Annotated in this window: 51 protein-coding genes and 2 tRNA genes (2 of these 53 running past the window's edge); 10 read left to right on the top strand and 43 right to left on the bottom strand. The window is 71.4% G+C overall.

Going from position 1 to position 56,684, the window contains the following annotated elements:
* The 3 genes from EDM22_RS05790 to EDM22_RS05800 all read right to left on the bottom strand — a co-directional run.
* Nucleotides 1–2,793, bottom strand: the 5' portion of a protein-coding gene (locus EDM22_RS05790) for a family 78 glycoside hydrolase catalytic domain (protein ID WP_122936118.1). It extends 717 nt beyond the left edge of the window; the window shows 2,793 of its 3,510 coding nt (coding positions 1–2,793); it begins with the start codon at nt 2,791–2,793; its stop codon lies off the left edge, out of view.
* A complete protein-coding gene (locus tag EDM22_RS05795) occupies nt 2,790–5,126 on the bottom strand; it encodes an alpha-L-rhamnosidase (RefSeq protein WP_122936119.1) in 2,337 nt (778 codons plus the stop codon). Before EDM22_RS05795 ends, EDM22_RS05790 begins: the two co-directional genes overlap by 4 nt.
* Nucleotides 5,127–5,274: 148 nt before the next feature.
* Nucleotides 5,275–6,618: an MFS transporter gene (locus EDM22_RS05800; RefSeq protein WP_122936120.1), complete on the bottom strand. Its 1,344-nt coding sequence runs from the start codon at nt 6,616–6,618 to the stop codon at nt 5,275–5,277.
* Nucleotides 6,619–6,763: 145 nt separating this feature from the next.
* On the opposite strand from EDM22_RS05800, the gene EDM22_RS05805 reads away from it, so the two are divergent.
* Entirely contained in the window at nt 6,764–7,762 is a 999-nt protein-coding gene (locus EDM22_RS05805) for a LacI family DNA-binding transcriptional regulator (protein WP_170964031.1), read from the top strand.
* Between the two features lie 272 nt (nt 7,763–8,034).
* Here EDM22_RS05805 and EDM22_RS05810 read toward each other — a convergent pair whose 3' ends face one another.
* From EDM22_RS05810 to EDM22_RS05830, 5 genes are all read right to left on the bottom strand, one after another.
* Nucleotides 8,035–9,066, bottom strand: coding sequence for a Gfo/Idh/MocA family protein (locus tag EDM22_RS05810; protein ID WP_245989235.1), 1,032 nt, complete (start codon nt 9,064–9,066; stop codon nt 8,035–8,037).
* 255 nt (nt 9,067–9,321) lie between these two features.
* On the bottom strand, nt 9,322–9,993 hold the full coding sequence (locus EDM22_RS05815) for a TetR/AcrR family transcriptional regulator (protein ID WP_138708040.1): 672 nt from the start codon (nt 9,991–9,993) through the stop codon (nt 9,322–9,324).
* Nucleotides 9,994–10,189: 196 nt separating this feature from the next.
* Nucleotides 10,190–10,266 (bottom strand) — tRNA-Ile (locus tag EDM22_RS05820).
* Between the two features lie 10 nt (nt 10,267–10,276).
* Nucleotides 10,277–11,524 carry a glycosyltransferase gene (locus tag EDM22_RS05825; protein ID WP_245989238.1) on the bottom strand — a complete coding sequence of 416 codons (1,248 nt, stop codon included), beginning with the start codon at nt 11,522–11,524 and terminating at the stop codon, nt 10,277–10,279.
* Between the two features lie 165 nt (nt 11,525–11,689).
* Nucleotides 11,690–12,607: a DMT family transporter gene (locus EDM22_RS05830; RefSeq protein ID WP_122936123.1), complete on the bottom strand. Its 918-nt coding sequence runs from the start codon at nt 12,605–12,607 to the stop codon at nt 11,690–11,692.
* Nucleotides 12,608–12,647: 40 nt separating this feature from the next.
* Between EDM22_RS05830 and def the strand changes: the two genes are divergently transcribed.
* A complete protein-coding gene (gene def, locus EDM22_RS05835; RefSeq protein WP_122936124.1) occupies nt 12,648–13,214 on the top strand; it encodes a peptide deformylase in 567 nt (188 codons plus the stop codon).
* Nucleotides 13,215–13,269: 55 nt separating this feature from the next.
* Here def and EDM22_RS05840 read toward each other — a convergent pair.
* The 10 genes from EDM22_RS05840 to dusB all read right to left on the bottom strand — a co-directional run bounded on the left by EDM22_RS05840 (nt 13,270) and on the right by dusB (nt 25,488).
* Nucleotides 13,270–13,342 (bottom strand) — tRNA-Asn (locus EDM22_RS05840).
* A 108-nt stretch (nt 13,343–13,450) separates the two neighbouring features.
* A complete protein-coding gene (locus tag EDM22_RS05845) occupies nt 13,451–14,437 on the bottom strand; it encodes an NAD(P)-dependent oxidoreductase (RefSeq protein ID WP_245989240.1) in 987 nt (328 codons plus the stop codon).
* Nucleotides 14,434–15,291, bottom strand: a complete 858-nt coding sequence (locus EDM22_RS05850) for an ATP-binding cassette domain-containing protein (RefSeq protein ID WP_245989241.1) — start codon at nt 15,289–15,291, stop codon at nt 14,434–14,436. Before EDM22_RS05850 ends, EDM22_RS05845 begins: the two co-directional genes overlap by 4 nt.
* The gene (locus EDM22_RS05855) at nt 15,291–16,979 is read right to left on the bottom strand and encodes a dipeptide ABC transporter ATP-binding protein (RefSeq protein ID WP_122936126.1); all 1,689 of its coding nucleotides are present in this window, start codon (nt 16,977–16,979) and stop codon (nt 15,291–15,293) included. The genes EDM22_RS05850 and EDM22_RS05855 overlap by 1 nt, the downstream gene beginning before the upstream one ends.
* Nucleotides 16,976–18,049, bottom strand: a complete 1,074-nt coding sequence (locus tag EDM22_RS05860) for an ABC transporter permease (RefSeq protein ID WP_122936127.1) — start codon at nt 18,047–18,049, stop codon at nt 16,976–16,978. The genes EDM22_RS05855 and EDM22_RS05860 overlap by 4 nt, the downstream gene beginning before the upstream one ends.
* Nucleotide 18,050: 1 nt before the next feature.
* On the bottom strand, nt 18,051–19,145 hold the full coding sequence (locus EDM22_RS05865; RefSeq protein WP_122936128.1) for an ABC transporter permease: 1,095 nt from the start codon (nt 19,143–19,145) through the stop codon (nt 18,051–18,053).
* 96 nt (nt 19,146–19,241) lie between these two features.
* Nucleotides 19,242–20,873, bottom strand: coding sequence for an ABC transporter substrate-binding protein (locus tag EDM22_RS05870; RefSeq protein ID WP_122936129.1), 1,632 nt, complete (start codon nt 20,871–20,873; stop codon nt 19,242–19,244).
* A gap of 230 nt (nt 20,874–21,103) precedes the next feature.
* The gene (gene dnaG / locus EDM22_RS05875) at nt 21,104–23,023 is read right to left on the bottom strand and encodes a DNA primase (protein WP_122936130.1); all 1,920 of its coding nucleotides are present in this window, start codon (nt 23,021–23,023) and stop codon (nt 21,104–21,106) included.
* Between the two features lie 48 nt (nt 23,024–23,071).
* Nucleotides 23,072–24,334: a deoxyguanosinetriphosphate triphosphohydrolase gene (locus EDM22_RS05880; protein ID WP_122936194.1), complete on the bottom strand. Its 1,263-nt coding sequence runs from the start codon at nt 24,332–24,334 to the stop codon at nt 23,072–23,074.
* Entirely contained in the window at nt 24,331–25,488 is a 1,158-nt protein-coding gene (gene dusB / locus EDM22_RS05885) for a tRNA dihydrouridine synthase DusB (RefSeq protein WP_122936131.1), read from the bottom strand. Before dusB ends, EDM22_RS05880 begins: the two co-directional genes overlap by 4 nt.
* Nucleotides 25,489–25,580: 92 nt before the next feature.
* Here dusB and EDM22_RS05890 point away from each other — a divergent pair, with 92 nt between their 5' ends.
* Nucleotides 25,581–26,072 carry an aminoacyl-tRNA deacylase gene (locus EDM22_RS05890; protein WP_122936195.1) on the top strand — a complete coding sequence of 164 codons (492 nt, stop codon included), beginning with the start codon at nt 25,581–25,583 and terminating at the stop codon, nt 26,070–26,072.
* Between the two features lie 162 nt (nt 26,073–26,234).
* Here EDM22_RS05890 and EDM22_RS20155 read toward each other — a convergent pair whose 3' ends face one another.
* From EDM22_RS20155 to recO, 4 genes are all read right to left on the bottom strand, one after another.
* Nucleotides 26,235–26,363 carry a hypothetical protein gene (locus EDM22_RS20155; protein WP_281274063.1) on the bottom strand — a complete coding sequence of 43 codons (129 nt, stop codon included), beginning with the start codon at nt 26,361–26,363 and terminating at the stop codon, nt 26,235–26,237.
* Entirely contained in the window at nt 26,360–27,025 is a 666-nt protein-coding gene (locus tag EDM22_RS05895) for a DsbA family oxidoreductase (RefSeq protein WP_122936132.1), read from the bottom strand. Before EDM22_RS05895 ends, EDM22_RS20155 begins: the two co-directional genes overlap by 4 nt.
* A 75-nt stretch (nt 27,026–27,100) precedes the next feature.
* On the bottom strand, nt 27,101–27,913 hold the full coding sequence (locus EDM22_RS05900) for an isoprenyl transferase (RefSeq protein WP_122936133.1): 813 nt from the start codon (nt 27,911–27,913) through the stop codon (nt 27,101–27,103).
* Nucleotides 27,910–28,647 (bottom strand): DNA repair protein RecO, encoded by a 738-nt coding sequence (recO, locus tag EDM22_RS05905; RefSeq protein ID WP_122936134.1) that lies wholly within the window; start codon nt 28,645–28,647, stop codon nt 27,910–27,912. The genes EDM22_RS05900 and recO overlap by 4 nt, the downstream gene beginning before the upstream one ends.
* Before the next feature lie 145 nt (nt 28,648–28,792).
* On the opposite strand from recO, the gene EDM22_RS05910 reads away from it, so the two are divergent.
* On the top strand, nt 28,793–29,452 hold the full coding sequence (locus tag EDM22_RS05910) for a trimeric intracellular cation channel family protein (protein ID WP_122936135.1): 660 nt from the start codon (nt 28,793–28,795) through the stop codon (nt 29,450–29,452).
* A gap of 106 nt (nt 29,453–29,558) precedes the next feature.
* Here the strand turns inward: EDM22_RS05910 and leuA are convergent, their stop codons facing one another.
* The 13 genes from leuA to hrcA form a co-directional block, all read right to left on the bottom strand.
* Entirely contained in the window at nt 29,559–31,334 is a 1,776-nt protein-coding gene (leuA, locus tag EDM22_RS05915) for a 2-isopropylmalate synthase (protein WP_122936136.1), read from the bottom strand.
* Nucleotides 31,335–31,580: 246 nt separating this feature from the next.
* Nucleotides 31,581–32,981: an FtsX-like permease family protein gene (locus EDM22_RS05920; RefSeq protein WP_245989242.1), complete on the bottom strand. Its 1,401-nt coding sequence runs from the start codon at nt 32,979–32,981 to the stop codon at nt 31,581–31,583.
* Nucleotides 32,978–33,739 (bottom strand): ABC transporter ATP-binding protein, encoded by a 762-nt coding sequence (locus tag EDM22_RS05925; RefSeq protein ID WP_122936137.1) that lies wholly within the window; start codon nt 33,737–33,739, stop codon nt 32,978–32,980. The genes EDM22_RS05920 and EDM22_RS05925 overlap by 4 nt, the downstream gene beginning before the upstream one ends.
* Before the next feature lie 80 nt (nt 33,740–33,819).
* Nucleotides 33,820–34,485, bottom strand: a complete 666-nt coding sequence (locus tag EDM22_RS05930) for a response regulator (RefSeq protein WP_122936138.1) — start codon at nt 34,483–34,485, stop codon at nt 33,820–33,822.
* On the bottom strand, nt 34,482–35,675 hold the full coding sequence (locus EDM22_RS05935) for a sensor histidine kinase (RefSeq protein WP_245989243.1): 1,194 nt from the start codon (nt 35,673–35,675) through the stop codon (nt 34,482–34,484). The genes EDM22_RS05930 and EDM22_RS05935 overlap by 4 nt, the downstream gene beginning before the upstream one ends.
* A 95-nt stretch (nt 35,676–35,770) precedes the next feature.
* On the bottom strand, nt 35,771–36,664 hold the full coding sequence (era, locus tag EDM22_RS05940) for a GTPase Era (protein ID WP_122936140.1): 894 nt from the start codon (nt 36,662–36,664) through the stop codon (nt 35,771–35,773).
* A complete protein-coding gene (locus EDM22_RS05945; protein ID WP_122936141.1) occupies nt 36,657–37,973 on the bottom strand; it encodes a hemolysin family protein in 1,317 nt (438 codons plus the stop codon). Before EDM22_RS05945 ends, era begins: the two co-directional genes overlap by 8 nt.
* Before the next feature lie 2 nt (nt 37,974–37,975).
* Entirely contained in the window at nt 37,976–38,437 is a 462-nt protein-coding gene (gene ybeY, locus EDM22_RS05950) for an rRNA maturation RNase YbeY (RefSeq protein WP_122936142.1), read from the bottom strand.
* A gap of 22 nt (nt 38,438–38,459) precedes the next feature.
* Nucleotides 38,460–39,476 carry a PhoH family protein gene (locus tag EDM22_RS05955; protein ID WP_122936197.1) on the bottom strand — a complete coding sequence of 339 codons (1,017 nt, stop codon included), beginning with the start codon at nt 39,474–39,476 and terminating at the stop codon, nt 38,460–38,462.
* Nucleotides 39,477–39,558: 82 nt separating this feature from the next.
* Entirely contained in the window at nt 39,559–39,921 is a 363-nt protein-coding gene (locus tag EDM22_RS05960; protein WP_122936143.1) for an HIT domain-containing protein, read from the bottom strand.
* Nucleotides 39,922–39,945: 24 nt separating this feature from the next.
* On the bottom strand, nt 39,946–40,680 hold the full coding sequence (locus tag EDM22_RS05965; RefSeq protein ID WP_122936144.1) for a 16S rRNA (uracil(1498)-N(3))-methyltransferase: 735 nt from the start codon (nt 40,678–40,680) through the stop codon (nt 39,946–39,948).
* A 12-nt stretch (nt 40,681–40,692) separates the two neighbouring features.
* A complete protein-coding gene (gene dnaJ / locus EDM22_RS05970) occupies nt 40,693–41,796 on the bottom strand; it encodes a molecular chaperone DnaJ (protein ID WP_122936145.1) in 1,104 nt (367 codons plus the stop codon).
* 62 nt (nt 41,797–41,858) lie between these two features.
* Entirely contained in the window at nt 41,859–42,881 is a 1,023-nt protein-coding gene (gene hrcA, locus EDM22_RS05975) for a heat-inducible transcriptional repressor HrcA (RefSeq protein ID WP_122936146.1), read from the bottom strand.
* A 200-nt stretch (nt 42,882–43,081) separates the two neighbouring features.
* On the opposite strand from hrcA, the gene EDM22_RS05980 reads away from it, so the two are divergent.
* Both EDM22_RS05980 and EDM22_RS05990 read left to right on the top strand, forming a co-directional pair.
* Complete coding sequence (locus EDM22_RS05980) at nt 43,082–43,513, top strand: DUF4870 domain-containing protein (protein ID WP_122936147.1); 432 nt, start codon at nt 43,082–43,084, stop codon at nt 43,511–43,513.
* 234 nt (nt 43,514–43,747) lie between these two features.
* Entirely contained in the window at nt 43,748–44,071 is a 324-nt protein-coding gene (locus EDM22_RS05990; RefSeq protein WP_122936148.1) for a DUF4870 domain-containing protein, read from the top strand.
* A 129-nt stretch (nt 44,072–44,200) separates the two neighbouring features.
* Here the strand turns inward: EDM22_RS05990 and hemW are convergent, their stop codons facing one another.
* The 4 genes from hemW to lepA form a co-directional block, all read right to left on the bottom strand.
* Nucleotides 44,201–45,430 carry a radical SAM family heme chaperone HemW gene (gene hemW / locus EDM22_RS05995; protein WP_122936149.1) on the bottom strand — a complete coding sequence of 410 codons (1,230 nt, stop codon included), beginning with the start codon at nt 45,428–45,430 and terminating at the stop codon, nt 44,201–44,203.
* A gap of 3 nt (nt 45,431–45,433) precedes the next feature.
* Nucleotides 45,434–46,084 carry a DUF1990 domain-containing protein gene (locus tag EDM22_RS06000; protein ID WP_170964033.1) on the bottom strand — a complete coding sequence of 217 codons (651 nt, stop codon included), beginning with the start codon at nt 46,082–46,084 and terminating at the stop codon, nt 45,434–45,436.
* Between the two features lie 130 nt (nt 46,085–46,214).
* Entirely contained in the window at nt 46,215–46,616 is a 402-nt protein-coding gene (locus tag EDM22_RS06005; protein WP_122936151.1) for a DUF7670 domain-containing protein, read from the bottom strand.
* Between the two features lie 129 nt (nt 46,617–46,745).
* Entirely contained in the window at nt 46,746–48,602 is a 1,857-nt protein-coding gene (lepA, locus tag EDM22_RS06010; protein ID WP_122936152.1) for a translation elongation factor 4, read from the bottom strand.
* A gap of 79 nt (nt 48,603–48,681) precedes the next feature.
* On the opposite strand from lepA, the gene EDM22_RS06015 reads away from it, so the two are divergent.
* From EDM22_RS06015 to rpsT, 4 genes are all read left to right on the top strand, one after another.
* Nucleotides 48,682–49,908: a sensor histidine kinase gene (locus tag EDM22_RS06015; protein ID WP_245989244.1), complete on the top strand. Its 1,227-nt coding sequence runs from the start codon at nt 48,682–48,684 to the stop codon at nt 49,906–49,908.
* A complete protein-coding gene (locus EDM22_RS06020) occupies nt 49,905–50,531 on the top strand; it encodes a response regulator (protein ID WP_122936154.1) in 627 nt (208 codons plus the stop codon). Before EDM22_RS06015 ends, EDM22_RS06020 begins: the two co-directional genes overlap by 4 nt.
* A 3-nt stretch (nt 50,532–50,534) precedes the next feature.
* On the top strand, nt 50,535–51,359 hold the full coding sequence (locus tag EDM22_RS06025; protein ID WP_122936155.1) for an alpha/beta fold hydrolase: 825 nt from the start codon (nt 50,535–50,537) through the stop codon (nt 51,357–51,359).
* A gap of 163 nt (nt 51,360–51,522) precedes the next feature.
* Nucleotides 51,523–51,783 carry a 30S ribosomal protein S20 gene (rpsT, locus tag EDM22_RS06030; RefSeq protein WP_122936156.1) on the top strand — a complete coding sequence of 87 codons (261 nt, stop codon included), beginning with the start codon at nt 51,523–51,525 and terminating at the stop codon, nt 51,781–51,783.
* 147 nt (nt 51,784–51,930) lie between these two features.
* Here the strand turns inward: rpsT and holA are convergent, their stop codons facing one another.
* The 4 genes from holA to leuS form a co-directional block, all read right to left on the bottom strand.
* A complete protein-coding gene (holA, locus tag EDM22_RS06035) occupies nt 51,931–52,953 on the bottom strand; it encodes a DNA polymerase III subunit delta (RefSeq protein WP_122936157.1) in 1,023 nt (340 codons plus the stop codon).
* A 30-nt stretch (nt 52,954–52,983) separates the two neighbouring features.
* Nucleotides 52,984–55,434 carry a ComEC/Rec2 family competence protein gene (locus tag EDM22_RS06040; protein ID WP_122936158.1) on the bottom strand — a complete coding sequence of 817 codons (2,451 nt, stop codon included), beginning with the start codon at nt 55,432–55,434 and terminating at the stop codon, nt 52,984–52,986.
* Nucleotides 55,435–56,139 carry a ComEA family DNA-binding protein gene (locus EDM22_RS06045; RefSeq protein ID WP_122936159.1) on the bottom strand — a complete coding sequence of 235 codons (705 nt, stop codon included), beginning with the start codon at nt 56,137–56,139 and terminating at the stop codon, nt 55,435–55,437.
* 93 nt (nt 56,140–56,232) lie between these two features.
* A protein-coding gene (leuS, locus tag EDM22_RS06050) for a leucine--tRNA ligase (protein ID WP_122936160.1) crosses the window boundary here: on the bottom strand, nt 56,233–56,684 show its end. Its footprint extends 2,125 nt past the window's final position; only the last 452 of its 2,577 coding nucleotides appear in the window; its start codon lies off the right edge, out of view — the gene reads right to left on this strand; it ends in the stop codon at nt 56,233–56,235.

Here is a 56,684-nt window from a genome sequence, read left to right on the forward strand (position 1 = left end):
GTCGGTCACGAGCGGGGTGCCCGCGAACCCGGTGGAGATCTTGTAGCCCCCCTTCGCAACGAGCTCGGCGAGGCGGTCGCCGGCCTTCGCATTCTGGTCCTCGTCGAGGATCCCGAACGCGATCGCGAGTGCGTAGGCGGTGGTGGACTCGTTCACGACCCGGCCGGACTCGGTGACGTACTCGCGGCGGAAGGCCCGGCGGACGCGGTCGGCGAGCGCCGCGAAGTGTGCTGCGTCCTCCGCCTTGCCGAGCAGCCCTGCGGTCTCGGCCATCTCGCGGGTGGTCTTGCAGAGGTAGGCGGAGGCGACCAGGTGCCGGTCGGTCTTGCCGCCCGCCGGGTTGTCGGCCGGGGCATCCGGGTCGAGCCAGTCGCCGAACTGGAAGCCGCTGCTCCACAGGCCGCTCTCGTCGAGAAGATCCTCGACCTGGCGGATGAACGCCGTCATGGAGTCGTAGCTGCCGCGCAGGATGTCGAGGTCGCCGTACTCCTGGTACATCGCCCAGGGGAGGCTGACTGCCACGTCACTCCAGAGTGCGGTGGGCGAGGAGGGCGTGGACAGGATGTCGGGGACGACCCAGGGAACGTAGCCCCGTTCGGCCTGCTCGACGGCGAGGTCCTGCAGCCAGGAGCCGAGGACACCGCGGACGTCGTAGAGGAAGGTCGCGGTCGGCGCGAAGGCGTTGATGTCACCGGTCCATCCCATGCGCTCGTCGCGCTGCGGGCAGTCGGTCGGGATGCCGACGAAGTTGTCGCGCATCGACCAGACCGCGTTCGCGTGCAGCTTGGTGACGAGCGGGTCCGAGGTCTCGAACCAGCCCGTGCGGGTCATCTCGCTGTGCACGACCACCGCGCGGACGGCATCCACCGACAGCTCGCCGGGCCAGCCGTCGACCTCGACGTAGCGGAACCCGTGGAACGTGAAGCGCGGCTCCCAGGTCTCCTCTGCACCGCCCCGCAACGTGTACCGGTCCGTTGCATCCGCCCGGCGGTTGCTCTCGGGCTCGAGCTCGCCGTCGGGGGTGAGTGCCTCGGCGTGGCGGAGCGTGATCGTCCATCCTGCCTCGCCGGTCAGAGTGATCCGGACCCAGCCGGAGATGTTCTGGCCGACGTCGACGATCGTCTTCCCGCTCGGGCTGGTGAGGATCTCGACGGGGGCGAGCTCGTCGATGCGGCGGATCGGCGGGGCGATGCCGACTTCGAGCGCCTCGAGGTTCCACTCGATCGGCTCAGCAGACGCCCAGTCGCTGTCGTCGAACCCGGCGCTGCTCCATCCCTCGGGCTCGAGGGGCGCGTCGTAGGTCTCGCCGTCGTAGATCCCATTCGCCCGCACCGCCCCGGTCCCGACCCGGAACTCGGGGCCCGTGCCGATCACTTCCGTCCGGTCACCGTACTCGAGCTCGAGCTGGAGGAACAGGGCGGGCCGGTCGGCGTAGTGTACCCGCCGGTCCTCCCAGCCCAGTCGACCGACAGCCCAGCCCTCGCCGACGATCGCGCCGACCGCGTTCTCGCCCGCGGCGATCAGGTCCGTCACGTCGTGGCTGCTCACGTTGATGCGGTGACGGTACGAGGTCCAGCCGGGAGCGAGCACCTCGTCACCGACGCGGACGCCGTTGAGGTAGGGCTCGACGATGCCCAGTGCGGTGACGAGCAGGGTCGCACGCCGGAGCCCCTCGGCGACCGCGAACTCGCGCCGGAAGTACGAGGCGGGGTCACCGGGGCGGGCGGGAGAGCCGCCACTGATGAACGAGGCGTGCCACTGGGAGACCATGGCGCAGTTCCTTTCTTGAGGGTGAACCAGGCTGGCGGGACGCCGACCGGTTCGCGGCGCGAGTCCAGCCATCACGAGCCGCTCGGGCTCGTCGGTATCGGAGACGGGGGAAGCACCAGCCCGCGCCGAGGCGGCGCGGAGAAATCGGCCGAGTGACCTCTTCCCTTCGGGAACCGGCAGCATCACGTGCACGTGGATCATGCCGGGATCCTCCAGGTAGGTCACGGGAACGCCCGCCTGGGCCAGCGCATCGCGGAGCCGCCGACTCTGGTGGACGAGGACGTCGTCGCCCCCGGTGATGATCCACGTCTCAGGCAGACCATCCATCCGGCCGAAGAGCGGGCTCACCCGCGGATCGGTGCGCGGGAGAGTTCCCGCGTACGCTGCGGCAGACTCGGCCAGCCGCCCGGAGTCGAGCATGGCGTCCGACTCCGTGTCCTGTTCCGCGGGGTCCGACATGGTGAGGTCGACCCACGGCGCGAACAGCCCGAGCAGCGCCGGCGCACGCTCCCCCGCTGCGACGGCGGCCTGCACGGTGGCGAGGGCGAGGCCTCCGCCGGCCGAGTCGCCCGCAACGGTCGCCCGCGCCGGATCCCACCGCTCGCCGAGCGCCCGGTAGATCTCAACCATCGCGGCGACCGTGGTCTGCGCGGTCGAACGCGGAGCAAGCCGGTAGGCGGGCACCCAGACTTCCGCTCCAAGCTTCGTCGCGAGCCTCGCGACGAGCTGCCACGTGCCGATCGAGGCGTCCTCGATGTAGCCGCCGCCGTGCAGGTACAGCACCGCCGAAGTCGGCGGAGTGCCGTCCGGGCGGAGGACGACCACTGTCGTGTCGCCGATCCGCGTACGAGACACCCGCAGCCCTCGCACGGCGAAGGGGGTCGGCAGCGGTTCCGGGCGGCCGTCGATCTCCGCCGCGGCGGCGGCGGCGACGGTCGCGGCGATGGGAGCGGTGTTCTTGCCTCGAGCGATCATCGCGCGGAGGAGGCGGGAACGCAGCGAGACCCGCGCGGATGCCCTCATCCGGTGATCCGGTGGATTCCGGGCCCCACGTCGTGGTGGGTGCCGCTGGGGAGGATCACCCGCGCCGAGCAGCCCGCGGGAATGGCCACGCTCAGGTGGAAGCGTCCGTCGCGCTCCATGCGCCAGTCGGAGCTGACTCTCCCCTGACGGGTATCGATGTGGGCGCGGGCGAAGGTGAGGTCGTGGCCCGGGCGAGGTGCGATCGTCACGCGCCGGTAGCCCGGCTCGTCGCTTCTGATGCCCGCGACGTAATCGTGCAGGAACCGGATGACTCCGCCCTTGGAGTAGTGGTTGAGAGACTCGTGCGGGTTCCCGTCGTCGTCGATGCCACCCCAGGACTCCCAGATCGTCGTCGCGCCTCGGTCGAGCATCGCCATCCAGCTCGGTTCGCTCCGCTGGAACAGCAGCTCGTAGGCCAATTCGAGCTCGCCGTTGTCGGCCAGCGTCGGAAGCAGCAGTGCAGTGGAGAGGAACCCGGTGGACAGGTGGGTGTCCTTCTCGCGGATGAGCTCGACCAGCCGTGCCGTGCTGGGCGATCGCAGCGCTTCGGGGATGAGCCCGAAGGCGAGACCCCTGACGTAGTTCGCCTGCGATTCGACGCTCAGGCGTCCGTCGTCGCCGAGGAACTCGGTCCGCCAGGCGTCTCTGGCGTGTTCGGCCAGATCTGCGTATGACACCGCGAGGTGATCGTGGCCGAGCACGGCGGCCGACCTGCTCGTGATCTCGGCGGATCGGACGAGATACGCGGTGGCGATGATGCCCTTGTCGGCGAAGAAGTCGAAGACCGCGTCGGGTTCCGCCCATTCCCCCCAGTGGAAGCCGCTGTCCCAGAGGTACCGCTCATGCGGAGCGGGCTCAGCGGTGCGGGCGATGCGGCTGTCGTGGCGCCCGGTCGCCGCGACGGCGGCCGCATAGTCGACCCAGCGCCTCATCATGTCGAAGGTCTCGGCCAGTACGGCCGGGTCCCCGTAGGTCTCGTAGATCTGCCACGGCACGATGGTGCAGGCGTCGCCCCAGCCGGCCGATCCGTCGAAGGAGAACGGCAGGGCGGGGCTCTTGACGATGCCCGTGTTCGGGGCGACGTTGGTGACGCAGCCGTCGTCTCGTTGATCGTCCGCGAGTGAGCGCAGCCACTTTCGCGAGAAGCCCTCGATGTCGTCGAGGAACGCCGCACTGCGGACGAAGATCTGGTAGTCGCCGGAATATCCCCATCGTTCGCGTTGCGGGCAGTCGGTGGGGACGTCGCAGGCGTTGGAGTGCCAGCTCGCCACGGCGATCTCATGGAGGCGGTTCAGGCGCTCATTGGAGCTGACGAAGTCACCGGTCGCGACCAGGTCGCTGTGGACGAAGACGGCGGTGATCGCGTCGGGGGCGAGGTCGTCGTCGAGCCCGTCGACGGCGACGTACCGGAAGCCGTGGGTCGTGTGCCGCGGCTCGAAGACGTCGGCCGCATTCCCGCGGGAGATGACGACGTCGATCTGACCGGTGGGCAGGGGCTCGGGGTCCGGGTACTCGGTGTACGCGAGGTGCGCCATGGTGAGGTCGCCATCCTGGTCGAGAGCCTCACCGTGGCTGAGCGTGATGCGGGTTCCCTCGGCACCCAGCTGCGTGAGCCGTACCCATCCGTTGAGGTTCTGGCCGAAGTCCACGATCTGTCGTCCGGTCTTCAGCCGGGTGACCGAGGTCGGGCTGAGCTGCCGGATCCGCCGGACCGGCGGAGCCGGCGAGAACGCGAGTCGGGTCCGGTCGATCGCGAGCGGGTCCTCGTATCCCGTCGCGGCCTGCCATCGGATGCGGTCGCTGCGCCGGAAGTCGACGGTCTGGCCGTCCATGAGGTCGGCTGCGATGATCTCTCCCACGCCGACCTCCCAGCTCCGGTCGGTGCTGATGTGGCGGGTTCCCGTGTGCTCAGTGAGGGCGAGTGACGCGATCACGCCGGTACGGGTGCCGAAGTTGTCGGGCACGCGGCTGGGGCCGGACCGACCGCGGAACCACCCGTCGGACAGCACCAATCGAAGCTCGTTGCTACCCAGGAGGAGGATGTCGCGCACGTCGTACCGTTGCACGTACAGCGTCTTGCGATAGCTCGTCAGGCCCGGTGCGAGTTCGTGGTCGCCGACGCGCTGCCCGTTCAGGTAGGCCTCGTAGATCCCGTGCGCCGTGGCGGAGAGTTCCGCTGCAAGGGGAAGCTCCTCGAGTGCGAACGTCGTCCTGAAGACGTAGGCAGGCCGACTTCCGGCGGGCGCCGGTTCGGCTTCCGCCGCAGCGATCCACTCGGCGGAGGCGAGAAGGTCCTCCGCGGTGGCGACGGTGGCGGTGGCTGGTGTCGACATGTGCGCTCCGGTTGGACGTGCGTGTGTGATCGTGGGGAATCGGCTCCGCCTGCGAGAACGTGAACCGGGCCGGTGGGATCCGAGGGCGCCGCTGGGCGACGCCCTCGGAAGTCGCCGACGCGATCCGCCGGCCGGCTTCTCAAGCGGCTCAGCGCACCGAGCGGATGCGGAGGATGACGAGCCCGCCGGCGAGCACGAGACCCGCCGCGATGAAGAAGAGCAGCGAGTAGTTCTTCTCGTCGCCGGTCACGCCGACGAGCAGGATCGACGACGCGATGAGCGGGGCGGCCGACTGCGGGATCGAGGTGGCGAAGCCGGTGATGCCCATGAAGCGTCCGGCGTCCGTGGTCTTCTCGGGCAGGACGTCGAGCAGCAGTGCCTGGTCGACCGCGGAGAACATGCCGATGCCGGTCGAGACGATGAGCGAGCCGGCGATGAGCGCGGGCAGGTCGGTCGAGATCGCCATGAGCACCATGCCCGCGGCCATGAGCGCGCCGCCGGTGACGACGAACACCTTGCGGCGGCGGAACCGGTCGGAGAGGAAACCGCCGCCGAGCGCGCCTGCGGTCACGGCGAGGACGCCGACGCCGCCGAGCGTGGCGATGATGCCGGCCACCTCGGTCACCTCCACCCCCAGCCGGCTCGCGAAGAAGAACGCCGTGAACGTCGTGTTGAGCGTGAGACCGAAGTAGAAGAGGAATCGCCCGAGCCAGTTCAGGGAGAAATCGGGGTACTGGGCGGGGTTGTAGAGGTACTTGCGCAGCAGGCCCCCGACGGTGAGCGTGTCCTTCGGGAGGCCGCGGCTGTCGTCCTCGTGCACGAGCGCGACGAAGAGGGTGACGAGCACGACACCGACGATGCCCGGGATCAGGAAGAGCAGCAGCGCGTTGCCGACGAAGCCCACTGTCAGGATGACACCGAAGACGGGCGCGACCTGCGTGGCGAACCCGGTGAGGCCGGCGACCTTGCCGCGCTGCTCCTCGGGCAGGCGGTCGGCCGTCGAGATCTGCAGGTTGCTGAGCACAGTGCCCCAGCCCCATTGGGCGAGTACCCAGCCGAATCCGAGCAGCAACACGTTCGGCGCGAGCGCCATGACGACGAGCGAGATCACGCCGACGAACATGCCGCCGATCATGAACGGGCGGCGGCGGCCGATGCGCGTGCGCGTGCGATCGCTCCACACACCCATGAACGGCGCCGTGAGCATCACGAAGAGCGCGCCGGCGCCGGTGATGTAGCCGAGCAGCTCTTCGCGGCCGGGGGCCAGTTCGTTCACGCGGACGGAGAGCGAGATCGCGAGGGGGGTGATGAAGGCCATGAAGACGCCGAACTGCGCCAGCACCATGAACCAGATGTAGCGGGCGTTCACCTTGGGCAGGTCGGGCGCGGCGTCGTGCTCCTCGACGATGACCTCGGGATCGACGGTGGCGGTGGGGAAGGGGGACGGCACCGGGGTGACGATCGGCTCGTCGTCGCGGTCGGTCGGATTCATGGGGACTCCATTGTCGTGTGGGGAGGGCTGTGACATCCGCTCGCCGGTTCGGACCGAAGCGTTACTAGCGCGTGCTAGCGGATGTCGTCGATGCTACAGTGAGGAACTAGCGCGCGCAAGTAACGTTTCAATCGGAGGCCAGCGGATGTCGCAGACGACCAGCACTCGCCGGGTGACCGCGGCCGACATCGCCCGCTCGCTCGGCATCTCGCGAGCCACGGTGGGCTTCGTGCTGAACGACACGCCGGGCCAGACCATTTCGGAAGCGACCCGCACCCGCGTGCTCGATGAGGCCAAGCGCCTGGGCTATCGCACCAACATCGCGGCACGAGCCCTCGCGAGCGGTCGCTCCCGCATCGTGCTGCTCGTCCTGCCCGACTGGCCGCTCGACTTCAACCTGCGCCGCAACATCGAGGAGGCCTCGCTCGCCCTCGACGAGGCCGGCTACGCGCTCATCACCTACACCCCGCACCCCACCGGCCATTCCCGCCCCCTGTGGGAGACGCTCCAGCCCGACGTCGTCATGTCGATGACGCCGTTCGCTCCCGGCCAGGCGGAGTCCATCCGCGCCGCCGGCGTGACGCGACTCATCCCCGATCCCGACGCCCCGGTCGGCGAGGAGTACCCGGAGGATGGCCCGGTGCTGCAGGTACGGTACCTGTTCGAGCTCGGACACCGGTCGATCGCCTTCGCCGGATCTGCGGACCCACGCGTCGCCGACCTCGTGGCACTGCGCCGCCGCCGCGCGAACGATGCCGCGGCGGCGCTTGGCCTTCCGCCGTTGCCGTCAGCCGACATCCAATTGACGGATGCCTCGGCGGGCGGCGCGATCGACGGCTGGCGCGCCGCGGGCATCACGGCAGTTGCCGCCTACAACGACGACGTCGCGGCGGCGCTCGTCGGCGCGGGCCTTCGGATGGGGCTGTCCCTCCCCCGCGACCTCTCCGTCATCGGCCACGACGACACGCCGCTCGCCTCGATGTTCCAGCCGCGCATCTCCACCATCAGCGTGAACACCGTCGGACTCGGCCGCTACTTCGCCGGCCTCGCGCTCAGCGCGGTCGAGGACCGGCCGCTGCCCCTCGCCGGGCCCGAGTTGCGCGTGGCGCTCGTGCCCCGGGCGTCGACCGCGTCTCACGACTGACGCCGGCCGCGATCAGACCGCCCACCGCCGGAGGGCAACCGACTCGTGACGGGCTCGAACGCGCCTGACGATACCGGCGGTAGCAATCGGGCCGACTCCGCCGGCGGTGCGCGCCCGATTGCGGGCCGTGAGGCTGAGGCTGAGCCCGACGATCGGTAGGAACCGCCCTGCTCAGTCGCTCGGTGAGGCGGGCGTGCCTCCTCCTGCTGCCGCGAGGGCGTAACCCTCGATCAACCGGCCCTGCCCAAGTCGAGCCGCGCAGCCCGCTTCGCTCACCGGGGCTGGAGCCCTGCGGCGCGATAGATGTCGTCGACCACCCGCATGGTGCCGACCGCGCGATCCGCATCGAGCAGGCTCGGCGACCCGTCGCGCAGCACGGTCACGAGATGCTCCAGCTGCCTGGCATAGCTGTTCTCCCCCTCGGCGGCGCGCTCCTGAATCAGGACACGGTCTCCGGCCGTCACGGTGAGGGCCGCACCCCACTGCGGGACGATGACGCTGGTGGCCTCCAACGACGCGTCGGATCCGACGACCCGCAGCGACATGCTGCCCGTGTCGTCGCCGATGAACGACGAACGCACCCGTGCCGGGACGCCGCCGGGGAGCTGGAGGACGGCGTCGGTCTGCAGATCGATCCGCGGATCGTCGGCATACAGCTGCGCCGTCGCCGAGACCACCTCCGGCTCGCCCCACGCAGCGCGGAGGAGATCGGCGGCGTAGCATCCGACGTCCATGACCGCTCCGCCGGCGAGGTCGCCGTCGAGGCGGATGTTGCCGGGCTTCACCACGAAGTGCGGGATGCTGAAGTCGATCTCCACGTCACGCACGGTGCCGAGCACGCCCGAGGCGATGACCTCGAGAAGTCGCTGGGTGAACCCGTGCAGCCGGTAGTGGAAGCCGACGAATGCGCGCCGACCGTTCGCCGCCGCGACTTCGGCGATCCGCCGTGCGCCTGCTTCGTTCGCAGACAGCGGCTTCTCGCAGAGGACGTGCTTGCCCGCCTCGAGCGCGCGAACCGCCCACTCGGCGTGCACGACCGGAGGCAGCGCGAGATAGACCAGATCGATGTCGGGGTGGGAGAGCACCGTGTCGTAATCCCCCGCGACAGGCAGGTTGAGCCGCTCCGCAAATGCCGCAGCCCGCTGTGGATCCCGCGCCCCGATCGCCACGACCTCGACACCGTCGACATCCCGTGCCGGCTCGACCATCGCACGCTCGGCGATACCTCCAGCGCCGAGAATACCGACGCGCAAGCGCGCAACCTTGCCCGTCGAAGTACCGCCGGGTGACGTGTGTCCAGTCACTGATCCTCCTACTACTCGAGTTCTCTGATCGGGGTCGAGGAGCGGCCCGTCCGGGAGAGTCGCCCGGCCGCCTCAATCGCTCCAAGCGTCACACGCCCCAGGTCGCGTCCATCGAGACACGGGACCGTTCTTGGTCGCGAATCAGTATCCGAATGATCATTCGGTTTCATTGATGATCTCACCGATGCGGTCGGCACGACCTCGGAAGCGCTGATACCCGACAGCAGTGCTGTTGATGTGCGGAAGCACCGGTGATCAGCGGTGGTCGAGCTCCTCGCGGCGGAGGAAGGAGGTGACGGTCGACGTGAGGAAGCTCACCAGCTGGGCGTCGGTCATGCGCTGCTGAGGGCCGCCCTGGGCCACGAGCCCGATGCCGACCTGCCGGGACGCGACGCTGTAGACGATCTCCTCGCACCACGCCAGTCCCGGCTCGTCGCAGTCGACGCGATTCCGAACGCAGATCGAAGCCAGCGCACCAGTGAAGGCCGTCTGCGCGGTCCGCCCGGAAGCGATGCCGCGACGCGCAACGGCGGGATACGCTTCCGCGATCCTGATGACAGCAGCCAGCAGCGGAGCGTTCCCCTCGAGGGTGCGCACTCGCGCCTCGATGAGCGCCGTCACCGACGCTGACAGGTCGTCTCCTGATTGCGCTGCGGCAGCCATCGCCGCCACGGTCTCCGCGTCGATCCGGACCATCTCACGCTCGTGGACGGCTTCGAGCAGGGCCGCCTTGCTGGCTACGCGACCGTAGATGCTCCCTATCGACACGCCGGCGCTGCTGCTGACGTCCGCGATGGCGAAGTCCGCACGTCCACGGGCGATCAGAAGATCGCGCGTAGCGTCCAGCACCCGCTCCCACGAGCGCCTGCTACGGGCTTGGCGCGGCTCCAGGAAAGCCGCCGCATTGGAGGTTGGCGTCGTACTCATCGTCAACAGCTTGCCCCGTCCGGGCGGCTTCGCGCTTCGGTTTCGGAATCAGAATCCTCATTCGGATTGAATCGGCTTGGGTTCCCCATGACGACCATCGACGACGCTGACCGGGGCTCGAACCCTCGTGAGACACCGACCATCTGCGGCCTTTCGGTCGAGCAGATGGTTCGGCCGTGGCTGATCACGGATTAGATGGTAGGGCGGACGGGACTTGAACCCGTGACCGATGGATTATGAGTCCACTGCTCTAACCGGCTGAGCTACCGCCCCGCGAGCGACCTCAGTCGGGCAGTATGACCGGGATCGACTCGGTGACCGGATCGGTCACGCGCTGACCACGATACAGACTCTCGAACGTGTCGAGCGTGCGGGTGATGTCGTGCGCCTTGATGAGCTTGACCGACCGCGCCTTCAGGGCGTTGTAATCGTCGGGTTCGGCCTCGAGCACCATGCGCAGCTTGTCGGCGAGGTCCTGCGGGTTGCCGGGATCGAACAGGTAGCCGTTCTCGCCATGGTGCACGAGGTGCGGCAGGGCCATCGCGTTGGCTGCGACGACGGGCAGCGCCGACGCCATCGCCTCCATGGTCACGATGCTCTGCAGCTCGGCGATGGACGGCATCGCGAGCACCGACGCGCGGTGGTAGGCCTCGCGGAGCTCCTCGTCGGTGACGTAGCCGGTGAAGGTGACCCGGTCGGCGATGCCCAGCTGGACCGCGAGGTGCTCGAGGTTGCGCTTCTGGTCGCCGCCGCCGACGATCTCGACCTTCACGTCGAGCGACGCCGGCAGGAGCGTGATCGCGCGCAGCAGCACGTCGATCTGCTTCTCGCCCGTGACGCGGCCGACGAACAGGATGCGGTTCTCGGTGCGCGGCTCCCAGTTGGGTGCGTACTTGTGCGCGTCGATGCCGCAGGAGATGGCGTGCACGCCCACGAGGCCCGTGTGCCGCTCGAGGAACTGAGCGGCCTTGCGGGTCGGCGTGGTGACTGCCTCGGCACGGCCGAACGTGCGGCGAGCCGCCTTCCACGCCAGGCCGACGGCCCAGTCCTGCCACGCCTTGGGCAGCAGGGTGAACTCGAGCATGTTCTCGGGCATGAAGTGGTTCGTGCCGATGATGCGGATGCCGCGCTTCTCGGCCTCGATCGACAGTCCGCGCCCCACGATGATGTGCGACTGGAAGTGCACCACGTCGGGCTTGACCTGGTCGATGACCCGGGCGCTGTTCTGCCGGATGCGCCACGGGAGCGCGAAGCGCAGCCAGTCGTGCGGGTACCAGCGCCAGCTGCGGAGTCGGTGCGCCGTGAGCTCGGCCCCCTCGTGCACCTCCTTCCACGTGCCGTGCTTGCGGCTCGCGGCGGGCGCCATCACGTGCACGTCGTGACCGCGCTCGACGAGGCCGGCGGCCAGTCGCTCGGCGAACCGAGCAGCGCCGTTGACGTCGGGTGCGAAGGTGTCGGCGCCGATCAGGATGCGCAGCGGCCGCGCATCGGCGGGATCGTCGACGGTCGGCGCACCGGATGTGTCAGACACGTGGAGTTGTTCCTCACAGTTCGCGATTGGGGGTGATCGACCCCGAAGGGTGCCTCTGCGCGGGGGCGGTGCGCGGGCTGCATCCGACCATAGTCTACGAGACGGCCCGCTGGGAGGCCGATGCACACGCTCGGCGTGGGAGGGACCGGGGCGACGCCGGTGCGGTCAGAGGCGCGTCTGCGGGTGGTTGCGGGCGAGCAGGAACACGCCCCAGACCGCGATCACGCCCGCCACGAGGAACACGAGGTTCGCCCAGAGGGGGGCCTGCGAGGCCTCGCCCAGCACGACGATGCCGATCGCGACGGCGACCATCGGGTCGACGACCGTGAGGCCGGCGATCACGAGGTCGGGCGGCCCCGTCGCGTAGGCGTTCTGCACGAAGTAGGCGCCGAGCGCCGTGGCCAGCAGGAGCCCGATGAGGCACAGGAACGTGAGCCACTCGAACTCGCCCTGCTCCACCCGTGTGAGCACGACCTTCGCGAGCGTCGCGACGAAGCCGTAGAGCACGCCGGCCATGATCACGTAGAAGATGGCCCGGATGCGTGCGCGGAAGAACGCGAACGCGAGTGCCGCGGCGGTGAGCACCACGGCGAGCACGATGAGGATCGTGATGAGCTCGCGTTGCGTGACGGGCTGGTCGACCGCGGTGAACGCCGCGACGCCCACGAAGAGGAGCACACCGCCGACGCACATCACGATGGCGATGATCGACTTGCGGTTGAGCTTCACCTTGCTGATGCGCGAGTTCAGGATCGAGGTGATCACGAGCGCGAGCGCCCCGAGCGGCTGCACGACGATGAGCGGCGAGAAGTACAGGCTCGAGAGCTGGAACACGATCGCGAGGCCGAGCATGAGCGTGCCGAGCACCCACGAGGGCCGGGCGAGGAGCAGCGCGAGCTGCGTGCCGCTCAGGCCCTTGCCGAGCGTGTCGGCGGTGTGCGCCTCGACCTTCACGACCCCGCGGTGCTGGAACTGTGCTCCGAGCGAGAGGAACACCGCGCCGATGATCGCGAGCGGGATGCCGATGAACTGTGTCGGGTCGAGCGGAACCAACTCGGTGAGTTCGCTGAGGTCCGGATCCACCCCTCGACCCTACCCGGTGGCCACTCGATATCCTTGGCGAATGGCCGTCCTCCCCATCCGAATCACCGGCGACCCCGCGCTCCACGCACCCGCCTCCCCCGTCGAGCAGATCGACGATGAGATCCGCGCCCTGGTGCGCGACCTCTACGAGACGATGGATGCCGCGCCGGGCGTCGGTCTCGCCGCGCCGCAGGTCGGTGTTCCGCTGCGCCTCTTCACGTTCGGGTGGACCGACGAGGACGGCCGTGCGTGGCGCGGCGTCGCCATCAACCCGGAGCTGTGGATCTCGCCGCCGGTGCCCGGCATGCCCGACGAGGACGACGAGTCCGAGGGGTGCCTCTCGTTCCCGGGCGAGCGGTTCGCCCTGCGCCGCGCGGAGCGCGCGATCCTGCGCGCGACCGACCTCGACGGCGAGCGGTACGAGATCGAGGCCGAGGGTTGGCTCGCCCGCATCTTCCAGCACGAGTACGACCACCTCGACGGCGTGCTCTACATGGACCGCCTCGACGACCACGACCAGCGCATCGTGCAGAAGATCACGCGCAAGCGCGGCTGGGGCCGGCCCGGGGCGCAGTGGATGCCCGGCGTCGACGACCTCGAGGGCTGAGCGCGCCGCCGCCGGCAACGAGGAAAGGCCGCCCGGGAACCGGACGGCCTGCTCGCTCCCCCACTTGGACTCGAACCAAGAACCTATCGGTTAACAGCCGATTGCTCTGCCAATTGAGCTATGGAGGATCGCGTGATGCGCAGATTCACTGTAGCAAACCGAGCGCCCGACTCCCAATTCGAGGCAGCCTCGACTCCGGTGCCGGGCGACGGTCGGATGCCGCGGCGTCACGCAGCTCAGTAGCCCGCCTCGAGGTCGATCCGGCCAACGAAGTCACCGCTCCCGAGGAACGCCGCGGTGTTGCGCGCGATGCGCTCGGCGAACAGCGGCACGGTCATCGCCTCGGTGTCCGCCACGTGCGGGGTGACGATGCAGTTCGGCGCACGCCAGAGCGGATGCCCCGTGGGCAACGGCTCCGGATCGGTCACGTCGAGGCCCGCACCGCCGAGCCGGCCCGACTCGAGCGCCGCGACGAGCGCGTCCGTGTCCACCAGTCCCCCGCGCGCGACATTGACCACGACCGCGCCGGGGGCGAGCACGTCGAGCTCGGCCGCGCCGAGGAGGCCCGAGGACTCCGCGGTGAGCGCAGCCGCAACGACGACGACGTCGGCCCCCGTGAGGGCCTCGTGGAGCCGGTCGACGCTGACGGTGCGGCCGGCACCGGGCACCGCGGCATCCGCTCGCCGCACGATCGTCGTGTGCACGCCGAACGGCGCGAGGAGCCGCAGCAGCTCGACCGCGATGCCGCCCGCGCCCACGATCACGACGCGGGCGCCGTAGAGGCTGCGCCCGCGCTGGTCGGCCTCCCAGGCCTCGGCGCGCACGCGACGCGGCAGTTCGCGCAGCACCGCGAGGAGCAGCATGAGCGCGTGCTCCGCAACGGGCTGCGCGTAGGCGCCCTTCGCGCTCGTCCAGACGCGACCGTCGCCGCGCGCCCGCGTGAGCAGCCCGCCGAATGCGTCGACGCCCGCCCAGGGCAGCTGCACCCATGCGATCCCCGGATGCGACCGCAGCACCGCCTCGAGTTCGCCCTCACCGGATGACGCGGCCCACACCAGGCCGCGCGTGGCCGGCGACAGCGCTGCGACGACGCCGCCCGCTGCGGTCACCACCGCGGTGAACGCCACGTCGGCGTCGGTCTCCGGCAGCACCGCGATCGGCCCCGAGGGCACGGGCGTCGGCACGGCCGCCGGCGTCGCACCGAGCACCCCGTGATGCGTCACGCCAAGGGGTCCGGTTCGAGGTCGTCGATCACGGCGTGGCCTGCGTCGAGCGCGCCCGCGAGCGCCTTCACGTAGGGATGCGAGGGGTCGTCGAGCACCTCGTCGAGCGTGCCGAGCGCCACGAGCGCGCCCCCGTCGAGCACCGCGACGCGATCGGCGATGCGCCGAAGCACCGGCAGGTCGTGGGTGATGACGATCGCCGAGAAGGTGTGCCCGTCGCGCAGCTCGCTGATGAGCTGCGCCACCGCGTCGCGCACCGTGAGGTCGATGCCGGCGGTCGGCTCGTCGGCGATGAGCAGCGACGGTCCGAGCACGAGCGCGCGGGCGAGCGCGACGCGCTGGCGCTGGCCGCCGCTGAGTTCGTACGGGTACTTCTGGAGGAAGCCGAGCGGCAGCCGCACCGCGTCGACCATCGTCGCGACGCGCGTCGCGAGCGCCTGCCGGTTGTAGCGATGGTCGCGCTCGAGGATCGGCTCGCCGATGATCTCGGCGACGGTGCGATCGGGCGGCAGGGTCGCCGCGGCGTCCTGCGCGAGGTAGCCCACGTGGAAGCGCACCTCGTGCAGCTTGCGTCGGTGGATGCCGCGCAGCGGCGTTCCGAGCACCACGGCGTCGCCGCCCGTGATCACCGGGCGCGCGTCGGCGCCCCCCTCGAGCGCGACGCCCGAGAGGACGCGCGCGAGCGTGGACTTGCCGCTCCCCGCGCTGCCGAGCAGGCCCAGCACCTCGCCGGGGCCGAGGCGCAGGCTCACGCCGTGCAGCGCGACGTGCGCGGCGCTCGCGCCGCGCGGCGGGTACTCGATCGAGAGGTCGCTCAGCACGACCGGATAGCCGTGCGCGGCGCCCGAGCCCATCAGCCGGCCTCCCGGATGCGCCGGAGCTCCGCCCGCCGTTCGGCCTGCGCCACGGGGTCGGGCACCGGCAGGGATGCGAGCAGCCGCTTCGTGTAGGGGTCGACCGGGGCGCCGAGCACCTCGGCGCCCGTGCCGCCCTCGACGAGGTGGCCGCGGTACATGACCGCGATCCGGTCGGCGAGGATGTCGACGACCGCGAGGTCGTGGCTGATGAACAGCGACGCGAAGCCGAACCCGCGCTGCAGCTCGGCGAAGAGCTCGAGCACGCGTGCCTGCACCGACACGTCGAGCGCCGAGGTGGGCTCGTCGGCGATGAGCAGCTCGGGCTCGAGCGCGATCGCGCGGGCGAGGCTCGCGCGCTGGCGCTGTCCGCCGGAGAGCTCGTGCGGGAACCGGTCGCCGTACGCGCTCGGCAGCTGCACCGCCTCGAGCAGCTCGTTCACCCGCTGGCGTGCGTCGGAGGCATCCGCAGCCCTGCCGTGGATGACGAGCGGCTCGGCGACGCACTCGGCGATCGTGAGCAGGGGGTTGAAGCTCGACGCCGGGTCCTGGAAGACGAAGCCGATGCGGCTGCGCGACGGGCGGAAGCGGCGCTCGCGGATGCCGTTCATCTCGTGCCCGAGCACCTGCAGCGAGCCGCCCGTGACCCTCGTGAGACCGGCGATGGCGCGTCCGATGGTGGTCTTGCCCGATCCGCTCTCACCGACGAGTCCGAGCACCTCGCCGGGTCGGATGACGAAGTCGACGCCGTCGACCGCGCGGAACGGCGGACGCCCGAACCGTCCCGGGTACTCGATCTGGAGGCCACGGGCCTCCACCACGGGCGCCTGCTCGAGCCAGTCCGCCGGACGGTTCGCGGCACGAGCCTCGGCCGTGACCGTGCCGTGTCCGACGTACGGAACCGCGGCGAGGAGCGCCTTGGTGTAGTCGGCCTGGGGCGAGGCGAACAGCGTTTTGACGTCGGCCTGCTCGACCACGTTGCCCTGGTACATCACGGCGACCCGGTCGGCGAGGTCGGCGACGACGCCCATGTTGTGGGTGATCAGCACGATGCCCATGCCGAACTCGTCGCGGCACCGGCGGAGCAGGTCGAGGATCTCCGCCTGCACCGTGACGTCGAGCGCCGTGGTGGGCTCGTCGGCGACGATGAGGCCGGGCTCGAGGACGAGGGCCATGGCGATGACGACGCGCTGCTTCTGCCCGCCCGAGAACTGGTGCGGGTAGTGGTCGACGCGCACCTCGGGGTCGGGGATGCCGACGCGGCCGAGGATGTCGATCGCCTTGCGCCGCGCCTCCTTCCTCGAGATCTTCGAGTGGGCCTGCAGGCCCTCGATGATCTGCCAGCCCACAGGGAAGACCGGGTTCAGTGCGGTGGAAGGCTCCTGGAACACCATCGCCACGTCGGTGCCGCGGATGGCCCGCAACTCCTTCTTCGACAGCGACACCACGTCGGTCTCGCTCGTGCCCGCCTTGTTCGACAGGATCACGGCGCCGCTGGTGGTCGCCGTCGACGGCAGGAGGCCGAGGATCGTCTTCGCCGTGACCGTCTTGCCGCTGCCGGACTCGCCGACGATCGCGAGCACCTCACCGCGCTCGACGGACAGGGTCACGTCGTCGACGGCCTTGACCGGCCCGGCGTCGGTCGCGAACGACACCCCGAGCCCTTCGATGCGCACCAGTGCGCTCATGACTTGACCTCGATCCCGTGCTCTTCGAACGATTCGCCGTCCTCGAGTCCGTCGAGGCCGCCCGGTCCGGCGATGAGGGTGCCGCCGGGCACGACCGACGTCTCGGCCACGGCACCCGACGCCTTCGCGACCCGGCGGCGTCCGCGCAGGCGCGGGTCGGCGAGGTCGTTGAGGCTCTCACCCACGAGCGTGATGCCGAGCACGGTCAGCACGATGGCGAGGCCCGGGTAGAGCGCCGTCCACCAGATGCCGCTGGAGACATCCGCCAGCGCCTTGTTGAGGTCGTAGCCCCACTCCGCCGCGGCGGTCGGCTCGATGCCGAAGCCGAGGAAGCCGAGCCCGGCGAGGGTGAGGATCGCCTCGGACGAGTTGAGCGTGAAGATGAGCGGGAGCGTGCGGGTGGCGTTGCGGAGGACGTGCCGCACCATGATGCGGCTGTTCGAGGCGCCGAGCACCTTCGCCGACTCCACGTAGGCCTCGGCCTTGATGCGCACGGTCTCGGCGCGGATGACCCGGAAGTACTGCGGGATGTAGACCACCGAGATCGAGATCGCCGCGGCGAGCACGCCGCCCCACAGGCTCGACTGCCCGCCCGAGATCACGATCGCCATGACGATGGCGAGCAGCAGCGACGGGAACGCGTAGATGGCGTCGCAGATGACGACGAGCACGCGGTCGAGCCAGCCGCCGAAGTAGCCCGAGACGAGGCCGAGGAACACGCCCGCGAAGATCGACAGCACGACGGCGGCGATGATGACGAGCAGCGCCGTCTGCGTGCCCCAGATGGTGCGGGAGAGCACGTCGTAGCCGCCGACGGTGGTGCCGAACGGGTGGGCGCTCGACGGCGGCTGCTGGCTGCCGAAGGGGCCGTCGATGTCGCGCAGCTGGTTGAAGCCGTACGGCGCGAGGAGCGGGGCGAAGATCGCCGTGAAGATGAACAGGCCCGTGAGGATGAGGCCGGCGACGAGCATGCCGCGCTGGAGCCCCACGCTCTGGCGGAGCTGGTGCACGACGGGCAGGCGGTCGCGGAGCAGCCGCTTCGGGGGCCGGGTGGCGATGGCGTCGGTCATGTCAGTACCTCACCCTGGGGTCGATGAGCGCCGCGAGGATGTCGACGACGAAGTTGGTGAGCGCGACGATCACGGCGAGCAGGGCGACGATGCCCTGCACCGCGACGAAGTCGCGCGCCTGGAGGTACTCGGCGAGCATGAACCCGAGCCCCTTCCACTCGAAGGTCGTCTCGGTGAGCACCGCGCCGCCGAGGAGCAGCGCGATCTGCAGCCCGATGACCGTGATGATCGGGATGAGCGCGGGCCGGTACGCGTGCGTGCGCACGAGGCGGTACTCCCCCACGCCGCGCGATCTGGCCGCGTCGACGTAGTCGGTCGACAGCGTGCCGATGACGTTCGTGCGCACGAGCCGCAGGAACACGCCGGCGGTGAGCAGTCCGAGCGCGATCGACGGGAGCACCGCGTGCGCGAGCACGTCGGCGAGCACCGCGGGGTTGCCCGTGCGGATCGCGTCGATCGTGTACAGGCCCGTGGGGTTGGGCAGGAACTGCATCTGCAGCTCCGCCCCGGTCGATGCGCGGCCCGCGACGGGCAGCACCTTCAGCCACACCGAGAAGATGAGCTTCAGGATCATGCCCGCGAAGAACACGGGCGTCGCGTAGCAGAGGATCGCGAACACGCGGAGCACCGCGTCCTGGCCCTTGTCGCGGAAGTACGCGGCGACCAGGCCGAACGGGATGCCGATGAGGAACGCGACGATCAGCGAGTAGAACGCGAGCTCGAGGGTCGCCCCGCCGTAGGTGACGAGCACTTCGACGACGGGCCGGTTGTCGCTGATCGTGGTGCCGAAGTTGCCGGTGGCGATCTGGCCGAGGTACTCGAGGTACTGCACGATGAGCGGGCGGTCGTAGCCGGCGGCGGCGATGCGCTCCTGGAGCTGGTCGGCCGTGAGGCGGCCGCCGAGGGCGGCGGTGATGGGGTCACCCGTGGTGCGCATGAGCACGAACACGAGGGTGACGAGGATGAACACCGTCGGGATGATGAGGAGCGCACGGATCAGGATGTACCTGCCGAGGCCGCCTCCGGGGGTCTTCGCGGCGCGTGGAGCGGCGGGCTTCGCACCCGGGGTCTCGGACACCGTCGTCGTTGAGGTCATGATGGCCAATCAGTGGGGGCTCGAATGCGGGTGGCCCGCTCCTGAGAGCGGGCCACCCGTTCCTTGCGTTGAGGAGACTCTAGCCGTTCGGCAGGCTCAGCCCTTCGAAAGCGCCGCGTAGCGGAACTTGAACGACGCGTCGAGCGTGTCCTCGGTGCCGTTGACGTCGGAGCCGACGACGGCCACCTGAGCACCCTGGAGGTAGGGGACGGTCGACAGGTCGGCCGCCACCTTGTCCTGGATCTCCTCGATGATCGCGGTGCGCGCGGCGGGGTCGGCCGTCACGGACTGCTCGAGGATGAGGTCGTTGACCTCCTGGTTCACGTAGTGGTTCGAGAGGAAGTTCTCGACCAGGAAGAACGGCGTCAGGTAGTTGTCGGCGTCCGAGTAGTCGGGGAACCAGCCGAGCTGGTACGCCGGGTAGACGTCGGCCGTGCGGTCCTTCGAGTACTGCACCCACTCGGTGGTCTGCAGGTTCACCTTGAACAGGCCCGACGACTCGAGCTGGTCCTTGATGAGCGCGTACTCGTCGGCCGACGAGGGGCCGTAGTGGTCGTTCGAGTACTGCAGGTTCAGCTCGATCGGCGTGGCGACGCCGGCGGCCTCGAGGGTCGACTTGGCCTTGTCGGCGTCGGGCGCGCCCGAGCCGTCGCCGTAGAGGCCCTTGAGGGACTCGGTGGCGCCGGTGAGGCCCGCAGGCACGTAGGAGTACAGGGGCGTGTAGGTGCCCTTGTAGACCTGCGTCGCGATCTCGTCGCGGTCGATGAGGTCCGCGACGGCCTGGCGCACGGCGAGCGCCTTCGCGGGGTCGGCCTCGGCGGTCTTCGCGCCGTAGGGCTGGGTGTCGAAGTTGAACACGATGTAGCGGATCTCGCCACCGGGTCCGTCGACGACCTTCACCTTGTCGTTGCCCTTGAGGTCCTCGATGTCGGTGGCCGCGAGGCTGCGGAACGCGACGTCGATGTTGCCCTCCTGCACGTCGAGCTTGAGGTTCGACGAGTCGGCGTAGTACTTGACGTTGACCGTGTCGGTCTTGGCCGGGCCGAGGAGACCCTGGTAGCCGTCGTACGCCTTGTACGAGACGAGGTTGTTGAAGTCGTACTTCGAGATGACGTACTGGCCGGCGAACGCGTTGCCCGCGACGATGTCGTCGTCGGAGGTGAGCGAATCGGCCGAGAAGACGTCCTCGTCGACGATCGGGCCGACCGGGCTCGACAGGATCTGCGGGAAGACCTGGTCGTTCTCGCTCTTCAGCTTGAAGACGACCGTGGTGTCGTCGACGGCCTCGACCGAGTCGAGGTTGTAGAGCAGCGACGACGGCCCGTTCTCGTCGGCGATGGCGACCTGGCGGTCGAAGCTGAACTTCACGTCGGAGGAGGTGAGGTCGTTGCCGTTCGCCCACTTGAGGCCCGGCTTGAGCTTGACCGTGTACTCGGTCGGCGACGTGAACTCGGCCGACTCGGCGATGTCGGGCTCGACGTCGGGGCTGCCGTAGGGGGTGTTCATGAGGAAGGGGAACACCTGGTTCATGACTGCGAACGAGCCGTTGTCGTACGAGCCCGCGGGGTCGAGCGTCGTGACCTTGTCGGTGGTGCCGATGGTGATGGCGCCGCCGCTCGTGTCGGTGCCGCTGGTGCCGGCGGAGCAGCCCGCGAGCGCCAGCGCGGCGACCGAGAGACCGGCCGCCACGGCGAAGCCGCGACGTCGGTTCGTGGATGCGGATGTCATATCCGTCTACCTCTTCCTGTCGGGAATGATCGCGCGCAGGCAGGCTGCCGCGATCTCGTATCCCCAACACCTAGCACACTCGATGTCACCTGTTTCGGGGTGGCCTCGCAGGGATCCCCGAATGTGATCGATCTGCAACCTTGCACGCAACGGATGCGCGCGTGACGCCGGATCGCCGCGCGATCCCAACGGTCGGCGCGGGGCGGGGCGGCGGGAGCCGGGCGCGGGAGTCAGTCGCCGCGCAACGCCCGCCGGTCGACCTCGAGGTCGACGAGCGCCCGCTGGAGGGCGGCGTAGGTCGCGGCATCCGCCCGGTCGGTGCGCTGCAGCCGGCCGAGCAGCTCCTGCTTCTGGCGCAGCAGCTCGCGGTCGACGAGGGCGCTCACGACGCCGCGCAGGTACGCCGTGAGCTCGGCCTCGCTCCGTTGCGGCACGGGCGCGACCGCGAGCTGCCGCACGAGCCCGGCGAACGGCTCGGGCACTTCGGAGACGACCGCGTCGACGGTGACCGCGCCGTTAGGGGGTGCGGATGCCAGCGCCGAGGCGATCCCGTCGCGCACGACGGCGAGCGACGCGTTGCCGAAGCGGCAGTCGACCCCGTGGCGCAGCAGGTCGGCGCCGACCGCCTCGGGGTACTGCAGCATGGCCTGCAGCGCGTCGCGCTCGAGCCGCGTCGACGGGTCGGCGGGCAGGTCGCCGATCGAGAACGGCCGTTCCACAGAGGCGGAGCCCGCCGGTGGGGGCGCCTGCGTTCGGTCGGCGGATGCCGCGCCCGCTCGCTGGTCGGCCGATCCCCCGCCTGCGCCACCGCCCGTGGCGCCGTTCGGCCGGTCGCGGCCGGACGCGCCCCGCACCGCCCGCGTGACCTCGCCGAGCTCCATGCCGAGCATGCGCGCGAGTTCGCGGGTGTATCCGGGCCGGAGCGACGGATCGCGGATGCCCGCGACCACCGGCGCGGCCGCGCGGAGCGCCGAGACGCGGCCCTCGACGGTCTCGAGGTCGAACCGCGAGAGCGTGTGCCGGATCACGAACTCGAACATGGGCGTGCGCGCATCGACGAGCGAGCGCACCGCGGCGTCGCCGCGCGCGAGGCGCAGGTCGCACGGGTCGAGCCCGTCGGGGGCGACGGCGACGAAGGTCTGCGCGGCGAACCGCTGCTCCTCGGCGAACGCGCGCATCGCCGCCTGCTGGCCCGCCGCGTCGCCGTCGAAGGTGAAGACGACCTCGCCGACGCCCGAGTCGTCGCCGAGCACGCGCCGCAGCACCTTGATGTGCTCGACGCCGAACGACGTGCCGCAGGTCGCGATCGCCGTGGTGACGCCCGCGAGGTGGCAGGCCATGACGTCGGTGTAGCCCTCGACCACCACGACGCGGTGGCTCTTCGCGATGTCCCGCTTGGCGAGGTCGAGCCCGTAGAGCACCTGCGACTTGTGGTAGACGGCGGTCTCGGGCGTGTTGAGGTACTTCGGCCCGTTGTCGTCGTCGAGCAGCTTGCGCGCGCCGAAGCCGACGGTCTGCCCGGTGACGTCGCGGATCGGCCACACGAGCCGGCCGCGGAACCGGTCGTACACGCCGCGGTCGCCCTGCGAGACGAGGCCGGATGCCGCGAGCTCCTCGGTGGTGAAGCCCTTGCCCTTCAGGTGGTTCGTGAGGGCGTCCCAGCTCTTGGGGGCGAAGCCCACGCCGAACCGTCGGGCCGCCTCGGCGTCGAATCCGCGCTCGCCGAGGAATCGGCGGCCCACCTCCGCCTCGGGCGAGCCGAGGCGCTCGAGGAAGAACTGCTCGGCCGCCTGGTTCGCCGCGAGGAGCCGTGCCCGATTGCCGTGGTCGGACGCCTGGCCGCCGTCTTCGTAGTGCAGCTCGTAGCCGATGCGCCCGGCGAGCCGCTCAACGGCCTCGGTGAACGACACGTGGTCCAGGCGTTGCAGGAACGAGTAGACGTCGCCGGATTCGCCGCAGCCGAAGCAGTGGTAGAAGCCGAGCTGCGGGCGCACGTGGAAGCTCGGGCTGCGCTCGTCGTGGAAGGGGCAGAGGCCCTTCATCGATCCCACGCCCGCGGACTTGAGGTTCACGTGCTCGCCCACGATGTCGGCGATGTTCGTGCGGGCCTTCACCTCATCGACGTCACTCTGTCGAATTCGGCCCGCCATGCCCCTCATCCTATTCGCCGGATGCCGCGCCACGGCCGGTGCGGCCGATCACCGCTGCACGAGTCGCTCGTACCACGCGAGCGCCGACTGGTCGGTGAGGCTCGCGACCTGGTCGACGACGACCCTGCGCCGCGACGCGTCGTCGGGAGCGTGCCGCCAGTCCTCGGCGAAGCCGGCGTCGAGATGCGCGTCGCCCGCCTGCCAGAGCGTGTCGGCGAGTGCCGTGAGCACCTGCCGCTGCTGCGCGTAGATGGGCTGGCGTGTGTTCCTCGACATCACGAACGCGGCCACGATGCCCTTGAGCACCGCGATCTCGGCCTGGATCTCGCGCGGCACGATCACGTCGGCGTCGAAGCGGATCAGGCTCGCGAGCGGGAACGCCGCACGGGTGGCGTCGGTGGCGGCATGCGCGAACCGGCCGATGAGCTGGCTCGTGAGGTTCTTGAGGCGACCCTGGTCGCGCCGGCCGCCCGTGTACTCGGTGAGCCAGCCGTCGAGCGAGTCGAGCCGGTCGAAGGCCGCGATGAGCTCGTCGTGCGTGATGGCCCCGCCGATCCATTCGTACATCGAGGTGACGAGGTCGTCGTGGTCGACCCGGCTGCCGAGCGACGCGACGTCGATGTACCCGCCGACCACGGCGTCTTCGAAGTCGTGCACCGAGTAGGCGATGTCGTCGGAGAGGTCCATGACCTGCGCCTCGATGCAGAGCCGACGCTCGGGGGCGCCACGCCGCATCCATTCGAAGACCTCGAGGTCGCTTCGGTAGAAGCCGAACTTCTGCCGGCCCGAGGGGTCGGCGACGCCCGACTCCTCGGGCCACGGGTACTTGCAGCTCGCGTCGAGGCTCGCCCGGGTGAGGTTGAGGCCGTAGCTGCGGCCGTCGGGGCCGAACACCTTCGGCTCGAGCCGGGTGAGCAGTCGCAGGGTCTGCGCGTTGCCCTCGAATCCGCCGATGTCGGCCGCCCACGCGTTGAGCGCCTTCTCGCCGTTGTGGCCGAAGGGCGGATGGCCGAGGTCGTGCGCGAGGCAGGCGGTGTCGACGACGTCGGGATCGAGGCCGAGGCTCTCGGCGAGTTCGCGCCCGACCTGTGCGACCTCGAGCGAGTGGGTGAGGCGGTTGCGGGCGAAGTCGAGCCCGGCGGTGGGGCTCAGCACCTGGGTCTTGGCGGCGAGGCGGCGGAGGGCGCTGGAGTGCAACAGTCGAGCCCGGTCTCGCGCGAAGTCGCTGCGCCGGTTGGTGTGCTGCTCGGGCAGCAGCCGCTCGGCGTCGGTCTCGTCGTATCCGCCGAAGAGCCGGTCGCGCACGCTCAGCCGCCGCTCGTGTCGAGCTCGGCGTCGACGAGGGTGGTGCGGTCGTGGCCCGCGAGCTCCTGCGAGTCGAGCCAGCCGTCGGGCAGCGCCGGGTTCTTCGGGGTGCCGGCGCGGCCGCGCGGCCCCTCGGCACCCTCGCCCGGGTAGGGCATCGACCAGTCGAGCGTGCCGAGCAACTCGTCGAGCTGGGCGAGCGACTCGACGGTGGCGAGCTTCGCCCGCAGCTCGCCGCCGACCGGGTAGCCCTTGAAGTACCAGGCGACGTGCTTGCGGATGTCGCGGCATCCGCGGTCTTCGCTGTCGAAGAACTCGGTGAGCAGCTCCGCGTGGCGGCGGAAGGTGCGCGCGACGTCGCCGAGCGAGGGCTCCGCCTTGCGCTCCTCGCCCCGGAAGCCCGCCGCGAGGTCGCCGAAGAGCCAGGGGCGGCCGAGGCAGCCGCGACCCACGACGACGCCGTCGCAGCCGGTCTCGGCGACCATGCGCAGGGCGTCGTCGGCCGACCAGATGTCGCCGTTGCCGAGCACCGGCACGGTCGTGACGGCCTGCTTGAGCTCGGCGATCGCCGACCAGTCGGCGTTGCCCGAGTAGAACTCGGCGGCGGTGCGCGCGTGCAGCGCGACCGCGGCGACGCCCGCGCCCTCGGCGATGCGGCCGGCCTCGAGGAAGGTGAGGTGGTCGGCGTCGATGCCCTTGCGCATCTTGATCGTGAGCGGGATCTCGCCCGCGGCCTGCACGGCACCCTCGACGATGTCGCGGAAGAGCCCGCGCTTCCACGGCAGCGCCGCTCCCCCGCCCTTGCGGGTGACCTTGGGCACCGGGCACCCGAAGTTGAGGTCGATGTGGTCGGCACGGTCTTCGGCGACGAGCATGGTGACGGCCTCGGCGACCGTCTTGGGGTCGACGCCGTAGAGCTGGATGGACCGCGGCGTCTCGGACTCGTGGTGGGTGATGAGCCGCATCGATTCGGGCGTGCGCTCGACGAGCGCACGCGACGTGATCATCTCGCTCACGTAGAGGCCGGCGCCGAACTCGCGGCAGAGCCGGCGGAAGGCCGTATTGGTGATGCCCGCCATGGGGGCGAGCACGACGGGCACGTCGAGTTCGATGGGGCCGATCGCGAGCGGCCGTTGCGGAGTGGTGGTGGTGGAAGGCATCAGCATCGATTCTCCCAGATCACGGGCCACTCCCGGTCGGGCGCCCCGGCCCGGGGCTTACGATGCTGGAAGTCGGACGTGTGGAGGACGAGATGACGGACGAGGTCGCGGCAGGGCTCACGGGCGTCGAGCGGGTGCGGGCGGATGCCGCGGCCCGCGGCCTCGACATCGAGGTGATCGAGCGGCCGGCCGCCCGCAGCCTCGAGGAGGCGGCCGAGCTCATGGGCATCACGCCCGCCGACATCGTGAAGTCGCTCGTGGTGAAGCGCAGCGACGACACCTACGTCTTCGCGCTCGTTCCCGGTGGTCGCAAGATCAGCTGGCCGAAGCTGCGCGGGCTCCTCGGCGTCAACAAGCTCCAGTTGCCGGATGCCTCGCTGGCCCTCGCCGCAACGGGCTACGAGCGCGGCACCATCACGCCCCTCGGCTCGACGACCGCGTGGCCCGTCGTGGTGGACGCCACGATCGCCGGCCGGCGCGTGTCCATGGGCGCGGGCGAGCACGGGCGCAGCCTCTTCGTCGAGGCCGACGAGCTCATCCGCGCCCTCGACGCGACCGTCGCGGACGTCAGCGACCCCGAGTGAGCCGGTCGTCGATCGAGGAGCGCCCGACGGAGGAGGACGAAACCCCGTCGATCGAGGAGCGCCCGACGGAGGAGGACGCGTATCGAGATCACTCCGAGCGGGTCTCGATACGGCGCTGCGCGCCTACTCGACCGACGGGGGTCTCGATACGGCGCTGCGCGCCTACTCGACCGGCGCAGACGGGTTGAAGCAGACGTCGCCCTCGCAGACCATCGCGGCGGGGTCGCCGGTCACCATCGTGAAGGGCGCGGGCGCCACGGCATCCGTCGCCGTCGTCGCCTCGTCGCTCACGCGGCCGCCTCGTCGCGCTCTCCGGCCACCTGCGTGAGCACCTGCGAGAAGACCTCGGCCGGCTGGGCGCCCGAGACGCCGTACTTCCCCTCGAAGACGAAGAACGGCACGCCGTTGATGCCGTACGCGCCCGCCTGGGCGATGTCGGCCTGCACGGCGGCGCCGTAGCGGCCGGACTCGAGCGCCTCGCGTGCGGCATCGGCGTCGAGGCCGACTTCGGCGGCGAGCGAGACGAGCTCGTCGACCCGGCCGAGGTGACGGCCCTCGGAGAAGTACGCGCGGAACAGGCGCTCGGAGAGCTCGAGCTGGCGGCCGTGCTCCTTCGCGAAGTGCAGCAGCTCGTGCGCCTGCAGCGTCTTGGTGTGCCGCAGCGCGTCGAAGTCGTAGTCGAGCCCCTCCGCGGCGGCGATGCCGGTGACGCGCTCGAGCATCTGGTGCACCTGCTCGGCGGGCAGGTGCTTGTGGCCGGCGAGGAAGTCGACCTCCGACCCCTCGAAGTCGATGGGGGTGTCGGGTGCGAGCTCGAACGAGTGGTACTCGATCTCCACCGCGGGTGCGTCGTCGCCGAGCGCGGCGATGCCGCCCTCGAGGTGCCGCTTGCCGATGTAGCACCACGGGCAGGCGATGTCGGACCAGATGTCGATCTTGATCGGTTCACTCACGATGTATGCGAACGGATGCGACGACCCGTGTATTCCCGGAGCGGCACGCGCCACGCGGCATCCGCTCGCCCCTCGCTACGCGCCCGAGGACGTGGGCGTGTCGACCGCACCGCCGAAGCGGCGGTTGCGCGAGGCGTAGAGCTCGACGGCCCGCCACAGGTCGACCCGCGAGAAGTCGGGCCAGAGCGTGTCGAGGAACACCATCTCGGCGTACGCCGACTGCCAGAGCAGGAAGTTCGAGGTGCGCTGCTCCCCCGAGCTGCGCACGAAGAGGTCGACGTCGGGCAGCTCGGGCACGTAGAGCCGCTTGCCGATGAGCTTCTCGGAGACCGCCGAGGGCCGCAGGCGACCGGATGCCACGTCGTCGGCGATCGACCGCACGGCATCGGCGATCTCGGTGCGGCCGCCGTAGTTCACGCACATCGTGAGGGTCAGGGTGCTGTTGCCGGCGGTGAGCCGCTCGGCGAACTGCAGCTCGTTGATGACCGACGCCCAGAGGCGCGGCTTGCGGCCGGCCCAGCGGATGCGGACGCCCCACTCGTTGAGCTGGTCGCGGCGGCGGTGCAGCACGTCGCGGTTGTAGCCCATGAGGAAGCGCACCTCGTCGGGCGAGCGCTTCCAGTTCTCGGTCGAGAACGCGTAGACCGACAGGTGCTTCACGCCGATCTGGATCGCGCCGGCGACGACGTCGAGCAGCGCCGCCTCCCCCGCCTTGTGGCCCTCGATGCGGGTGAGCCCCTGCCGGTTCGCCCAGCGTCCGTTGCCGTCCATGACGATCGCGACGTGCTCGGGCACCGAGCCCTTCGGCATGGCCGGCGGGTGGATGCCGGTCCAGTCGATCGGGCGGTAGGGCACCGCATCCTTGTGCGTGTAGGGCTTCGGGGTCACTGCGGGGCGCTTTCTCGGGAGACGTGGGACAGGGAGCGGAGGCCGCGTTCGAGGTGCCACTGGGCGTAGGCGGCGACGATGCCGCTCGCCTGCGCGCGGTCGCGCTCGGGTGCCGCTTCCGCGTCGGCCCAGTCGCCGGCGAGGAGCGAGCCGAGGAGGCCGACCGTGGACGGGGCGATGCGCGGCGTGCCGGGCGGGGCGCACGTGTCGCAGACCACGCCGCCGAGCTGCACCACGACCGCCGTGTGCGGGCCCTCCCGCCCGCAGCGCGCGCAATCCTGGAAGCTCGGCGCCCAGCCCGCGAGGGCGAGCGCGCGCAGCAGGTAGGAGTCGAGGGTGAGGCTCGAGCCGTGCTCGGCACGCGCCAGCGAGCGCAGGGCGCCCACGAGCAGCAGGTACTGCTGCAACGATCCCTCGGACTCGGTGAGGCGGTCGGCGGCCTCGACCATGGCGTTCGCAGCCGTGTACGTGCCGTAGTCCTGGGTGATCTGCGCGCCGTACGAGCCGAGCGACTCGGCCTGGGTGATCACGTCGAGCGTGCGGCCCTCGTAGAGCTGCAGGTCGGCGACCATGAACGGCTCGAGCCGCGCCCCGAACTTCGAGGCCGTACGACGCACGCCCTTCGCGACGGCGCGCACCTTGCCGTGCCGCCGCGTGAGCAGCGTGACGATGCGGTCGGCCTCGCCCAGCTTGTGGGTGCGCAGCACGACGGCTTCATCTCGGTACACGGGCACCCGTCGATTCTCCCACCGCGCGGGGCACGCCGCGCCGACCTGGCGGTGTGCCGGTGACATCCGCCCCCGAACCTCGCGCCGACGCCGTGCCGCGCCCGCGGTCGGCGGCACCGGGCGCGGCGACCGCGCGTGGTACAACCGAGGCATGACCGTCGTGCCGTTCGAGATCCCGCTCTGGGCCGACCTCGCGGCGGTGGGCATCGGTGCGCTCCAGGGGGCGATGTTCGCCGGCCGCCTCAAGGAACGCCGCATCGACCTGCTCGGGGTCGCGCTCATCGGCATCATCGTGGGCCTCGGCGGCGGCCTGCTGCGCGACATCCTGCTCAACGAGCTGCCCGCCGCGATGCAGAGCAACTGGTACCTGCCGGTGGCCACCGCGGCCGCCCTGCTCGGCATGGCGCTCCAGCAGGTGTTCACGCGGCTGAACCCGCTCATCATCGCGCTCGACGCCGTGACGATCGGGCTCTTCGGCGCGATCGGCACGTCGAAGGCGCTCTCGTTCGGCGTGCCCGAGATCCCCGCGGTGTTCGTGGGCGTGGTCGCCGCGGTCGGCGGGTCGATCCTGCGCGACGTGTCGCTCAACCTGCCGATCGCGCTCATGCACGTGGGCTCGCTCTACGCGGTGGCCGCCGCCGCCGGCACCGTGCTGCTCGTGATGCTCGCGCTCGCGGGCGTGTCGATCCCGATCGCGGCGACCGTGTGCGTCGTCGTCACGACCGCGATCCGGCTCGGGTCGGTGCGCTTCGGCTGGAGCCTGCCGGAGCAACGGGCGATCGGCAGCTGGAAGGTGTGGCGCCGCGCCTGACGCCGCACTCCGCGGGCGCCGCGCCCGCCGAACGATCCGCGGCCCCCGACGCGACGACGGGCCCCGCCACATGGCGGGACCCGTCGATCGAGTTCGCGTTCGGATGCTACGCGAGCACCGGCTCCGTCACGGACTCCTCGACGCGCGCACCGCGCAGTGCCCGGTTCACGGCGGAGACCACGGCCTTGAGCGACGCCGTCGAGATGTCGGCGTCGATGCCGACGCCCCACAGGGTGCGGCCGCCGACCTCGAGTTCGACATAGGCGGCGGCCTGCGAGTCGCCGCTCGCCGCCAGCGTGTGCTCGACGTAGTCGAGCAGTCGCACGTCGACACCCTCGTTGCCGAGCACCGCGAGGAAGGCGGAGATCGGGCCGTTGCCGCTCGCGTCGGCCTCGACGCGCTCCTCGCCGTCGCGCAGTCCGACGCGCACGTTGACGACGCCGTCGAGTGCGCTCTCGGTGCGCAGCGACAGGAGCTCGAAGCGACCCCACTTCGCACCGGGCCGGTCGGACGGGGCCGGGAGGTACTCGTCGTTGAAGACGCGCCAGATCTCGTCGCTCGAGACCTCGCCGCCCTCGGCGTCGGTCTTGGCCTGCACGACGCCCGAGAACTCGATCTGTAGCCGACGCGGCAGGTCGAGCGCGTGGTCGGTCTTCAGCAGGTAGGCGACGCCGCCCTTGCCCGACTGGGAGTTGACGCGGATCACGGCCTCGTAGCTGCGGCCCAGGTCCTTCGGGTCGACCGGCAGGTACGGCACGGCCCATTCGAGGTCGTCGACGTCGACGCCGCTCGCCGCGGCCTTCGCCTCCATGGCCTCGAAGCCCTTCTTGATGGCGTCCTGGTGCGAGCCGGAGAACGCCGTGTAGACCAGGTCGCCGGCCCACGGGCTGCGCTCGTGCACGGGCAGCTGGTTGCAGTACTCGGCGGTGCGCTTGACCTCGTCGACGTTCGAGAAGTCGATCTGCGGGTCGATGCCCTGCGTGAACAGGTTGATGCCGAGCGCGACGAGGTCGACGTTGCCGGTGCGCTCGCCGTTGCCGAAGAGGCATCCCTCGATGCGGTCGGCGCCCGCCAGGTACCCGAGTTCGGCGGCCGCGATCGCAGTGCCACGGTCGTTGTGGGGATGCAGCGACAGGATCACGTTCTCGCGGTGCGCGAGGTGCCGCGACATCCACTCGATCGAATCGGCGTACACGTTGGGCGTCGCCATCTCGACCGTGGCCGGCAGGTTGATGATGACCTTGCGCTCGGGCGTGGGCTCGAAGACCTCGAGCACCTGGTTGCAGACGTCGACGGCGAACTCGAGCTCGGTGCCCGTGTAGCTCTCGGGCGAGTACTCGTAGTACACCGTGGTGCCGGGAACGCTCGACTCCATCTCGCGGCACTTGCGTGCACCGTGCAGGGCGATGTCGATGACGCCCTGCCGGTCGGTGCGGAACACGACCTCGCGCTGCAGGATGCTCGTGGAGTTGTACAGGTGCACGATGGCCTGCTTGGCGCCGCGGATCGACTCGTAGGTGCGCTCGATGAGGTGGTCGCGCGCCTGCGTCAGCACCTGGATGGTGACGTCGTCGGGGATCGCGCCCTCCTCGATGAGGCTGCGCACGAAGTCGAAGTCGGTCTGGCTCGCCGACGGGAAGCCGACCTCGATCTCCTTGTAGCCCATCTTCACGAGCAGGTCGAACATGATGCGCTTGCGCTCGGGGCTCATCGGGTCGATGAGCGCCTGGTTCCCGTCGCGCAGGTCGACCGCGCACCAGCGCGGTGCGGTCGTGATGCGCTTCGTCGGCCACGTGCGATCCGGCAGGTCGACGCGGATCTGCTCGTGGAACGGGCGGTACCGGTGCGCGGGCATCGGGGACGGCTTCTGGTTGTTCTGCATGGGGTGCTCTTCTCGCTATTCGGGGGTTTCAGCCGACGACGAACTCCGCAGCGAGGGAGGCCTGTGAACTAGGACTCGCTGCGGCAGCTAAGGAGAAGCAGGCCGTGAAGCACGCGTCAAGGCTAACACCCGTGCGGCCGGCCCGCATCCGTGCGACCTGCGCACGGGCCGAGCGGATGCCGCGAGTGCGCCCCGCGGCATCCGCCCGCCCTCCGTCGACCGCCGGATCGGCCCCGCGGTGAACCCTCAGTCGACCGCGAGCGCGACGACCGGCGACACCCGCATCGCGCGACGGGCCGGGGCGACGGAGGCCGCGATCGTCAGGAGCGCCGCGGCGACGAGGATGACGCCGAAGACCGCCCACGGCACGGCCGGCACGACGAGCCGCGGCTCGCCCTGGATCGACCCCAGCAGCGCCTGCGCCCCCGCCCAGCCGTAGGCGAACCCGAGCACGAGGCCCGTGAGCGTCGCCGCCACCGTGAGCGCGGCGCTCTCGGCGACGATCATCAGGCGCAGCTGCGCGCGGTCGAAGCCGAGCGCCCGCAGCAGCCCGAGCTCACGGGTGCGCTGCAGCACGCTGAGCGAGAGCGTGTTGACCATGCCGATCGCGGCGATCACGGCACTGAAGCCGATGAGCACGGTGAAGATCGAGATCGTGATCGTGAGCGGCTCGTCGATCGCCTGCTCCATGCCCGGCCGGTCGGCCGCGGCCGCGAGCAGGAGCTCGCGGTACGACTGCATCGTGACGCTGAACGTCGTCACGAGGGTCACGCCGATGACGAGGCCGATCGTCGTGCGCGAGGAGCGCTCGGGGTTGCGAACCGCGTTCTCGGCGGCCAGACGCGCCGCCGGCGAACCGCCGAGCACGCGCCCGACGAGGCGCAGCACGGGGGGCATCACGACGTGCGCGGCGAGCACGATGCCGGTGAACGAGAGGATGCCGCCGACGAGGCCGATGAACACCCCGAGCGGGCTCGCGAGGCCCACCACGACGCCGAGGGCGAGCAGCAGCGCGCCGACGATGACGAAGGCGAGCGCCACGCCGTGTCGGCCACGACGTGCGACGAGCTCGTCGCGGGCGGCTTCGTTCGCGTTGCCGATCGCCTCGATGGGGCGCACCCGCAGCACGCGTCGCGACCCGACCCAGGACGCGAGCCACGTCGTGAGCACCACGGCCGCGGCGGGCAGCAGCACCGACGGGGTGACGTAGTCGAACCCGACCTCGGGGATCGTTCCGGTCGCGACCGCGACGCGCTCGAGGGCGAACGCGAGCCCCGATCCGAGCAGGATGCCGAGCGCCGCCCCGGCGAGCCCGATCACGAGCCCCTCGCGTGCGATCTCCGCACGCTGCGCACGGGCGCTCGAGCCGATGAGGCGCAGCAGGGCGATGAGCCGGGTGCGCCCCGCGACGACCGTCGACACCGTGTTCGCCGTCACGATCGCGCTCACGTAGACCGCGATGACGATGAACACGGTGGCGACGATGGCGAGCATGAGCGCCACGGTGCCGCTCGAGCCGGCGACGTCGTCGGCCGAGATGACCGCCTCGAGCAGGCCGATCACCTGCAGGAGGAACGCGCCGAACGTGCCGGCGAGCGTCGCGACGAGGAGCGTGGGCACCTGGTCGCGGAACCGGGAGCGCATCATGCCGCCGACTCCATCGAGAGCATGAACGCCGAGATCTCCTCGGGCGTGGAGCGCGGCGCATCGCGCACGATCCGGCCGTCGGCGAGGAACAGGATGCGGTCGGCATGGCTCGCCGCGATCGGGTCGTGCGTCACCATCGCGATCGACTGCCCCGCGCTCGCGCTCGCCGCGGCGAGGAGGCCGAGCACCTCCCGGCCGGTGCGGGAGTCGAGGTTGCCGGTGGGCTCGTCGGCGAACACGAGATCGGGCCGCGTGGCGAGGGCGCGCGCGATCGCGACGCGCTGCTGCTGGCCGCCCGAGAGCTCGTGCGGGCGGTGCCGGAGGCGCGCGGTGAGCCCGAGGGTCGCGACGAGCTCGTCGATCCACGCGCGCTCCTCGATCGTCGTGGCGCGGCCGTCGAGCTCGAACGGCAGCATCACGTTCGCCCGCACGTCGAGCGTGGGCACGAGGTTGAAGGACTGGAACACGAAGCCGACGCGGCGGCGGCGCAGCACCGTGAGGGCGCTGTCGGAGAGCTCGGTGATCTCCGTGTCACCGAGCCACGCGCGTCCGGAGGTGGGGCTGTCCAGGCCCGCCATGATGTGCATGAGCGTCGACTTGCCCGAGCCCGACGGGCCCATGATCGCGGTGAACTCACCGCGTCGGAGTCCGAGGGAGACGTCGTCGAGCGCGGTGACGGTGCCCGCACCGTCGCCGTAGCGCTTGCCGAGCCCGGCGACGCGGGCGATGAGACCGAGGTCTGAGGGTTGGATCTGCATGTCGCCGACGCTACGGACGGGCCGCGGCCCGCGGCATCCGGCGATGGGATGGTCGGGGTCATCCGCTGGGATGACCCGCGTCAGGCGGTGAGGTCGTGCTCGTAGGCGAAGACGACGAGCTGCACGCGGTCGCGGAGCCCGAGCTTCGCGAGCACGCGGCTCACATGCGTCTTCACGGTCGCCTCGCTCAGGTACTCGGATGCCGCGATCTCGGCGTTCGAGAGCCCGCGCGCCGCGAGTGCGAAGATCTCGCGCTCGCGCGGGGTGAGCTGCCCCCACGCGGAGGGAGCCGGCCGCCGCCCGGAGCCGCGCCCGGCGTGCGCGAAGAGCTCGCGCGTGGCCGTCGCCGCGATCACCGCATTGCCGCGGTGCACCGTGCGGATCGCGGCGAGGAGGAACTCGGGTTCGGCGTCCTTCAGCACGAAGCCGCTCGCGCCGGCCCGGATCGCGCGTGCGGCATTCTCGTCGAGGTCGAACGTCGTGAGCACGACGATGCGCGGCGGCTCCCGTCCGTCGCGGTCGGCGTCGGCGAGGATCCGCTCGGTCGCCGCGATGCCGTCGAGCACGGGCATCCGCACGTCCATGAGCATCACGTGCGGCCGCGACCGCGCCGCGAGGGCGGTGGCCGCCTGGCCGTCGGCCGCCTCGCCCGCGAACTCGAGGTCGGGCTGCGACTCGACGAGCATGCGGATGCCCGCCCGGAACAGCGCCTGGTCGTCGACGAGCGCCACGCGGATGCCGCTCATGCCGCCGCCTTCGCGGGGATCGTCGCGTGCACCCGGAACCGGCCGTCGTCGCCCGCCTGCGCGTCGAACGTGCCGCCCGCGAGCTGGGCGCGCTCGCGCATGCCGGGGATGCCGTGGCGGAACGCGACCGCCTCGGCCGCCGGGTGCGCCGCGGCATCCGCTCGCATCGCGTTCTCGAGCCGGATGTCGAGGCCGCCGTCCGTCCAGTCGAGCTGGAGCTCGACCGGCTGGGCCGCGTCGCCGTGCCGGAGCGCGTTCGTGAGTCCCTCCTGCACGATGCGGTAGACCGCGATCTGGTGGCCGGCACCCAGGGGCGTGCGCTCGCCGCGCTCCACGAAGCGCACATCGAGGCCCGCGTCGCGGACCTGTGCGATGAGCGCGTCGAGGTCGTCGACGGCGGGCTGCGGCGCACCGCCTTCGCGGTGTCGCAGCTCGGCGAGCAGCAGGCGCACGTCGCCGAGCGCCGAGCGGGCGACCCCGGCGATCGTGCCGAGCGCTGCCGACGCCTGCTCGGGCCGGGAGGCCGCGGCGAATCGCGCACCGTCGGCCTGGGCGATGACGACCGCGAGCGAGTGCGCGACGACGTCGTGCATGTCGCGGGCGATGCGGTTGCGCTCCTGCTCCACCACGTAGCGGTACTCCGCGTGCTCCCGCTCCCGCCGGTCGAGCTCCGCGCGTCGCTGCTGCTCGCGCGACTGGCGGACGGTGCGCACGAGCAGGCCAACCGTCCAGGCGAGCACGAGCGCCGTGAGCGACGCGGCGAAGAGGATGCCGGTCCACAGGAGCCGCCCCATCTCGCTGTCGCCCGGGATCGTCGCAGCGTCGAACGCGGGCTTCACGAGTGCGAGGTACACGGTCGCGACGACGGCGCCGACGCCCGCCGAGCCCAGCCCGCACCACTTCACGGTGCGCGTACCGTAGGCGGAGGTCGCGTAGAGCACGCCGAACACGGCGAGGTCGGCGGGCTGCACGTCGCGCAGCAGCAGCATCTGCGTGACCGCGGCGCCCCAGGCGATCACGAGCGACCAGCCCGGCGACACGCGGCGCACCGCGAGCGCCGCCGCGAACGCCAGCACGACCACCACGTCGGCCCAGCCGCCGATGAGCGCGTAGAGCAGGCACACGAGGGCGAAGACCGCCGCGAGCGCGGCGTCGACCACGACGGCGGTCCGTCCGGGTGGGGTGCGCACCGATCCACCGTACGCGCTCGCCGCGGCGCGGTCGGGCGGATGCCGCGGAATCATCCTCGAGAGGTACGCGACGGTGCGGCGGCGACCCGCGGGGATCAGAACCCGAGGCGCCCGAGCTGCTTCGGGTCGCGCTGCCAGTCCTTGGCGACCTTCACGTGCAGCGCGAGGTGCACCTTGCGGCCGAGCAGCGCCTCGATCTCGCCGCGCGCCCGCGTGCCGACCTCGCGCAGGCGCGACCCGCCCTTGCCGATGATGATGCCCTTCTGACTGTCGCGCTCGACGTACAGGTTGGCGTAGATCTCCAGCAGGTCCTTGTCGTCCCGCTCGACCATGTCGTCGACCGTCACGGCGATCGAGTGCGGGAGCTCGTCGGAGACGCCCTCGAGCGACGCCTCGCGGATGAGCTCGGCGATGCGCTCGGCGACGTCCTCGTCGGTCGAGGTCTCCGCCGGGTACAGCGGCTGCTCCGACACGGGCATGAGCGCGAGGAGCTCGTCGACGAGCACGTCGAGCTGCTCGCCCTTCGGCGCCGAGACGGGGATGATCGACGCCCACTCTCGCAGCTCGGAGACGGCGAGGAGCTGCTCGGCCACGCGCGCCTTGCCCGCGGCATCCGTCTTCGTGACGATCGCGATCTTCTTGGCGCGCGGGTACTGGTCGAGCTGCTCGTTGATGAACCGGTCGCCCGGGCCGATGGCCTCGTCGGCGGGCACGCAGAACGCGATCACGTCCACGTCGCCGAGCGTCGAGGCGACGAGCGTGTTGAGGCGCTCGCCGAGCAGCGTGCGCGGCCGGTGCAGGCCCGGTGTGTCGACGAGGATGAGCTGTCCGTCGGGCCGGTGCACGATGCCGCGGATGGCGCGACGCGTGGTCTGCGGCTTCGAGCTCGTGATCGCCACCTTCTCGCCGACGAGCGCGTTCGTGAGCGTCGACTTGCCGACGTTCGGGCGGCCGACGAAGGAGACGAATCCGGCTCGGTACTCAGTCATGGGTGGTCCTCTCGGATGCGTCCTCGCTCGCGAGCGCTGTCTGGACGTCGATGAGCGCCTGGTCGCGCCAGGCGAGGATGGTGCCGATCCGCTTGCGGCGGCCCTCGGTGCGCTCGGCCTCGAGCACGAGCCCGCTGACCCGGGCCTGCTCACCCGTCTGCGGCAGGTGGCCGAGCTCCTTCGCGAGGAGGCCGCCCACGGAGTCGACGTCGTCGTCGTCGAGGTCGAGGCCGAACAGCTCGCCGAGCTCGTCGACCGGAAGCCGCGCGTTGACGCGGAACCGCCCCTCGTCGAGCTCCTCGACCTGCGCCGCCTCGCGGTCGTACTCGTCGGAGATGTCGCCGACGAGCTCCTCGATGAGGTCTTCGAGGGTGGCGAGACCGGCGATGCCGCCGTACTCGTCGACGACCATCGCGAGGTGGTTCGACTCGAGCTGCATCTGCCGCAGCAGGGCGTCGGCCTTCATCGACTCGGGCACGAAGAGCCCGGGCCGCGCGAGCTCGCCCACCGTGAGGGTGTCGGCGTCGAGCGGTCGCTCGAAGCTCAGGCGGGCCAGGTCGCGCAGGTACAGGATGCCGATCACGTCGTCGGCGTCGCGGGCGATCACGGGGATGCGCGAGTACCCCGCGCGCAGGAAGAGCGCCATCGCCTGGGGCAGGTGGGCCGTCGCGTCGATCGTGACCATGTCGGTGCGCGGCACCATCACCTCGCGCACGACCGTGTCGTTGAACTCGAAGATCGAGTGGATGAGCTCGCGGTCGCCCTCCTCGAGCACGTCGAGTTCGGTCGCCTCGTCGACCATGCTGAGCAGCTGCTCCTCGCTCGAGACGCCGGCGAAGCGGATGCGGCCGGGGGTGACGCGATTGCCGAGGGAGACGAGCGCGTTCGCGAGCGGTCCGAGGAGCACCCGGAGGAAGTGCACGAGCGGCGCGGCGAGCCGCAGCACGGCGCTCGCGTGCGCGCGTCCGACGCTGCGGGGGCTCGCCCCGACGAGCACGAAGGACACCGCCGTCATGATGAGTGCCGACCAGAGCAGCACGAGCCAGGTGTTCTCGATGAAGAACGTGAAGGCGAGCGTCACGAGCACCGCCGCCGTCGTCTCGGCGAGGATGCGCATGAAGTTCACGGCGTTGACGTGCGCGCCCGTGTCGTCGGCGATCGCGCGCAGCGACCGCGCGGCGCGCGCGCCGATCGACAGCTCGGTGATGTCGGCCCGCGAGCTCGCGCCGATCGCGGAGTCGACCGCGGCCATGAGACCGCCGAACGCGACGAGGACGAAGGCCGCCGCGAGGAACAACCAGGGCAGCATGGTCAGCGGCGTCGCTCCTGCATGGCGAAGCCGACGAGGAGGTCGCGCTGGATGCCGAACATCTCCTTCTCCTCCGCGGGCTCCGCGTGGTCGAAGCCGAGCAGGTGCAGGATGCCGTGGGTCGTGAGCAGCTGCAGCTCGTCGAGGAGCGAGTGCCCGGCGCTCTTCGCCTGCGCCTCGGCGACCTGCGGGCACAGCACGACGTCGCCGAGGAGCCCCGGCGGGGCCGGCTGGTCCTCCGTGCCGGGGCGCAGCTCGTCCATCGGGAAGCTCAGCACGTCGGTGGGGCCGGGCTCGTCCATCCACTGGACGTGGAGCTGCTCCATGGCGCCCTCGTCGACGAGCACGATCGCGAGCTCGGCGTCGGGGTGCACGTGCATCGCGTCGAGGGCGTACACGGCGAGCCGCTGGATGGCGGCTTCGTCGACCTCGATCGTGGACTCGTTGTTGATCTCGATGCTCATGCGGCGCGCCTCCCGGTCGCGATCACTTGGTCTTCCTCGGCAGGTGGTCGCGCGGCCCGGCCTGCCCGCGGCGCTCGGCGCGGTTGGCGAACTCGCGCGCCTGCTCGCGCTCGAAGCGCTGCGCCTGCGCGCGCTGGTCGAACTCCGTGTACGCGTCGACGATCTTGCCGACGAGCGTGTGGCGCACGACGTCGTCGCTCGTGAGGCGCGCGAAGTGGATGTCGTCGATGTGGTCGAGGATGCGCGTCACGATCCGCAGGCCGCTCGACCCGCCCGGCAGGTCGACCTGCGTGATGTCGCCCGTGACGACCATCTTCGATCCGAACCCCAGCCGGGTGAGGAACATCTTCATCTGCTCGGGCGTGGTGTTCTGCGCCTCGTCGAGCACGACGAACGAGTCGTTGAGCGTACGGCCGCGCATGTAGGCCAGCGGTGCGACCTCGACCGTGCCCGAGGCGAGCAGCTTCGGCACCATCTCGGGGTCCATCATCTCGTTGAGCGCGTCGTACAGCGGCCGCAGGTAGGGGTCGATCTTGTCGGTCAGGGTGCCGGGCAGGAACCCGAGCCGCTCCCCCGCCTCCACTGCGGGGCGCGTGAGGATGATGCGGCTCACCTCCTTGCGCTGCAGCGCCTGCACGGCCTTCGCCATGGCCAGGTACGTCTTGCCGGTGCCGGCCGGCCCGATGCCGAACACGATCGTGTGCTCGTCGATCGCGTCGACGTACTGCCGCTGGCCCTCGGTCTTGGGCCTGATCGCCTTGCCGCGGCTCGAGACGATGACCTGCCCGAGCAGTTCGGACGGCTTGGCATTCGGGTCGGACTCGAGCATTCTCGCTGAGCTCCTCACGTCGATGGGGGTGGGATCCTGGTCGCCGCGCACGAGCTCCAGCAGCTCCTCGATGAGCCGTCGCACGCGCCGGCGCTCGTCGGCGTCGCCGCGGATCGCGATCTCGTTGCCGCGCACGTGCACCTCGACTCCGGGGTACTCGCGCTGGATGCTCGAGAGCAGGCGGTCCTGCGGGCCGAGGAGTCGCACCATGGCGATGCCGTCGATGCTGAGGCGCTCCTCGCCGCCCGGCTCCGACTCCTCGGAACCTGCCGCGCCGCCGGCGCCGGTCGGGTCAGCCTCCGACAAGCGATCCCTCCCCGAGACCGCCCGCGAGCACGTGGGCGTGCACGTGGAACACGGTCTGGCCGGCGCGCGGGCCGGTGTTGAAGATGAGCCGGAACTGGCCGTCGGCGAGCTCGGCGGCGACGCCGTTCGCGACCGCCACGAGCTCGGCGAGCAGACCGGGGTCGGATGCCGCGAGCTCGGCCACGTCGCGGTAGGCGCCCGACCGCGGGGCGACGATGACGTGCACGGGCGCCTGCGGCGCGATGTCGTGGAAGGCGATGATCCGCTCGGTCTCCGCGACCATCTTCGCGGGGAGCTCGCCTGCGGCGATGCGCTCGAAGACGGTCGATTCGGCGGCGGAGTCGGTCATGCGTCCATCGTAGCCACGCAACGCTCACCACCGCCCGAGCGAGGCGCTGAGCACGGCGATCGCCGCAGGTCCCGCCGTCGAGGTGCGCAGCACCGACGATCCGAGGCGCACCCGCTCCGCTCCCGCCGCCTCGAGCCGCTCGAGCTCCTTCGGGTCGATGCCGCCCTCGGGGCCCACGACGAGCACGAGGTCGCGGCCGTCGGGCCGGATGCCGCTGAGCGGCGTCGTCGCGGTGGGCTCGAGCAGCAGCATCCGCTCGCCCTCGAACCGCGCGGGGAGCTGCCCGGTGCTCGCGACCGCGTCGACCTCGGGGAGCCACGCGCGAATCGACTGCTTGACGGCCTCGCGCACGATGGCCGCCCAGCGCGCACGGCCCTTCTCGGCCTTCGCGCCTTCCCAGCGGGAGACCGAGCGCGCGGCCGACCACGGCACGATGCGGTCGACGCCGAGCTCGGTCGCCGCCTGCACCGCGAGCTCGTCGCGATCGCCCTTCGCGAGCGCCTGGACGAGCGTGATGCGGGGAGCCGCGGCCGCCTCGACGTGCACCTCGTCGACCTCGAGCTGGAGCCGCCGGGGCTCGGTCGCCGTCACGGTGCCGCGCACGACGCGTCCGCGCCCGTCGCCGATCGCAACGCGCTCGCCGGTGCGCACGCGGGCGACCGTGACGGCGTGGCGCGCCTCGTCGCCGTCGAGCACGACCGTCGAGCCCGCGGTCGCGCCGGCGAGGTCGAGCGACTCGTCGAGGTAGAGGTTGCCCATCGCGGCATCCGCCTAGCCGAGGAACCGGTCGCGGAGCCGCGCGAACAGGCCCTGCTGGAAGTGCCCGAGCTGCGGCGGGTGCGCCTTGCGCACCTTGGCGAGCTGCTCGATGAGCTCGCGCTCCTTGTGCGAGAGCTTCGTGGGCGTCACCACGTGCACCGCGACCTTGAGGTCGCCGCGACCGGAGCCGCGCAGGTGCGTGATGCCGCGGTCCTTCACGGTGAGGATCTCGCCGCTCTGCACCCCGGCCTTCACCTCGAGCTCGACGTCGCCGTCGAGCGCGGGCACATGCGCCGTGGTGCCGAGCACCGCGTCGGTCATCTGCACCTCGAGGGTGCAGAGCAGGTCGTCGCCGTTGCGGCTGAAGACCTCGTGGTTCTTCACCTTGATCTCGAGGTAGAGGTCGCCGTTCGCGCCGCCGGCGGGCCCCGCCTCGCCGGAGCCGGGCATCTGCAGTCGCACGCCGGTGTCGACGCCCGCGGGGATGTCGACGGGCACGGTGCGGCGCGCGCGCACCCGGCCCTGGCCCTGGCAGGTGACGCACGGCGTGGTGATGACCGTGCCGTAGCCGCGGCACGAACCGCAGGGGCTCGAGGTCATCACGTTGCCGAGGAGCGAGCGCACGGCACGCTGGATCGAACCCGAGCCGCCGCAGATGTCGCACGTCACGGGCGAGGTGCCCGGCTGGCAGCACGAGCCGTGGCACGTGTCGCAGACCACGGCCGTGTCGACCTCGATGTCGCGGTGCGTGCCGAAGACGACCTCCTCGAGTCCGACCTCCACGCGGATGAGCGCGTCCTGGCCGCGCTCGCGCCGCGACCGCGGGCCGCGACTGGCCTGGCCGGCGCCGAAGAACGTCTCGAAGATGTCGCCGAACCCGCCGAAGTTCTGGCCGCCGCCGCCGAACCCGCCCTGGCCGCCGAGGTCGTACTGCTCGCGCTGCTTCGGGTCCGAGAGCACGTCATAGGCGTGCGTGACCATCTTGAACCGCTCGGATGCCTCGGCGCCCGGGTTCACGTCGGGGTGGAGCTCGCGCGCGAGTCGCCGGTAGGCCTTCTTGATCTCGTCTGGGGAGGCGTCGCGTGCGACGCCGAGGACCTCGTAGTGGTCGGCCACGGAGGGCTTGTCCTTTCGATTGCCGGATGTCGCGGACGCCGGATCTGGGCGGCCCGCGGCGGTCAGTGCTCGCCGAGCGTTCGGGAGAGGTAGCGCGCGACCGCGCGGACCGCGGCCATGCTGTGGGAGTAGTCCATGCGGGTGGGCCCGACGATGCCGAGCCGGGAGACGTCGCGACCGGGGATCTCGAACGCGCTCGAGACGATGGAGGTCTCGGCGAGCCCGAACGAGGCGTTCTCGCGCCCGATGCGCACCGCGACCGCGTGCTCGTCGGAGGCCATCTCGCCGAAGAGCTTGAGCAGGACGACCTGCTCCTCGATCGCCTCGATGACGCCGAGGATCGAGCCCGCGAAGTCCTGCTCGGTTCGCACGAGGTTCGCGGCGCCCGCGACGACGAGGCGATCGTGCCGCTGCACGCGGGCCTGCTCGGCGAGCGTCGCCGCGAGCGTGTGCGCGACGGCGGCGTGCCGCCGATCGAGCCCCTCGATGTCGCCCATGAGCGCCTCGGCGGCCTCCGCCATCGTGCGGCCCCCCGCGAGCTCGTTGAGGCGCCCGCGCAGGTCGGCGAGCGTCTCGTCGTCGACGGGCGCATCGAGCTCGGCGAGGCGCTGCTCGACCTGCCCCGAGTCGGAGATCAGCACGCAGAGCACCCGGGTCGGCGCGAGCGAGACGAGCTCGACGTGGCGGACCCGCGCGCTCGCGAAGCTCGGGTACTGCACGACCGCGAGCTGCTTCGTGAGCTGCGAGATGAGCCGCACGGTGCGGGCGAGCAGCTCGTCGAGGTCGCTGGACTCGCCGAGGAACGTCTCGATCGCATGACGCTGCGCCGGCGTGAGCGGACGCACGTCGGTGAGCTGGTCGACGAACACCCGGTAGCCCTTGTCGGTGGGGATGCGCCCCGACGAGGTGTGCGGGGCCGCGATGAGCTCCTCCTCCTCGAGGAGGGCCATGTCGTTGCGGATCGTCGCGGCCGACACGCCGAACGAGTGACGCTCGACGATCGACTTGGAGCCCACGGGCTCGCGGGAGGCGACGTAGTCCTGCACGATCGCGCGGAGCACCGCGAGACTGCGTTCGGAGACCATCGACCCTCGCTTCCCTCGGCGACTCGGTTTAGCACTCGATCTGCGTGACTGCTAATCATATCGCGAGATATCGGGGCAGGCACCGTTGCCGGGCCCGAAGCGCCCGCGCTACGTTATGCATCACCGCGAATCGCCATCCCCCCTGACCGCTGATCGCAGCGCAGACGCGGCCCAACCCCGAACCCCCGAAAGGCACGTCGATGACCGACCCCAGTTCGCAGCTCCCCGATCCGAACGTCCCCCCGGCACCCCAGCCGGCCGCGCCCGCACCCGCAGCGCCGCTCTCGCACGAGCAGGACCTGCAGTGGGCCTCCTTCGCCCACCTCGGCGGCATCCTGGGCCTGCTCCCCTCGCTCATCATCTGGCTCGTCTTCAAGGACCGCGGATCGTTCACGAACACCGAGGCCAAGGAAGCGCTGAACTTCCAGATCACCGTCGTGATGGCCTGGGTGGCGCTCTTCATCGTGTCCAGCATCCTCACGGCCGTCACCTTCGGCATCTTCGGATACCTCGCGCCGCTGCTGTACCTCGCCCTCTGGGCGGCCGTGATCGTGTTCTCGATCCTCGGCTTCCTCAAGGCGAAGGACGGCAACCACTACCGCTACCCGTTCGCCATCCGCCTCATCAAGTAACGCCGACCCGCCGACGCGCCGGGAGACTCGTCCTCGCTCGGCGCGTCGTCGTGTGCCAGCATGAGGAACACCGAATCTCGCGATCTCGGAGAGTCCGACCAAGGAGCACGCATCATGTCCGACGCACCACCTCCCACGCCGCCGACCCCGCCCACTCCCCCGCCGCCGCCGCCGCCCGGCCCCCCGACGCCGCCTCCGCCTCCCGGCCCGGGCGACTACCAGCAGAACGCACCCATGAACCCGTCCGACGAGAAGCTCTGGGCGACGCTGATCCACATCGGCGGCATCTTCTTCAGCTTCGTGCCGGCGCTCATCGGGTACCTCGTCCTGAAGGACAAGGGGCCGTTCATCCGCGAGCACACGGCGACCGCGCTGAACTTCCAGATCACGATGGCGATCGCCTACGTGGTCGGGTCGTTCCTCGTGTTCATCATCGTGGGCATCTTCGTGCTGATCGCCGTGTGGATCGTCACGATCATCTTCAGCATCATGGCGGCGGTGAGGGCCAACCAGGGCCAGCCGTACACCTACCCGCTCTCGATCAAGTTCGTGAGCTGATCCGTCAGGATCGCATCGACGAGGCCCCCTCCGCGCGCGGAGGGGGCCTCGTCCGCGTTCGACCGTCGCCCGACCGGCCGTCGCGGGTGGGCGTCACCGGGTCGGCGTCGCCGGCTCGGCCGTCGCGGATCACCCGTCGCCGAGCAGCCGGCGCACGACCGCGTCGGCGAGCAGCCGTCCGCTCCTCGTGAGCGTGAGCCCGCCGGCGAGGGCGGCCTTCGCATCGACGAGGCCGTCGGCGATGAGTCCCGCCACGGCGTGGCGGCCACCGGCGTGCAGCGACGCGATGTCGATCCCCTCGCGGATGCGGGTGAGCAGCAGCACCCGCTCGGTCTCGCGGGTGGGGCCGTCGAGCGTCTCGCGCCCGACCGCGGGCGAGATCCCCGCCGCGAGCCGCTCCGCGTAGGCGGCGGGATGCTTCGCGTTCCACCAGCGCACGCCGCCCACGTGGCTGTGCGCTCCCGGCCCGATGCCCCACCAGTCGTCGCCGCGCCAATAGCCGAGGTTGTGACGCGAGCGGAACGCGGCATCCGTCGCCCAGTTGCTGACCTCGTACCAGTCGTAGCCCGCGGTGCCGAGGAGCTCGTCGGCGAGCTCGTACATGTCGGCCTCGAGGTCGTCGTCGGGCCGGGCGAGCTCGCCGCGGCGGATCTGCCGGGCGAGCTTCGTGCCGTCCTCGACGATGAGGGCGTACGCGCTGAGGTGGTCGGGCCGCTCGGAAATCGCCGCCTCGAGGCTCCGGCGCCAGTCGTCGAGCGACTCCCCCGGCGTGCCGTAGATCAGGTCGAGGCTCACGTCGAGTCCGGCCTCGCGCGCCCAGCCCACGACGAGCGGCACGCGAGCGGGATCGTGTGTGCGGTCGAGCGCCGCGAGCACGTGCGGCACGGCCGACTGCATGCCGAACGAGACGCGCGTGAAGCCGCCCTCGGCGAGGCGCGCGAGGTCGTCGCGGTCGACGGAATCGGGATTCGCCTCCGTCGTGACCTCGGCGCCCTCGACGAGGCCGAACTCGTCGCGCACCGCGGCGAGCATGCGCACGAGGTCGCCCGCGGGCAGCATCGTGGGGGTGCCGCCGCCGAAGAAGACGGTGTCGGCGGTGCGAGCAGGCAGCCCGGATGCCTCGAGCACGCGCCGCGACATCCGGATCTCGTCGATCGCCTGGCCCGCGTAGTCGGCTTGGCGCACCCCGCGCAGCTCGCCCGCGGTGTAGGTGTTGAAGTCGCAGTAACCGCAGCGGACGCGGCAGAACGGGACGTGCACGTAGACGCCGAAGGCGCGGTCGGTCGCGCCGTCGGCCGCGGAGGCGGGCAGGAGCCCGTCGGCCGGCGCGGGATCGCCCAGCGGGAGTGGGCCTGCCACGGGTCAGGCGCCTCCGGCCGGGTGCAGCGCGCGCAGCTCGACCCGGGTGAGCTCGCGGCGGCGGCGGCGGATGCCGGGCGCCGTGAGGGCGCGGATGCCGCCGGGCGTCTGCAGGATCGACCGGATCGTGAGCCACACGGTGTCGTCGTCGCGATGCTCGAGCACGAACGACTCCTCGCCGCTCTCGGGGCCCGGCGCCGTCGTGCCGTAGGCGAAGCCCACGAGGTTGGGCTCGTCGAGCACGTAGACCACGAGCACGGGCGTCGAGGCGGTGCCGAAGCGCTTCCTGCGCCGGAGGGTCGCGGTCATGCCGGCCGCGATGTAGGGCGTGCCGTCGGCCGCGAAGCGCTGCTCGCTGCGCGGCGCGGGCTGCTCGGGGAGCGGCGTTCCGTCGGCGTCGTAGACGATGCCCGGGTACTGGGCGCCGGTGCCCGCGGAGATGTCGTCGACCTCGAAGCCCGAGCCCCGCTGGATGCCCCACGACATGAGGGACTCCGCAGCGCGATCGAACCGCCCCTGGCCGGAGCCGAGCCGCACGGTGTCCTCGGCCGGGCGGAACCCCGCGGGCGGGTAGCGCAGCAGGTCGGGGTCGAGGGTCGCCCCGATCGCCCCGTACGTGACCGACTGGTCGGTGAAGGTGCTCCGGCGAGTCATCGGTGGTCCCTTACGTCGTCTCGTCCCGCCGTGCGGCATCGGCCGAGGCGGGCTGCGCGGGCCTACGGGCAGGCGTGCGCATCCGACAATCGTAGCCACCGGTCGCTGGGAGGACGGCGGCGAGCGGCCGTCACCCCGTCGCGACGGGGGCCGACGAGCGTCGCCGGGCGCGAAGCCATTCGAGGAGGAAGAGCAGGCCGATGATGAGCGGCGGTGCGGTGACGATGCCCGCGTAGACCCACTCCGGCATCCAGCTGAAGATCGAGGCGACCGCGTAGCCGAGGAACCCGATCGCGGCCACGAGCGGCCACCACCAGCCCAGCACGAGCGCGATGAGCAGGATGACCGCGGGCAGCAGGTGCGTCACCACGGCCCACTGGTCGATCCACGTGCCGGATGACTGCGCTTGGCCCTGCGTCGGCTCCTGGCGCGCCTGCGACTCGTTCCACCAGGCCCACCACAGCACCGCCACGTACAGGATGCCGAGGATCCTCGCGATCCACCCGGGTACGCCCGTCCTGCGCTGCTCCATCGCGACACCCCTCCCGGAGACTGCGAGTCCGGCGCCCGCTGGCGCCGGGCTCGTCCGCAGCCGTCGCGACCATCATGCGGGCCGCCGGGCTCGCGCACAGGGCCGGAAGGCCCGCAGCGCGAGACGCGCCTACTTCTTGGCGTCCTTCTTCTCGGTCTCGCCCGAGAGCGCGGCGATGAACGCCTCCTGGGGGACCTCGACGCGGCCGACCATCTTCATGCGCTTCTTGCCCTCCTTCTGCTTCTCGAGGAGCTTGCGCTTGCGGGTGATGTCGCCGCCGTAGCACTTGGCCAGGACGTCCTTGCGCATCGCACGGATCGACTCGCGGGCGATGATGCGGGCGCCGATCGCGGCCTGGATCGGCACCTCGAACTGCTGCCGCGGGATGAGCTCGCGCAGGCGCCCGGTCATGAGCACGCCGTAGGCGTAGGCCTTGTCGCGGTGCACGATCGCGCTGAACGCGTCGACCTGCTCGCCCTGGAGCAGGATGTCGACCTTCACGAGGTCGGCGGCCTGGTCGCCCACCGGCTCGTAGTCGAGCGACGCGTAGCCCGCGGTCTTGGACTTCAGCTGGTCGAAGAAGTCGAAGACGATCTCGCCGAGCGGCATGTTGTAGCGGATCTCGACGCGGTCCTCGCCGAGGTACTCCATGCCGAGCAGCGAGCCGCGCCGCGACTGGCAGAGCTCCATGATCGTGCCCACGTAGTCCTTCGGGGCGAGGATCGCGGCGCGCACCATGGGCTCGCGCACCTCGGCGATCTTCGCGCCCGTCGGGAACTCGCTCGGGTTGGTGACCGTGACCGTCTTCCTGTCTTCGGTGGTGACCTCGTAGATCACCGACGGCGCCGTGGCGATGATGTCGAGGTCGAACTCGCGGCGCAGCCGCTCGGTGACGATCTCGAGGTGCAGCAGGCCGAGGAATCCGCAGCGGAACCCGAAGCCGAGGGCGACCGAGGTCTCGGGCTCGTAGACGAGCGCGGCATCCGACAGCTTGAGCTTGTCGAGTGCCTCGCGCAGCTCGGGGTAGTCGCTGCCGTCGATCGGGTAGAGGCCGGAGAACACCATGGGCAGGGGCTCGGTGTAGCCGGCGAGCGCCTCCGTCGCGGGCTTCGACGCGGTCGTCACCGTGTCGCCGACCTTCGACTGGCGCACGTCCTTCACGCCCGTGATGAGGTAGCCGACCTCGCCGACGCCGAGGCCCCTCGTGGGCGTGGGCTCGGGGGCGCTCACGCCGATCTCGAGGATCTCGTGGGTCGCCCTCGTCGACATCATCTGGATGCGCTCGCGCGGGTTCAGGTGCCCGTCGACCATGCGCACGTAGGTCACGACGCCGCGGTAGCTGTCGTAGACGGAGTCGAAGATCATGGCCCGCGCCGGGGCGTCCGCGCGGCCGACCGGTGCGGGGATGCGCTCGACGACGCGATCGAGGAGTTCCTCGACGCCGACGCCGGTCTTGCCCGACACCCGGAGGACGTCGTCGGGCGACCCGCCGATGAGGTCGGCGAGCTCGCGCGCATACTTCTCGGGCTCTGCCGCGGGCAGGTCGATCTTGTTGAGCACGGGGATGATCTCGAGGTCGTTCTCGAGTGCGAGGTAGAGGTTCGCGAGCGTCTGCGCCTCGATGCCCTGCGCGGCATCCACGAGCAGGATCGCGCCCTCGCACGCCGCGAGCGAGCGCGAGACCTCGTAGCTGAAGTCCACGTGGCCGGGCGTGTCGATCATGTTGAGGGCGTACGACGTGTCGCCGACCTGCCACGGCATGCGCACGGCCTGGCTCTTGATGGTGATGCCGCGCTCGCGCTCGATGTCCATGCGGTCGAGGTACTGGGCGCGCATGTCCCGGTCGCTCACCACTCCCGTGATACCGAGCATGCGGTCGGCGAGGGTCGACTTGCCGTGGTCGATGTGCGCGATGATGCAGAAGTTGCGGATCAGCGCGGGGTCGGTGGCAGCGGGCACCGGGGCATTGGCGGCTCGAGGGGACATCCCGACGATTCTCCCATGAGTTCGGTTCGCACTTTCGACGGATGCCGTGCACGGGCGCGCTGGCTAGTCTGGGATCACCATGACCGCGCTTGATGCCCCTCTCGTCGGACGGGTGCAGCCGTCGGCGCTGCGTCCCGTGTTCACGTCGCTGCGGGTCGGCCTCCACGTGCTGGTCGTCGGCCTCACGATCTTCGTCGTCGCGCGCGCCGCGCTCGCCGGCGGCGAGCAGGTCGTCGCCACCGCGATCCTCGCGATCGCCTTCATCGGCACCTACGTGGTCGGCGTCGTCACGGCGCACCAGGTCGTCACGCCGTGGATGCGGGCCGGGTGGCTCGTCATGCTGCTGGGCCTGTGGCTCGGCCTCAGCGCCCTCACGCCGGACGCCGCGTTCCTCGCGTTCCCCCTCTTCTTCCTCGAGCTGCACGTGCTGCCCGCGCGCTACGGCGTGCCGCTCGTCGCGCTGACCTTCATCCTCAGCGTGTGGAGCACGACGTCGCACCTCGGCTTCGCGGCCGGCAGCATCGTCGGACCGTTCATCGCCGCGGGCGTCGCGATCATCATCGGCCTCGGCTACCGCGCCATGGCCGTGGAGTCGCGCGAGCGTCAGGCGCTCATCCTCGACCTGCTCGCGACGCGCGAGGAGCTGGCGGCGGCGAGTCGGGAGGCGGGCACGCTCGCCGAGCGCGAGCGCATCGCCCGTGAGATCCACGACACCGTGGCGCAGGGCCTCTCGAGCATCCAGCTGCTCCTGCACGCGGCCGAGCGCGACGTCGACGATGCGCCGACGCGCGACAAGCTCCGGCTCGCCCGGGAGACCGCAGCGGAGAACCTCCAGGAGACCCGCCGGTTCATCCGCGAGCTCACCCCGCCCGCGCTCGATTCGCAGACGCTCCCCGCCGCGCTGCGCCGCCTGACCGAGGCGACGAGCGAGCAGGCGCGGCAGTCGGGGTCCCGCACGCGCATCTCCTTCACGACGAGCGGCGAGCCTCTGCCGCTGCCCATGTCGATCGAGGCCACGCTGCTGCGCATCGCCCAGGGTTCGCTCTCGAACGTGCTCAAACATGCGGATGCCGCACGCGCGGAGCTCACGCTCAGCTACCTCGGCGACGAGGTCGCCCTCGACGTCGTCGACGACGGGGTCGGCTTCGAGCCCACCATCGTCGACGCCGCGCACGCCGACGGCGAGTCCTTCGGCCTGCGAGCGATCCGGCAGCGAGCCGAGCGCCTCGGCGGAACGGCCGACGTCGAGTCCACCCCGGGCGGCGGCACCGCGCTGTCCGTGCGCATCCCGGCGGTGCCGGCATGATCCGCCTCCTCCTGAGCGACGACCATCCCGTGGTGCGCGCGGGCATGCGCGCCCTGCTGGAGGCCGAGTCCGACCTCGAGGTCGTCGGCGAGGCGGCCTCCGCCGAGGAGGCGGTGCAGCTCGCCGCGCGACCGGGCGTCGACCTCGTGCTCATGGACCTGCAGTTCCCGGGCGCCCTGCAGGGCGTCGACGCGACACGGCGCATCCGCTCGACCCGAGGCGCGCCCAAGGTGCTCGTGCTCACGAACTACGACACCGACGCCGACATCCTCGGCGCGATCGAGGCGGGTGCGAGCGGCTACCTCCTGAAGGACGCTCCCCCCGCCGAGCTCATCGCCGCCATCCGGGCCGCGGCGGCCGGGGAGTCGGCGCTCGCGCCGGCGGTGGCGTCGCGGCTCGAGGACTCGCAGCGGGCGGGCGACCAGCGCCTCACCGTGCGCGAGGCCGAAGTGCTCGCCCTCGTCGCCGAGGGCCGCTCGAATCGCGAGATCGGCCGCTCGCTGTTCCTCAGCGAGGCGACCGTGAAGTCGCATCTCGTGCACATCTTCACGAAGCTCGGCGTGGGGTCGCGCACCCAGGCCGTGGCCCGTGCCCGCGAGCTCGGGGCGATCCGGGCGGGCTGACGGATGCCGCGCGCCCGCGTCCTGCTCGTGCACGGGATCCGTACCTCGGCGTCCATGTGGCGCGGCCAGGTCGAGCGCCTCTCGCGGCACGACCTCGAGGTCGTGCCGGTCGACCTGCCGGGCCACGGGTCGCGGATCGGCGAGCCCTTCACACTCGACGCGGCGTTCCGCGTGATCGGCGAGGCGCTCGCCGGCGGTGCGAGCGGCGCGGCCGGCACGCCCGTCCCGGGCAGCCCGGCTGAGCCGCCACGGCTGCTCGTGGGGCTGAGCCTCGGCGGGTACCTGGCCATCGAGTTCGCGGCGCGGCATCCCGAGGCCCTCGACGGCCTGGTCGCGGCGTCGTGCAGCACCCGGCCGCGCGGGGCGGCGCTCGCCGGCTACCAGCGACTCGCGGCACTCATCTCGCGGCTGCCCGATCGGGGTCGCAGGCTCAACGACGTGATGGCGCGGGTGTTCCTCCCGGCCGACGCGGTCGCCGACGTCGTCGCGGGCGGCGTCGCACTCGACGTCATGCAGCCCACGCTGGCCGCGGTGGGTCGGCTCGACACCGAGCGCTCCCTCGCGTCGGTGACGGTGCCCGTCTGGCTCGTCAACGGGCAGTTCGACCACTTCCGCCTCGAGGAGCGACGGATGCTGCGCGCCGCCCCCGGGTCGCGGCGGGTCGTGATCCAGGGCGCCACCCACCTCGTGAGCCTCGCCCGCCCCGACGACTTCGCGGCGGCGGTGCTCGGCGCGGTCGCGGAACTCGAGCGCCGGGCCGCCCGCGCGCGGCGCCCTGCTGCGGAATCCGGTGAGGTCGCCGTGCCACCGTCACGGGCGGCCGGCTGACCGCGGACTCCGGCGCGCACGCTTTGGAGACTCACCCGCATGCTGGTATCGTTGCCTGTTGGCTTGCGTGTGGGTCCCACCCCGCACGATTCGCCGGGCGCGAGCCCCTCTACCTCGCGACGGCACATCCGGTACCCACACGAGAACGAAAGACGAACCACACGTGGCAAACATCAAGTCGCAGATCAAGCGCATCCGCACGAACCTCAAGGCGCAGGAGCGGAACAAGGCCGTGAAGAGCGAGCTCAAGACGGTCATCAACGCCACCCGCAAGGCGATCGCCGCCGGCGACAAGGAGAAGGCGACCGCCGCCCTCCACGTCGCGACCCGCAAGCTCGACAAGGCTGCGAGCAAGGGCGTCATCCACAAGAACCAGGCCGCGAACCGCAAGTCGGCCATCGCGAAGCAGGTCGCAGCGCTCTGACGCGACGACACTGATCGACGGCCCCGCACCCCTCGAGGTGCGGGGCCGTCGGCGTCCGCATGCGGGGCGGGCTGGGGTGCAGTGCCCTCAGCGACGGCGCAGTGCCCTCAGCGACGGCGCAGTGCCCTCAACGACGGTGGAGTGCCCTCAGCGACGCCCGCGTGACGCGACGACGCCGATGAGGCGCTCGAGCGCGAAGACCGGATCGCGCTCGGCCCCCTTGACGGCCGCATCGGTGGCGGCGAGCGCCTCGATGGTGCGGGCCAGGCCCTCGTCGTCCCACCCGGCGAGGTCGCGACGCGCGCGGTCGATCTGCCAGGGGGCGAGCCCGAGCGACGAGGCGGCCTGCGCCGATCCGCCGCGGAGCCCCGCGACCTTGGCCATCGTGCGCACCTTCATGGCGAAGGCGGCCACCATGGGCACCGGATCGGCGCCGCTGTCGAGTGCGTGCCGGAGCGCCATGAGCGCCTCGCCGTGCCGCCCCGCGATGGCGGCGTCGGCCACGGCGAACGCGTTCGTCTCGACGCGACCGCCGTAGTACTTGGCGACGACGGCGTCGTCGATGTCGCCCGGGGCGTCGGCGAGCAATTGCCGGCAGGCCGACGAGAGCTCGGCCAGGTCGTCACTGAACGCCGCGACGAGCGCGCGCAGGGCCGACGCGCTGATCCTGCGGCCGGCCGAGCGGAACTCGGCCGCAGCGAAGTCCTGCTTCTCGGTGTCCTTCTTGAGTTCGGCGCACACCACCTCGACGCCGCCGCCGGTGCCGGCCCGGATCGCGTCGAGCAGCTTCTTGCCGCGCATGCCGCCGCGATGACGCAGCACGAGCGTCGTGGACTCGGCGGTCGCCGGGAGGTACTCGAGCGCGTCGATGAGGAAGTCGTCGCTCGCGCGGTCGACCCCCGCCACGCGGATGAGACGGGGCTCGCCGAAGAGCGACGGGCTCGCGAGCGTGAGCAGCTCGCCGCGACGGTAGCCGTCCGCCTCGAGGTCGCTCACCTCGAGCGCGGGGTCTTCGGCGCGGAGGAACTCGCGGAGCATCGAAGTGGCGCGTTCGGCGAGCACGTCCTCGGGGCCGGAGACGAGCACCACGGGCGCGGGTCGCACGGCGTTCCAGGCGAGCTGCGGGATCGCGGACTTCGCCCGCGCCGCGGGTGCGTTGCGTGCGGCCACGTGCCCTCCGATGATCGATGCCGGTCAAGTCTACGGTCGGCCACCGACCCCGGACGCGTCGCGCTCCGACCAGACGCCGAAGGCCCCGTCGCCGAGCGCGTCGAGCAGGATGAGCCCCGAGCGATCCGTGCGCACCGGCGTGGTGCCCGTCGCCCTCAGGATGTCGAGGAGCCGATCGGTGGGGTGCCCGTAGCCGTTGTCGGCACCCACCCCGATCACCCCCACCGTCGCGTCGAGCTCGCGGTAGAGCGACTCGCTCTGGTCGGCACTGCCGTGGTGGGCCACCTTCACGAGATCGACCGGGCCGATGTCGGCGGCACGCAGCATCCGCGCCTGGGCCGACTCGCCCAGGTCGCCGAGGAAGACGCCACGGTACTCGGAGGTGACGAGATCGATGACGACGCTGGCGTCGTTGCCGGGCGCGAGGCCCGGCTTCGGCCAGCGCACGCTCCAGCGGGCGAACCCGAGCGAGCCCGTCGCGCCGGCCTGGACCTCGAGGGTGCGAGCTCCGGATGCCGCGAGCGGCTCGAGCACGCGCGCCGAGCGCCGGCCGTCCTCCGGGCCGTGCAGCACGAGGTCGACGCGCCCGGCGAGGGCCGCCGAACCGCCCACGTGGTCGGCATCCCAGTGGGTGAGCACGGCGAGGTCGACGCGATCGACGGCGAGCTCGTCGAGGCAACGGGCGAGCGCCGCGGGATCGGGACCCGCGTCGATGACCATCGTCGCACCGTCCTCCCGCACGAGCACGGCATCGCCCTGACCCACGTCGCACGCGGCGAGCTCCCAGTCGGTCGGTCGCGTGGCTCGACCGACGAGGGACGGCCCCGCCACGAGTCCCAGCGGCACCGCGACGGCGATGAGCAGCAGGACCGCCGCCGCGTTCCGCACGACCGGCGGCCCCCGGCGCGCGAGCACCAGCCAGAGGCCGAGCGCCGTCACCCCGGCGAACGTCACGGCGCCCACCGCATCGGGGAGCCATGGCAGCCGCTGGAGCGGTAGGCCGGCGGCCCCGCGGGCGACGACCGCGATCCAGTTCGCCGGCAGCCACGCGAGCTGGAGGAACGCGAAGCCCACCGACGGCAACAGCGGGAGCAGCAGGCAGCCGACGAGGCCCGCGACCGTCGCCACCGGGGCGGCGGGCGCAGCGAGGAGGTTGGCGGGCACCCCGTAGACCGGGATGGCCGGGTCCAGCAACAGGAGGACGGGCTGGCACGCGAGCTGCGCCGCGAGGGGCACCGCGACGACCGCGGCCAACGGCCTCGGCATCACCCGTGCGAGCACGCGAGTGAGTGGACGCGAGAGCAGCAGGAGCCCACCGGTCGCCGCGACCGACAGCGCGAAGCCGAAGTCGCGGGCGTACCACGGGTCGATCGCCAGCAGCACGACGACCGCGACGGCCAACGCGGGGACGCCGCCGCCGGCGCGGCCGCTCGCGACGGCCACGAGCACCACGACCGCCATGACGGCAGCGCGCACGACGCTCGACTCGGGCGTGACGAGGACGACGAAGGCGGCGAGGGCCAGCAGGGCGGCCACGACCCGGCCGACCCGCGGCACACCGAGCAGGGCGGCGACCGCGAACCCCGCGGCGGTGACGATCGCGCAGTTCGCACCCGAGACCGCGGTCAGGTGGCTCAGCGAGCTCGCCTTCATCGCCGCGTCGAGCTCCTCGTCGACGGCTGCCGTGTCGCCGATGGCCAGGCCGGGCACGAGCGCACCGCCATCGCCGCCCAGCTCGCCCGCGGCAGCCGAGAGCCGCTCGCGGAGGCCTGCAGCCCACGCGAGCCAGGGATCGGGCGGTTCGACGTCGACGAGCTCGCTCGCGGTGACCCGGAACGCCGCGGACTCCGCGGCGGGCAGCGGCGCGAGCCGCGCCCGCACGACCGCGCGTGAACCGAAGGCGAGGTCGGCATCGCCCGCCTGCACGGACACCACCACCGGGACGGTGGGGATCCCGATGCCGTCGAGCGCGATCGCCCGGGCCTCGACGCGATACGTGGTGGTTCCGACGGACCAGGGCGCCGCCCGGGCCGGCTGCGGCGCACCCGTGAGCTCGATCGTGAGCTCCGCCGTGCGCCGCTCCCCCGCCACCTCGACGAGCGGGCTCGTCGCCCGCGCCTCCAGCTGAAGGGACGCCTGCGTCGCGGCGACTCCCGCGCAGGCGGCGGAGACGAGCAGCGCCGCGAGGATGGCCGTCGTGCGAGCTCGGCCGGCGCCCGGGCGATCGGAGTGCGAGCGACCCGCGCCGACCCGGGCCCACCGCGGACCTCGCCACGAAGCCGAGACACCCGGTCGCGGCATCCGCCGTGCGCCGCCGAGGCGATGCCCCGCGAGCATCGCGATCGCCCCCGCGCCGAGCGACCAGGCCACCGCCGGTGCGAGCCATGTCGGCACGTCCGCGTCGGGCGCGCCGACGGCGCACCAGGCCGCGGCCCAGGCGGCCACGGCGGGCACGAGCAGCCGCAGGTCGTGCGCGCGCACTCAGAGGCTCACGAGGTCGACGATGCCCGAATAGACGGCGTCGCCGATGCCCGCGACGTCGAGCAGCTGGTCGACGCTCGTGAACGATCCGTTCGCCTCGCGCCAGTCGATGATGCGCTGCGCGAGCGCGGGACCGATCCGCGGCAGCGTGTCGAGCTCGGCGAGGTCGGCCGAGTTGAGGTGCACCTTGCCGTCACCGGCAGCGCCGCCGCCTCCACCGCCGGATGCGGTCGCCGGCGGCGCAACCTCGCCAACGGCGCGGACGACGAGCTGCTCGCCGTCGACCACGGGGCGCGCGAGGTTCACGCCCGCCGGGTCGGCCTCGGTCGTGAAGCCGCCCGCCGCGGCGACGGCGTCGACGACGCGGGAGCCGGGGGCGAGTTCGACGAGGCCCGGCTTCGCGACCGCGCCGAGCACGTGCACGAGCAGCGACGGTGCGCCGTCGATCGCCGCACCCGCTCCGCCGCTTCCCTCGGCACCCGCGCTCGGCGAACCGCCCGCGGCGCCGTGGTCGAGGCCGACGCCGGGTGCGCCGGGGCTCACGACGCCCTGCGCTCCTCCGCCGGAGCCCAGGAACGAGAGCACGGCCGCCACCGCGACCGCGACGATGAACAGGGTCACCGCAGCGCCGACCGCGAGGCGGGTGCGTGGCCGCGCCCGCGCGTCGAGCACGGCGAGCGGGTCGGTCGCGGGCTGTTCGGGCATGCCCGAACGCTACGGAGCCGCCGCGCGGCATCCGCCCGTCGTCACCTCAGCGGTGGGCCTGCAGGCGATCGCCGACCCTGTGGAGGCCGGGTGTCAGCGCTTCGTGGCGATGTTCACGAGCCTCGGCGCACGCACGATGACCGCGGCGATCTCCCGCTCGCCGATCGAGCGCACGACCGCCTCGGACGCGCGCGCGAGGGCCTCGAGCTCGTCGGGAGCGATCTTCGGCGAGACCTCGAGCCGGTCGCGCACCTTGCCGTCGACCTGGACGATCGCGGTCACCGACTCCTCGACGAGGAGGGCCGGGTCGGCCCTGCGCCACGGCACGAGCGCGACGCTCGGCTCGTACCCGAGCCGCTCCCACATGTCCTCCGCCGTGAACGGTGCGAACAGGTCGAGGATCATGGCCGTGACCTCGGCAGCCTCGCGCACCGCCGCATCCCCGGCGCCCGGCCCCGAGTCGATCGCCTTGCGCGTCGCGTTCACGAGCTCCATGAGTCGCGCGACGATCACGTTGAACTTGAACGCCTCGGCGAGGCCCGGCG

The sequence above is a fragment of the Agromyces tardus genome, assembly GCF_003710805.1.
Lineage (GTDB): Bacteria > Actinomycetota > Actinomycetes > Actinomycetales > Microbacteriaceae > Agromyces > Agromyces tardus.

What these genes read in the sequence shown, in the direction of transcription:
- EDM22_RS05800 (WP_122936120.1), bottom strand. Translation starts at nt 6,618, where the DNA reads ATGAATCCGACCGACCGCGACGACGAGCCGATCGTCACCCCGGTGCCG.
- EDM22_RS05945 (WP_122936141.1), bottom strand. Translation starts at nt 37,973, where the DNA reads ATGCTGCCCTGGTTGTTCCTCGCGGCGGCCTTCGTCCTCGTCGCGTTC.
- EDM22_RS06015 (WP_245989244.1), top strand. Translation starts at nt 48,682, where the DNA reads ATGACCGCGCTTGATGCCCCTCTCGTCGGACGGGTGCAGCCGTCGGCG.
- leuA (WP_122936136.1), bottom strand. Translation starts at nt 31,334, where the DNA reads ATGCAGAACAACCAGAAGCCGTCCCCGATGCCCGCGCACCGGTACCGC.
- EDM22_RS05795 (WP_122936119.1), bottom strand. Translation starts at nt 5,126, where the DNA reads ATGTCGACACCAGCCACCGCCACCGTCGCCACCGCGGAGGACCTTCTC.
- EDM22_RS05920 (WP_245989242.1), bottom strand. Translation starts at nt 32,981, where the DNA reads ATGATGCGCTCCCGGTTCCGCGACCAGGTGCCCACGCTCCTCGTCGCG.
- EDM22_RS05965 (WP_122936144.1), bottom strand. Translation starts at nt 40,680, where the DNA reads ATGGGCAACCTCTACCTCGACGAGTCGCTCGACCTCGCCGGCGCGACC.
- EDM22_RS06025 (WP_122936155.1), top strand. Translation starts at nt 50,535, where the DNA reads ATGCCGCGCGCCCGCGTCCTGCTCGTGCACGGGATCCGTACCTCGGCG.
- EDM22_RS05850 (WP_245989241.1), bottom strand. Translation starts at nt 15,291, where the DNA reads ATGGGCTCGGGCGCCGCGCACGGCTATCCGGTCGTGCTGAGCGACCTC.
- era (WP_122936140.1), bottom strand. Translation starts at nt 36,664, where the DNA reads ATGACTGAGTACCGAGCCGGATTCGTCTCCTTCGTCGGCCGCCCGAAC.
- EDM22_RS05865 (WP_122936128.1), bottom strand. Translation starts at nt 19,145, where the DNA reads ATGACCTCAACGACGACGGTGTCCGAGACCCCGGGTGCGAAGCCCGCC.
- ybeY (WP_122936142.1), bottom strand. Translation starts at nt 38,437, where the DNA reads ATGAGCATCGAGATCAACAACGAGTCCACGATCGAGGTCGACGAAGCC.
- EDM22_RS05925 (WP_122936137.1), bottom strand. Translation starts at nt 33,739, where the DNA reads ATGCAGATCCAACCCTCAGACCTCGGTCTCATCGCCCGCGTCGCCGGG.
- EDM22_RS05815 (WP_138708040.1), bottom strand. Translation starts at nt 9,993, where the DNA reads ATGAGTACGACGCCAACCTCCAATGCGGCGGCTTTCCTGGAGCCGCGC.
- EDM22_RS05860 (WP_122936127.1), bottom strand. Translation starts at nt 18,049, where the DNA reads ATGACCGACGCCATCGCCACCCGGCCCCCGAAGCGGCTGCTCCGCGAC.
- def (WP_122936124.1), top strand. Translation starts at nt 12,648, where the DNA reads ATGGCCGTCCTCCCCATCCGAATCACCGGCGACCCCGCGCTCCACGCA.
- dusB (WP_122936131.1), bottom strand. Translation starts at nt 25,488, where the DNA reads ATGCCTTCCACCACCACCACTCCGCAACGGCCGCTCGCGATCGGCCCC.
- EDM22_RS05930 (WP_122936138.1), bottom strand. Translation starts at nt 34,485, where the DNA reads ATGAGCGGCATCCGCGTGGCGCTCGTCGACGACCAGGCGCTGTTCCGG.
- lepA (WP_122936152.1), bottom strand. Translation starts at nt 48,602, where the DNA reads ATGTCCCCTCGAGCCGCCAATGCCCCGGTGCCCGCTGCCACCGACCCC.
- EDM22_RS06000 (WP_170964033.1), bottom strand. Translation starts at nt 46,084, where the DNA reads ATGACTCGCCGGAGCACCTTCACCGACCAGTCGGTCACGTACGGGGCG.
- EDM22_RS05805 (WP_170964031.1), top strand. Translation starts at nt 6,764, where the DNA reads ATGTCGCAGACGACCAGCACTCGCCGGGTGACCGCGGCCGACATCGCC.
- EDM22_RS05890 (WP_122936195.1), top strand. Translation starts at nt 25,581, where the DNA reads ATGACGGACGAGGTCGCGGCAGGGCTCACGGGCGTCGAGCGGGTGCGG.
- EDM22_RS05960 (WP_122936143.1), bottom strand. Translation starts at nt 39,921, where the DNA reads ATGACCGACTCCGCCGCCGAATCGACCGTCTTCGAGCGCATCGCCGCA.
- EDM22_RS06020 (WP_122936154.1), top strand. Translation starts at nt 49,905, where the DNA reads ATGATCCGCCTCCTCCTGAGCGACGACCATCCCGTGGTGCGCGCGGGC.
- EDM22_RS05990 (WP_122936148.1), top strand. Translation starts at nt 43,748, where the DNA reads ATGAACCCGTCCGACGAGAAGCTCTGGGCGACGCTGATCCACATCGGC.
- EDM22_RS05910 (WP_122936135.1), top strand. Translation starts at nt 28,793, where the DNA reads ATGACCGTCGTGCCGTTCGAGATCCCGCTCTGGGCCGACCTCGCGGCG.
- EDM22_RS05980 (WP_122936147.1), top strand. Translation starts at nt 43,082, where the DNA reads ATGACCGACCCCAGTTCGCAGCTCCCCGATCCGAACGTCCCCCCGGCA.
- EDM22_RS06045 (WP_122936159.1), bottom strand. Translation starts at nt 56,139, where the DNA reads ATGCCCGAACAGCCCGCGACCGACCCGCTCGCCGTGCTCGACGCGCGG.
- dnaG (WP_122936130.1), bottom strand. Translation starts at nt 23,023, where the DNA reads ATGGCGGGCCGAATTCGACAGAGTGACGTCGATGAGGTGAAGGCCCGC.
- EDM22_RS05870 (WP_122936129.1), bottom strand. Translation starts at nt 20,873, where the DNA reads ATGACATCCGCATCCACGAACCGACGTCGCGGCTTCGCCGTGGCGGCC.
- EDM22_RS06005 (WP_122936151.1), bottom strand. Translation starts at nt 46,616, where the DNA reads ATGGAGCAGCGCAGGACGGGCGTACCCGGGTGGATCGCGAGGATCCTC.
- hrcA (WP_122936146.1), bottom strand. Translation starts at nt 42,881, where the DNA reads ATGGTCTCCGAACGCAGTCTCGCGGTGCTCCGCGCGATCGTGCAGGAC.
- EDM22_RS05955 (WP_122936197.1), bottom strand. Translation starts at nt 39,476, where the DNA reads ATGGTGCGACTCCTCGGCCCGCAGGACCGCCTGCTCTCGAGCATCCAG.
- EDM22_RS05855 (WP_122936126.1), bottom strand. Translation starts at nt 16,979, where the DNA reads ATGAGCGCACTGGTGCGCATCGAAGGGCTCGGGGTGTCGTTCGCGACC.